The sequence below is a fragment of the Enterobacter cloacae complex sp. IR5403 genome (assembly GCF_049238705.1).
Classification (GTDB): Bacteria; Pseudomonadota; Gammaproteobacteria; order Enterobacterales; family Enterobacteriaceae; genus Enterobacter; species Enterobacter hormaechei_C.
On sequence record NZ_JBMKHP010000005.1, the window covers coordinates 283299 to 324136 of the forward strand.

The following is a 40838-nucleotide window of genomic DNA, read 5'->3' on the forward strand; positions in this document are numbered from 1 at the left end:
AGGTCATCTCTCTGGTGGGCATGGCGGCGCTGCTGTTTGCACCGCTGAACGAAGCGACATTCTTTGCGGCGATAGCCTGCGTAGCCTTTAACTTTGGCGGTACCATTACCGTCTTCCCGTCGCTGGTGAGCGAGTTCTTCGGCCTGAACAATCTGGCGAAAAACTACGGTGTGATTTATCTCGGCTTCGGTATCGGCAGTATTTGCGGGTCGCTGATTGCCTCGCTGTTTGGTGGCTTCTACGTGACATTCTGCGTGATATTTGCCTTGCTGATTATTTCACTGGCACTGTCCACCACGATTCGTCAGCCGCAGCGCGAGGTATATAAAGAAGCGCATGCATGATTCGATAAAAAGGGGCCGCAGGGCCTCTTTTTTTATCGCAATATCACTTCCGGACTTGTTATTTTGTAAAAATTTTCATCGATTCACATTCTCTGCTGCCACTTTTCTTCCTCGCTGTGGTCTACTTATCGCGCTTGTAGACGTTTCTGATAACGGTTTATCTCGCACCTACTTACTCTGTCTGCTTTCTCAATGAGATTCGGCGGGTCTTTATACCCCTTCCCCCAGGGTTGTTTGCATGAAATATATCAGGTCTCTTACCCAGCAAAGATTGTGTCTGATGCTGGCTGTCTATATCGGTTTGTTTCTGAATGGCGCGGTGCTGTTCAGAAGAGTGGAAGGTTATTTTGAACACCTCACCGTAAGAAACGGAATTTTCGCCGCGATTGAAGTGTTTGGCTCAATTCTGGCAACCTTCTTCCTGCTACGTCTGCTCTCGCTTTTTGGCAGACGTACATGGCAGGTTCTGGCCTCGCTGGTGGTGATTATCTCTGCCGCCGCAAGCTATTACATGACATTCATGAACGTAGTCATTGGCTACGGTATTGTGGCCTCGGTGATGACCACGGACATCGACCTCTCGAAAGAGGTGGTGGGACAAGGGTTCATCATGTGGACGATTTTGACCTGCCTGATCCCGCTCTTCTTTATCTGGAGTAATACCTGTCGCTATACCCTGTTACGCCAGCTGCGTACCCGTGGGCAACGCATTCGTAACGTCGCCGTCGTTCTTCTGGCGGGTCTGCTGGTATGGGCGCCTATTCGTCTGATGGAAAAACAGCAAAAACGGATCGAAAAAGCGACAGGCGTAGATATGCCAAGCTATGGCGGCGTGGTGGCTAACTCGTATCTGCCGTCTAACTGGCTGTCGGCGTTAGGTCTTTATGCCTGGGCCCAGGCGGACGAATCCAGCGATGTGAAATCGCTGATTAACCCGACCAAAAAGTTCACCTACCAGGCTCCGGCTGACGGGCTGGATGATACTTACGTGGTCTTCGTTATCGGCGAAACGACGCGCTGGGATCATATGGGTATTCTCGGTTATGACCGCGATACCACCCCGAAACTGGCGCAGGAAAAGAACCTGGTGGCATACCGCGGCTACTCCTGCGATACCGCCACGAAGCTCTCGTTGCGCTGTATGTTTGTTCGTGAGGGCGGTGCGAGTGATAATCCTCAGCGCACTCTCAAAGAGCAAAACGTGTTTGCTGTTCTGAAGCAGCTTGGATTTAGCTCCGATCTGTTCGCCATGCAAAGTGAGATGTGGTTCTACACCAACACCATGGCGGATAACATCGCTTACCGCGAACAGATTGGCGCCGAGCCGCGTAACCGCGGAAAGAACGTTGATGACATGCTGCTGCTCTCTGAGATGGAACAGTCGCTGAAAAACCATCCGCAGGGTAAGCACCTTATTGTTCTGCATACCAAAGGGTCACATTACAGCTACTATCAGCGTTACACGCGCGATTTCGCTAAATGGACGCCTGAGTGCGTCGGCATTAACAAGAACTGTAGCAAGCAGGAGCTGATCAATGCCTATGATAACTCGATTCTGTATGTGGATACCTTCCTCAGCCGGGTGATCGACCAGCTTCGCGATAAGAAAGCGATTGTGATTTACGCGGCCGACCACGGCGAGTCCATCAACGAGAAAGAGCATTTACACGGCACGCCGCGTAAGCTGGCCCCGCCTGAGCAGTTCCGCGTGCCGATGATCATGTGGATGTCGGATAAGTATCTGGAAAACCCGGACAAAGCCAAAATGTTTGCCCATCTGAAACAGCAGGCAGAGATCAAGGTACCGCGCCGTCACGTTGAGCTGTACGACACCATTATGGGTTGTCTCGGCTATACCTCACCGAACGGTGGGATTAACGAAAACAACAACTGGTGTAAACTCCCTGATAACACCACAAAAGCCGCGCAGTAGCTGGTCTGGCGAGAATATCGCCAGTTGAATGGCTTTTTGAAAATAAGGGATTGACGGGGGCGCACCTCAGCAGTAAGATGCGCTCCGCATTCGGCGAGTAGCGCAGCTTGGTAGCGCAACTGGTTTGGGACCAGTGGGTCGGAGGTTCGAATCCTCTCTCGCCGACCACATTCTAAAAAGGGCTAACCGCAAGGTTAGCCCTTTTTGCATTAACGCGTTACCCCGCACGAGTCCTCAAAATACCCCTTAGCCCTGCTTCCCCCTGCCTGCTTGCGGTTTTGTGACATAATCCATTGTATTTTTTTATATATAGTTTGATCTTTTTTCGCGTTGCTTATGGATAACCTCAGCATTTTTCGCTGTGCGTTTTAACGTTCGCGGTATTTAGTGCTCAGATAATCACCATTCTGTAAGAAAATTTACCCATTCTGAATAAAACTTAATCACTGAGTGTTGCGAAATATGAAGATAATTGTGCTGCATCATGGCGAGTAGCATAAATTTCTCTGCTGAAAACTCACGGTCAGGGTTTTTTTAATCTTTGTTTGCGGTTTCTCACACTCCACGTAAATCCCCGCCACCTGTATTGACGTTTTCACATTCTGTTGACAGATTGTAGGGCACGAGGGGCATTTCAGGGAGGATCTGCGCTGCAACTCAAACGCTCTTCTGAAAGGATTCTCTATCCCTTTTAACGCCTTCGGGCATCACCGACCGGACCGGGTAAAAAATAAATAAAGGTCAGGCGGCGTAACACAACAAAGCAAAACATCACATTGGAGCACAATAATGAGTATTTCCTTGAAGAAGTCAGGGATGCTGAAGCTTGGTCTGAGCCTGGTGGCCATGACCGTTGCAGCAAGCGTACAGGCAAAAACCCTGGTTTACTGTTCTGAAGGCTCTCCGGAAGGCTTTAACCCACAGCTCTTTACCTCTGGTACGACTTACGACGCAAGCTCTGTACCGATCTATAACCGTCTGGTTGAATTTAAAACCGGCACCACGGAAGTAATTCCTGGCCTGGCTGAAAAGTGGGATATCAGCGAAGACGGTAAAACCTATACCTTCCACCTGCGCCAGGGCGTGAAGTGGCAGGACAGCAAAGAATTTAAACCTACGCGCGACTTTAACGCCGACGACGTTGTGTTCTCCTTCGACCGTCAGAAAAATGCCCAGAACCCGTACCATAAAGTGTCTGGCGGCAGCTATGAATACTTCGAAGGGATGGGTCTGCCAGACCTGATCGCTGAAGTGAAAAAAGTGGACGATAAAACCGTTCAGTTTGTACTGACGCGTCCGGAAGCGCCATTCCTGGCTGACCTGGCGATGGACTTCGCCTCGATTCTCTCTAAAGAGTACGCGGACAACATGCTGAAAGCCGGCACCCCGGAAAAAGTGGACCTGAACCCAATCGGTACCGGCCCGTTCCAGCTGCTTCAGTACCAGAAAGATTCCCGTATTCTGTATAAAGCCTTCCCGGGCTACTGGGGCACCAAGCCGCAGATCGACCGCCTGGTCTTCTCCATCACGCCTGACGCATCCGTGCGTTACGCAAAATTGCAGAAAAACGAATGTCAGGTGATGCCGTATCCAAACCCGGCTGACATCGCGCGCATGAAGCAGGACAAAAATATCAACCTGCTGGAGCAGGCGGGCCTGAACGTGGGTTATCTCTCCTTCAACACCGAGAAGAAACCGTTCGATGACGTGAAAGTGCGCCAGGCGCTGACTTACGCGGTGAACAAAGAAGCGATCATCAAAGCCGTTTACCAGGGCGCGGGCGTTGCGGCCAAGAACCTGATCCCACCAACCATGTGGGGCTATAACGACGACATTAAGGACTACACCTACGATCCTGAGAAAGCGAAAGCGCTGCTGAAAGAAGCGGGCCAGGACAAAGGCTTCACCGTCGAGCTGTGGGCGATGCCGGTACAGCGTCCTTACAACCCGAACGCACGTCGTATGGCGGAAATGGTTCAGGCTGACTGGGCGAAGATTGGCGTACAGGCCAAGATTGTGACCTACGAGTGGGGCGAGTACCTGAAGCGCGCCAAAGCGGGCGAACACCAGGCGGTCATGATGGGCTGGACCGGCGACAACGGGGATCCGGACAACTTCTTCGCGACCCTGTTCAGCTGTGCGGCAGCGAAAGACGGTTCCAACTACTCTCGCTGGTGCTACAAGCCGTTTGAAGATCTGATCCAGCCGGCGCGTGCGACCGACGATCACAACAAACGTATCGAACTGTACAAGCAAGCTCAGGTTGTCATGCACGATCAGGCTCCGGCGCTGATTGTTGCTCACTCCACCGTGTACGAGCCAGTGCGTAAAGAAGTGAAGGGCTACGTGGTCGATCCACTGGGCAAACACCACTTCGAAAACGTGTCTGTTGAATAATAAGTAGGGTGTTCTCCCTCTCCCTTTGGGAGAGGGCAGGGGTGAGGGTCGTGCATGCCCCCCCTCACCCTAACCCTCTTCCACAGGGAGAGGAAATTTACATTTGTGAGCAATACAGACGTCATGCCACTGGGCGTGCGTCATCAGAGAGAATCCGGGTTATGTTGCAGTTCATCCTCCGACGTCTGGGACTGGTTATCCCGACGTTTATCGGTATCACCCTTCTCACTTTTGCCTTCGTCCATATGATCCCGGGTGACCCGGTAATGATTATGGCAGGCGAGCGTGGTATCTCCCCTGAACGTCATGCGCAACTGCTGGCTGAACTCGGCCTTGATAAGCCGATGTGGCAGCAGTATCTCCACTATATCTGGGGCGTGTTGCACGGCGATTTAGGGATTTCACTGAAAAGCCGTCTTCCGGTGTGGGACGAGTTCGTGCCGCGCTTTAAAGCGACGCTGGAACTCGGTATCTGCGCCATGATCTTCGCGACCGCGGTAGGGATCCCCGTTGGCGTACTGGCTGCCGTTAAGCGTGGCTCTATTTTCGACCACACCGCTGTTGGCCTGGCACTGACCGGCTACTCCATGCCTATCTTCTGGTGGGGCATGATGCTGATCATGCTGGTCTCGGTGCAGTGGAACCTGACGCCGGTCTCCGGACGCGTCAGCGATATGGTTTTCCTTGACGACACCAACCCGTTAACCGGCTTTATGCTGATTGATACGGCGATCTGGGGCGAAGAGGGCAACTTCATTGATGCGGTTGCGCACATGATCCTGCCTGCAATGGTGCTGGGCACCATCCCTCTGGCGGTGATCGTGCGTATGACCCGTTCCTCCATGCTGGAAGTGCTGGGCGAGGATTATATTCGTACTGCCCGCGCTAAAGGCCTGACCCGTATGCGCGTCATCATCATTCATGCCCTGCGTAACGCTATGCTGCCGGTGGTGACCGTTATCGGTTTGCAGGTCGGTACGCTGCTGGCGGGGGCGATCCTGACCGAAACCATCTTCTCCTGGCCGGGTCTTGGACGCTGGCTGATTGATGCGCTGCAACGCCGTGACTATCCGGTTGTGCAGGGCGGTGTACTGCTGGTCGCGACGATGATTATCCTCGTCAACCTGCTGGTCGATTTGCTGTACGGCGTGGTGAACCCGCGTATTCGTCATAAGAAGTAAGGGGCCATCATGTCACAAGTTACTCAAAATAAAGTGGTCACCGCACCGGTGCCAATGACGCCGATGCAGGAGTTCTGGCACTACTTCAAGCGCAACAAAGGCGCGGTCGTCGGGCTGGTGTATGTTTCCATCATGATCCTGATTGCGGTGTTTGCGAACTTCCTTGCGCCGTATAACCCGGCTGATCAGTTCCGCGATGCGCTGCTGGCACCTCCTGCATGGCAGGACGGCGGAAGCCTGACGCACCTGCTGGGCACCGACGACGTGGGCCGCGATGTGCTGTCGCGCCTGATGTACGGCGCACGCCTGTCGCTGCTGGTTGGCTGCCTCGTTGTCGTACTGTCGCTGATCATGGGGATCGTACTCGGCCTGGTGGCAGGCTACTTCGGCGGCATTGTTGATAACATCATCATGCGCGTCGTCGACATTATGCTGGCATTGCCAAGCCTGCTGCTGGCGCTGGTGCTGGTGGCGATCTTTGGTCCGTCGATTGGTAACGCCGCGCTTGCGCTGACGTTTGTTGCGCTACCGCATTACGTGCGTCTGACCCGTGCGGCGGTGCTGGTGGAAGTGAACCGCGACTACGTTACCGCCTCTCGCGTGGCGGGTGCCGGTGCGATGCGTCAGATGTTTATCAATATCTTCCCAAACTGCCTTGCGCCGCTGATCGTTCAGGCGTCGCTCGGTTTCTCTAACGCCATTCTTGATATGGCCGCTCTTGGCTTCCTTGGCATGGGTGCGCAGCCGCCAACACCGGAGTGGGGCACCATGCTCTCCGACGTGTTGCAGTTCGCGCAAAGCGCCTGGTGGGTCGTCACCTTCCCGGGTCTGGCGATTCTGCTGACGGTGCTGGCATTTAACCTGATGGGTGACGGTCTGCGTGATGCACTTGATCCCAAACTGAAGCAGTAAGAGGCACGAGATGGCGTTATTAAATGTAGATAAATTATCCGTGCACTTTGGCGACGAAGGCACACCGTTTCGCGCCGTGGACCGCATCAGCTACAGCGTTAATCAGGGCGAAGTGGTCGGGATTGTAGGAGAGTCGGGCTCCGGTAAGTCAGTGAGTTCGCTGGCGATTATGGGGCTGATTGACTACCCCGGACGCGTGATGGCGGAAAATCTGGAGTTCAACGGTCAGGATCTGAAGCGCATTTCCGAAAAACAGCGCCGCCAGCTGGTGGGCGCGGAAGTGGCGATGATCTTCCAGGATCCCATGACCAGCCTGAACCCGTGCTACACCGTGGGTTTCCAGATTATGGAAGCCATTAAGGTGCATCAGGGTGGTAACAAGAAAACCCGTCGCCAGCGTGCTATCGATCTGCTGAACCAGGTGGGGATACCTGACCCGGCATCGCGTCTGGACGTTTACCCGCATCAGCTTTCCGGCGGCATGAGCCAGCGCGTGATGATCGCCATGGCGATTGCCTGTCGACCAAAACTGCTGATTGCGGATGAACCAACTACCGCGCTGGACGTGACCATCCAGGCGCAAATCATCGAGCTGCTGCTGGAGTTGCAGCAGAAAGAGAATATGGCGCTGGTGCTGATTACGCACGACCTGGCGCTGGTGGCGGAAGCGGCACACAAAATCATCGTGATGTACGCGGGTCAGGTGGTGGAGACCGGAAGTTCGCACGATATCTTCCGCGCGCCGCGTCATCCGTATACGCAGGCATTGCTGCGTGCGCTGCCGGAGTTTGCCCAGGACAAAGCGCGTCTGGCGTCGTTGCCGGGCGTGGTTCCGGGTAAATATGACCGTCCGCAGGGCTGCCTGCTGAATCCGCGCTGCCCGTATGCGACGGATAAATGCCGCGCCGAGGAGCCAGAGCTGAATCTGCTGGCCGATGGTCGGCAGTCAAAATGCCACTACCCACTCGATGATGCCGGGAGGCCAACACTATGAGTACGCACGAGGCCACCACGCAACAGCCGCTGTTGCAGGCTATCGACCTGAAAAAACATTACCCGGTGAAGAAGGGGATTTTTGCCCCCGAGCGCCTGGTAAAAGCGCTGGACGGCGTCTCCTTCAGCCTTGAACGCGGTAAAACGCTGGCGGTCGTCGGGGAGTCGGGCTGTGGGAAATCCACGCTGGGCCGTCTGCTGACGATGATCGAAACGCCAACCGGCGGCGAGCTTTACTATCAGGGACAGGATCTGCTCAAGCACGATCCGCAGGCGCAGAAGCTGCGCCGCCAGAAAATCCAGATCGTATTCCAGAACCCGTACGGCTCTCTGAATCCGCGGAAGAAAGTCGGGCAAATTCTGGAAGAGCCGCTGCTGATTAACAGTAATCTGAGCAAAGAGCAGCGTCGTGAAAAAGCGCTGGCGATGATGGCGAAAGTAGGGCTTAAAACCGAGCATTACGATCGCTACCCGCATATGTTCTCTGGCGGTCAGCGTCAGCGTATTGCCATCGCCCGTGGGTTGATGCTTGACCCGGACGTGGTGATTGCCGATGAGCCGGTCTCAGCGCTTGATGTGTCCGTTCGTGCGCAGGTGCTTAACCTGATGATGGATTTACAGCAGGATCTTGGGCTGTCGTACGTCTTCATCTCCCATGACCTGTCCGTGGTTGAGCACATTGCCGATGAGGTGATGGTGATGTATCTGGGACGCTGCGTGGAGAAGGGGACGAAAGATCAGATCTTTACTAACCCGCGTCATCCGTATACCCAGGCGCTGCTGTCTGCGACGCCGCGGCTGAACCCGGATGACCGCCGTGAGCGCATCAAGCTGACCGGCGAGTTGCCAAGCCCGCTGAACCCACCGCCGGGATGTGCGTTCAACGCCCGCTGCCGTCGCCGCTTCGGTCCGTGCACGCAGTTGCAGCCACAGCTGAAGGATTATGGCGGACAGCTGGTGGCCTGCTTCGCGGTCGATCAGGATGAAAACGGCGAAAAGCCGCAGGCATAAATAAAAAAACCGGCGCTAAGCCGGTTTTTTTACGTCTGAGATCTACTTCCGTAAACGAATCTGGTCGACGGCGTGTTTCTCACTCTTGGTGAGGATCAGGCTTGCACGTTCGCGAGTCGGCAGGATGTTCTCTTTGAGGTTGACATAGTTGATCTCATTCCACAGCCCGGTCGCCACGCTGATAGCCTCTTCTTCAGAGAGCTGGGCGTAGTTGTGGAAGTAGGAATCCGGGTCGGTGAACGCCCCTTCGCGGAACTTCAGGAAGCGGTTGATATACCAGCGTTGCAGCAAATCTTCCGGCGCATCGACATAAATTGAGAAATCGACAAAGTCAGAGACAAACACATGATGCGGATCGTGAGGGTAATCCATCCCGCTTTGCAGGACGTTTAAGCCTTCCAGAATCAGGATGTCGGGCTGCACAACCGTTTTGTCACCGTCCGGGATGCGGTCGTAGATCAGATGCGAGTAAACCGGCGCGGTGACGTGAGGTACGCCTGATTTTAAATCGGAGACAAACTTTACCAGGCGGTGCATATCATAAGAGAGCGGGAAGCCCTTCTTTTTCATCAGACCGCGTTCTTTCAACACCTCGTTGGGATGCAGGAAGCCGTCGGTGGTGATCAGCTCCACGCTGCGGTGTTCCGGCCAGCGGCTCAGCAGCGCCTGTAGCACGCGCGCGGTGGTACTTTTACCCACTGCCACGCTACCCGCAATACTGATGATATAAGGAATACGTTGACCGTTCGTGCCGAGGAATTGTTCCAGTACGGCCTGACGACGCAAATTGGAGCTGATATAGAAGTTAAGCAAGCGAGAGAGGGGGAGATAGATTTCTGCCACCTCTTCCAGTGAGAGATCTTCGTTTATCCCTTTTAGCCGTGCGATTTCACCTTCCGTCAGTGTCATAGGGACGGAGTCACGCAGGGCTGCCCACTGGCTACGGTTAAACTGAAGATAGGGCGTCATTAACGTTTGCTCTTTTTTGCTCATAAGCATGCTTCTGTGAACCATCACGAAACGGCGGGTGCGGGCTCATCACATAGTTAATTTTGGACAATGGGCAGGAGGTTAACACCAGATGAGAGGAATAATAAGAAAAAATATGGGAAAGCGATGCTTAACCGGGCAGGCATCACCTGGGGCTATAGCGTGCCGAAATCAGGCGTTCATGTTGAATTTTTAACCGTGAGCGGATGAATTTACAGCGGTTAGCCCTGGTTTCGAATAAAATGTGAGCGAAAGAACGTTTTATGCAATTTTTTAGTTGCATGACTGCGCAGGTCTCCATAGAATGCGCGCTACTTGATGCCGACTTAGCTCAGTAGGTAGAGCAACTGACTTGTAATCAGTAGGTCACCAGTTCGATTCCGGTAGTCGGCACCATCAAGTCCGGTGGGGTTCCCGAGCGGCCAAAGGGAGCAGACTGTAAATCTGCCGTCACAGACTTCGAAGGTTCGAATCCTTCCCCCACCACCACTTTCTGGCAGCGTCAACGCCGCCGGAGCTGGTTGGAAAAATTGACCAGCTCGAACAGAAAAGAGAGAAATCTCTTTTTTTGTTACAGAAAGAACTGGGTAGCCGAGTTTCAGGATGCGGGCATCGTATAATGGCTATTACCTCAGCCTTCCAAGCTGATGATGCGGGTTCGATTCCCGCTGCCCGCTCCAATACGTGCTGATATGGCTCAGTTGGTAGAGCGCACCCTTGGTAAGGGTGAGGTCCCCAGTTCGACTCTGGGTATCAGCACCACTTCACTTCTCCCTCCCTTTCTCTCTGTTTCAATGTAAATGTATTCAACAGTTCAGGCATTTTCGCCTGGTTGATGTGGTGATATCACCGATTTATCCGTGTCTTAGAGGGACAATCGATGTCTAAAGAAAAGTTTGAACGTACAAAACCGCACGTTAACGTCGGTACTATCGGCCACGTTGACCATGGTAAAACAACGCTGACCGCTGCAATCACTACCGTACTGGCTAAAACCTACGGCGGTGCTGCTCGTGCTTTCGACCAGATCGATAACGCACCAGAAGAAAAAGCTCGTGGTATCACCATCAACACCTCTCACGTTGAGTATGACACCCCGACTCGCCACTACGCACACGTAGACTGCCCAGGCCACGCCGACTATGTTAAAAACATGATCACCGGTGCTGCGCAGATGGACGGCGCGATCCTGGTTGTTGCTGCGACTGACGGCCCTATGCCTCAGACTCGTGAGCACATCCTGCTGGGTCGTCAGGTAGGCGTTCCTTACATCATCGTGTTCCTGAACAAATGCGACATGGTTGATGACGAAGAGCTGCTGGAACTGGTAGAGATGGAAGTTCGTGAACTGCTGTCTCAGTACGATTTCCCAGGCGACGACACCCCAATCGTTCGTGGTTCCGCGCTGAAAGCGCTGGAAGGCGACGCAGAGTGGGAAGCGAAAATCATCGAACTGGCTGGCTTCCTGGATTCTTACATCCCAGAACCAGAGCGTGCGATTGACAAGCCATTCCTGCTGCCAATCGAAGACGTATTCTCCATCTCCGGTCGTGGTACCGTTGTTACCGGTCGTGTAGAGCGCGGTATCATCAAGGTTGGCGAAGAAGTTGAAATCGTTGGTATCAAAGAGACTGCGAAGTCTACCTGTACTGGCGTTGAAATGTTCCGCAAACTGCTGGACGAAGGCCGTGCTGGTGAGAACGTTGGTGTTCTGCTGCGTGGTATCAAACGTGAAGAAATCGAACGTGGTCAGGTTCTGGCGAAGCCAGGCTCAATCAAGCCACACACCAAGTTCGAATCTGAAGTGTATATTCTGTCCAAAGACGAAGGCGGCCGTCATACTCCGTTCTTCAAAGGCTACCGTCCACAGTTCTACTTCCGTACAACTGACGTGACCGGTACCATCGAACTGCCAGAAGGCGTAGAGATGGTAATGCCAGGCGACAACATCAAGATGGTTGTGACTCTGATCCACCCAATCGCGATGGACGACGGTCTGCGTTTCGCAATCCGTGAAGGCGGCCGTACCGTTGGCGCGGGCGTTGTTGCTAAAGTTCTCGGCTAATCGCTGATAACATTTGACGCAATGCGCAATAAAAGGGCATCATTTGATGCCCTTTTTGCACGCTTTCACATCAGAACCTGGCTCATCAGTGATTAATTTTGTCATAATCATTGCTGAGACAGGCTCTGCGGAGAGCGTATAATACGAAAAGCGAATAGCATTTCGATTGGTTTGCCTCGCACTCGCGGGGTGAAAATGTTTGTAGAATACTTCTGACAGGTTGGTTTATGAGTGCGAATACCGAAGCTCAAGGGAGCGGGCGCGGCCTGGAAGCGATGAAATGGGTAGTTGTAGCCGTGCTGCTGATTGTGGCGATTGTCGGCAACTATCTTTATCGTGACATGATGCTGCCGCTACGCGCGCTTGCAGTGGTAATTCTGATTGCTGCGGCGGGTGGTGTCGCGCTGTTGACGACGAAAGGCAAAGCGACCGTTGCGTTTGCCCGCGAAGCGCGTACCGAAGTCCGCAAGGTCATTTGGCCGACTCGCCAGGAAACATTGCACACCACGCTGATTGTAGCGGCGGTAACCGCTGTAATGTCACTGATCCTGTGGGGACTGGATGGTATTCTGGTTCGCCTGGTATCCTTTATCACTGGCCTGAGGTTCTGAGATGTCTGAAGCCCCTAAAAAGCGCTGGTACGTCGTTCAGGCGTTTTCCGGTTTTGAAGGCCGCGTAGCTACGTCGCTGCGTGAGCATATCAAATTACACAATATGGAAGAGTTATTTGGCGAAGTTATGGTTCCGACCGAAGAAGTGGTTGAGATCCGTGGCGGCCAACGTCGCAAAAGCGAGCGTAAATTCTTCCCGGGTTACGTGCTGGTTCAGATGGTGATGAACGACGCGAGCTGGCACCTGGTGCGCAGCGTACCACGCGTGATGGGCTTTATCGGCGGCACATCTGACCGTCCGGCGCCAATCAGCGACAAAGAAGTTGATGCGATTATGAACCGCCTCCAGCAGGTTGGTGATAAACCGCGTCCGAAAACGCTGTTTGAACCGGGTGAGATGGTTCGTGTTAACGACGGTCCGTTTGCTGACTTCAATGGCGTCGTCGAAGAAGTGGACTACGAGAAGTCCCGCCTGAAAGTTTCCGTTTCTATCTTTGGTCGTGCGACCCCGGTAGAGCTGGACTTTGCTCAGGTAGAAAAAGCCTAAGCAGCGATCAAAAAAGCGACGATTTAATCGTTGCACAGGGCGCGAGATTGGAATACAATTTCGCGCCTTTTGTTTTTATGGGTCCCGACCCGTAAAACGAATTTTATTCACGGGGAGCCTCTCCGAGGCGTTATTACCCAATCAGAGGATTTTAGAATGGCTAAGAAAGTACAAGCCTACGTCAAGCTGCAGGTTGCAGCAGGTATGGCGAACCCAAGTCCACCAGTTGGTCCAGCTCTGGGTCAGCAGGGTGTGAACATCATGGAATTCTGTAAAGCGTTCAACGCCAAAACTGAATCCATGGAGAAAGGTCTGCCAATCCCAGTTGTAATCACTGTTTACGCTGACCGTTCTTTCACTTTCGTTACCAAAACCCCTCCAGCAGCAGTTCTGCTGAAGAAAGCAGCGGGCATCAAGTCTGGTTCCGGTAAGCCGAACAAAGACAAAGTGGGTAAAATTTCCCGCGCTCAGTTGCAGGAAATCGCGCAGACCAAAGCTGCCGACATGACTGGTTCCGACATTGAAGCGATGACTCGCTCCATCGAAGGTACTGCACGTTCCATGGGCCTGGTAGTGGAGGACTAAGAAATGGCTAAACTGACCAAGCGCATGTCCGTGATCCGTGACAAAGTTGATGCGACCAAACAGTACGACATCAACGAAGCTATCGCTCTGCTGAAAGAACTGGCAACTGCTAAGTTCGTTGAAAGCGTTGACGTTGCCGTTAACCTGGGCATCGACGCTCGTAAATCCGATCAGAACGTTCGTGGCGCAACTGTACTGCCACACGGTACTGGCCGTTCCGTACGCGTAGCTGTATTTGCTCAGGGTGCAAACGCTGAAGCTGCTAAAGCTGCCGGCGCTGAACTGGTAGGTATGGAAGATCTGGCTGATCAGATCAAGAAAGGCGAAATGAACTTTGACGTTGTTATTGCTTCTCCAGATGCAATGCGCGTTGTTGGCCAGCTGGGCCAGGTTCTGGGTCCACGCGGTCTGATGCCAAACCCGAAAGTGGGTACTGTAACTCCTAACGTTGCTGAAGCGGTTAAGAACGCTAAAGCAGGTCAGGTTCGTTACCGTAACGACAAAAACGGCATCATCCACACCACCATCGGTAAAGTGGACTTTGACGCTGACAAACTGAAAGAAAACCTGGAAGCTCTGCTGGTTGCGCTGAAAAAAGCAAAACCAACTCAGGCGAAAGGCGTGTACATCAAGAAAGTTAGCATCTCCACCACCATGGGTGCAGGTGTTGCAGTTGACCAGGCTGGCCTGAGCGCTGCTGCAAACTAATGCCTTTACGTGGGCGGTGATTTTGTCTACAATCTTACCCCCACGTTTGCTAACAAAAGTTAGCGGCTAAAAGAATTGTTCGTTGGAGCCTGGCCTATCCAGGCCTCCGTCGAAGACCGCAGGTGTTTCGCAAGAAACTTAATCCCCTGCGTAGACGGTGACAGAACGCTAAGATTATTTTAAATACTCTGGCTTGTTTCTGCTCACCGTATTAAGACGCTCTTCCCGTTGGGTCGAGTGAAGTGAGTTCCGGAACATGAGTTCCGGCAAACATCCAGGAGCAAAGCTAATGGCTTTAAATCTTCAAGACAAACAAGCGATTGTTGCTGAAGTCAGCGAAGTAGCCAAAGGCGCGCTGTCTGCAGTAGTTGCGGATTCCCGTGGCGTTACTGTAGACAAAATGACTGAACTGCGTAAAGCAGGTCGTGAAGCTGGCGTATACATGCGTGTTGTTCGTAACACCCTGCTGCGTCGCGTAGTTGAAGGTACTCAGTTCGAGTGCCTGAAAGACACGTTTGTTGGTCCGACCCTGATTGCATACTCTATGGAACACCCGGGCGCTGCTGCTCGTCTGTTCAAAGAGTTCGCGAAAGCGAATGCAAAATTTGAGGTCAAAGCTGCAGCCTTTGAAGGTGAGTTGATCCCGGCATCGCAAATCGATCGCCTGGCAACCCTGCCGACCTACGAAGAAGCAATTGCACGCCTGATGGCAACCATGAAAGAAGCTGCGGCTGGCAAACTGGTTCGCACTCTGGCTGCTGTACGCGATGCGAAAGAAGCTGCTTAATCGCAGTTATCTTTATAAAGCATTTGCTTACGTATAAACTTATTCTGATTTTCAGGAACAATTTAAATGTCTATCACTAAAGATCAAATCATTGAAGCAGTAGCAGCTATGTCCGTAATGGACGTTGTAGAGCTGGTTTCTGCAATGGAAGAAAAATTCGGTGTTTCTGCTGCTGCTGCTGTAGCTGTAGCTGCGGGCCCGGCTGAAGCTGCTGAAGAAAAAACTGAATTCGACGTAATTCTGAAAGCTGCTGGCGCGAACAAAGTTGCTGTAATCAAAGCAGTACGTGGCGCAACTGGCCTGGGTCTGAAAGAAGCTAAAGACCTGGTAGAATCTGCTCCAGCTGCGCTGAAAGAAGGCGTGAGCAAAGACGACGCAGAAGCACTGAAAAAATCTCTGGAAGAAGCTGGCGCTGAAGTTGAAGTTAAATAAGCCAACTTTTCTGGTTGCAGCCTAAGCAATTAGGCTGATGGCTGGTGACTTTTTAGTCACCAGCCTTTTTGCGCTGTAAGGCATCAGCAGCATTTCACACTGTTTGACTGCTGGTTGTCCTGACAATGCTTGTTTCTATCGACGACTTAATATACTGCGACAGGGTGCTCGCTCTGTGTAAATCGCAATGAAATGGTTTAAGCGTGATAGCAACAGGTATTGCGGAAAGTATTCAATTTTCCGGTCCACAAAATGGTGTTGCACAAACTGTCCCTTCGTCGGACAGATGGGTCGACTTGTCAGCGAGCTGAGGAACCCTATGGTTTACTCCTATACCGAGAAAAAACGTATTCGTAAGGATTTTGGTAAACGTCCACAAGTTCTGGACATTCCATATCTCCTTTCTATCCAGCTTGACTCGTTCCAGAAGTTTATCGAGCAAGATCCTGAAGGGCAGTACGGCCTGGAAGCAGCCTTCCGTTCCGTGTTCCCGATTCAGAGCTACAGCGGTAATTCCGAGCTGCAGTACGTCAGCTACCGCCTTGGCGAACCGGTGTTTGACGTTCAGGAATGTCAGATCCGTGGCGTGACCTATTCCGCACCGCTGCGCGTAAAACTGCGTCTGGTGATCTACGAGCGCGAAGCGCCGGAAGGCACCGTAAAAGACATTAAAGAACAAGAAGTCTACATGGGTGAAATTCCACTCATGACGGACAACGGTACTTTCGTTATCAACGGTACTGAGCGTGTTATCGTTTCCCAGCTGCACCGTAGCCCGGGCGTCTTCTTCGACAGCGATAAAGGTAAAACGCACTCTTCCGGTAAAGTACTGTATAACGCACGCATCATTCCTTACCGTGGTTCATGGCTGGACTTCGAATTCGATCCAAAAGACAACCTGTTTGTCCGTATCGACCGTCGTCGTAAGCTGCCTGCAACCATCATTCTGCGTGCACTGAACTATACCACTGAGCAGATCCTGGACCTGTTCTTTGAGAAAGTGATCTTTGAAATCCGCGACAACAAGTTGCAGATGGAGTTGGTGCCGGAACGTCTGCGTGGTGAGACCGCGTCGTTCGACATCGAAGCCGACGGCAAAGTATATGTGGAAAAAGGTCGCCGTATCACCGCGCGCCACATCCGCCAGCTGGAAAAAGATGATATCAAACACATCGAAGTTCCGGTTGAATACATTGCAGGAAAAGTAGCCGCGAAAGATTACGTTGATGAATCAACTGGCGAGCTGATCTGCCCGGCGAACATGGAGCTGAGCCTGGATCTGCTGGCTAAGCTGAGTCAGGCTGGCCACAAACGTATCGAAACGCTGTTCACCAACGATCTCGACCACGGTCCGTACATCTCTGAGACTGTACGCGTCGACCCAACCAACGATCGTCTGAGCGCGCTGGTCGAAATCTACCGCATGATGCGTCCTGGTGAGCCACCAACTCGCGAAGCGGCTGAAAGCCTGTTCGAGAACCTGTTCTTCTCCGAAGACCGCTACGATCTGTCCGCGGTTGGTCGTATGAAGTTCAACCGTTCTCTGCTGCGCGACGAAATCGAAGGTTCCGGTATCCTGAGCAAAGACGACATCATTGAAGTGATGAAGAAGCTCATCGATATCCGTAACGGTAAAGGCGAAGTGGACGATATCGACCACCTCGGCAACCGTCGTATCCGTTCCGTAGGCGAAATGGCGGAAAACCAGTTCCGCGTTGGCCTGGTACGTGTAGAACGTGCGGTGAAAGAGCGTCTGTCTCTGGGCGATCTGGATACCCTGATGCCTCAGGATATGATCAACGCCAAGCCGATTTCTGCGGCAGTGAAAGAGTTCTTCGGTTCCAGCCAGCTGTCTCAGTTCATGGACCAGAACAACCCGCTGTCTGAGATCACGCATAAACGTCGTATCTCCGCACTCGGTCCAGGCGGTCTGACCCGTGAACGCGCAGGCTTTGAAGTTCGAGACGTACACCCGACTCACTACGGTCGCGTATGTCCAATCGAAACGCCTGAAGGTCCAAACATCGGTCTGATCAACTCCCTGTCCGTGTACGCACAGACGAACGAATACGGTTTCCTTGAGACCCCGTATCGTAAAGTGACCGACGGTGTTGTTACTGACGAAATTCACTACCTGTCTGCTATCGAAGAAGGCAACTACGTTATCGCTCAGGCGAACTCCAACCTGGATGACGAAGGCCACTTTGTAGAAGATCTGGTTACCTGCCGTAGCAAAGGCGAATCCAGCTTGTTCAGCCGCGACCAGGTTGACTACATGGACGTATCCACTCAGCAGGTGGTATCCGTCGGTGCGTCCCTGATCCCGTTCCTGGAACACGATGACGCCAACCGTGCATTGATGGGTGCGAACATGCAACGTCAGGCCGTTCCAACTCTGCGTGCTGATAAGCCGCTGGTTGGTACCGGTATGGAACGTGCTGTTGCCGTTGACTCTGGTGTTACAGCAGTTGCTAAGCGTGGCGGTACCGTTCAGTACGTTGACGCATCCCGTATCGTTATCAAAGTTAACGAAGACGAGATGTATCCGGGCGAAGCGGGTATCGACATCTACAACCTGACCAAATACACCCGTTCTAACCAGAACACCTGTATTAACCAGATGCCATGTGTGTCTCTGGGTGAGCCAGTTGAGCGCGGCGACGTGCTGGCAGACGGTCCGTCCACCGACCTCGGTGAACTGGCGCTCGGTCAGAACATGCGCGTAGCGTTCATGCCGTGGAACGGTTACAACTTCGAAGACTCCATCCTCGTCTCCGAGCGTGTGGTTCAGGAAGATCGTTTCACCACCATCCACATTCAGGAGCTGGCCTGTGTGTCCCGTGACACCAAGCTGGGGCCAGAAGAGATCACTGCCGACATCCCTAACGTGGGTGAAGCTGCGCTCTCTAAACTGGATGAATCCGGTATTGTTTACATCGGCGCGGAAGTGACCGGCGGCGACATTCTGGTTGGTAAGGTCACGCCGAAAGGCGAAACCCAGCTGACGCCAGAAGAGAAACTGCTGCGTGCTATCTTCGGTGAGAAAGCGTCTGACGTTAAAGACTCTTCTCTGCGCGTACCAAACGGTGTTTCCGGTACGGTTATCGACGTTCAGGTCTTCACCCGTGACGGCGTTGAGAAAGATAAGCGTGCGCTGGAAATCGAAGAGATGCAGCTCAAACAGGCTAAGAAAGACCTGTCTGAAGAACTGCAAATCCTCGAAGCAGGTCTGTTCAGCCGTATCTATGCGGTGCTGGTTGCCGGTGGCGTTGAAGCTGAGAAGCTCGACAAACTGCCACGCGATCGCTGGCTGGAACTGGGCCTGACCGACGAAGAGAAACAGAATCAGCTGGAACAGCTGGCTGAGCAGTATGACGAACTGAAACACGAGTTCGAGAAAAAACTCGAAGCGAAACGCCGCAAAATCACTCAGGGCGACGATCTGGCACCAGGCGTGCTGAAGATTGTTAAGGTGTATCTGGCTGTTAAACGTCAGATCCAGCCTGGTGATAAGATGGCAGGTCGTCACGGTAACAAGGGTGTTATCTCTAAGATCAACCCGATCGAAGATATGCCGCACGATGCTAACGGTACGCCGGTAGATATCGTACTGAACCCACTGGGCGTACCGTCTCGTATGAACATCGGTCAGATTCTGGAAACCCACCTGGGTATGGCTGCGAAAGGTATCGGCGATAAGATCAACGCCATGCTGAAACAGCAGCAGGAAGTCGCGAAACTGCGCGAGTTCATCCAGCGTGCCTACGATCTGGGTACCGACGTTCGTCAGAAAGTCGACCTGAACACCTTCAGCGATGAAGAAGTGCTGCGTCTGGCAGAGAACCTGCGCAAAGGTATGCCAATTGCAACGCCGGTATTCGACGGTGCAAAAGAAGCTGAAATTAAAGAGCTGCTGCAACTGGGTGGTCTGCCAACGTCTGGTCAGATTACGCTGTTTGACGGCCGTACCGGTGAACAGTTCGAGCGTCCGGTAACCGTAGGTTACATGTACATGCTGAAACTGAACCACCTGGTCGACGACAAGATGCACGCTCGTTCTACCGGTTCTTACAGCCTGGTTACTCAGCAGCCGCTGGGTGGTAAGGCTCAGTTCGGTGGTCAGCGCTTCGGGGAGATGGAAGTGTGGGCGCTGGAAGCATACGGCGCAGCATACACCTTGCAGGAAATGCTCACCGTTAAGTCTGATGACGTGAATGGTCGTACTAAGATGTATAAGAACATCGTAGACGGCAACCATCAGATGGAACCGGGCATGCCAGAATCCTTCAACGTACTGTTGAAAGAGATTCGTTCGCTGGGTATCAACATCGAACTGGAAGACGAGTAATTCTCGCTCAAACAGGTCACTGTTGTCGGGTTAACGCCCGACAGCAGAGTGTGCTAACTCCGACGGGAGCAAATCCGTGAAAGACTTATTAAAGTTTCTGAAAGCGCAAACTAAAACCGAAGAGTTTGATGCGATCAAAATTGCTCTGGCTTCGCCAGACATGATCCGTTCATGGTCTTTCGGTGAAGTTAAAAAGCCGGAAACCATTAACTACCGTACGTTCAAACCTGAGCGTGACGGCCTTTTCTGTGCGCGTATTTTCGGGCCAGTAAAAGATTACGAGTGCCTGTGCGGTAAGTACAAGCGCCTGAAACACCGTGGTGTGATCTGTGAGAAGTGCGGCGTTGAAGTGACCCAGACCAAAGTACGCCGTGAGCGTATGGGCCACATCGAGCTGGCGTCTCCGACCGCTCACATCTGGTTCCTGAAATCTCTGCCGTCCCGTATCGGCCTGCTGCTGGATATGCCGCTGCGCGATATCGAACGTGTTCTGTACTTCGAATCTTATGTGGTTATCGAAGGCGGGATGACCAATCTGGAACGTAACCAGATCCTGACCGAAGAACAGTATCTGGACGCGCTGGAAGAGTTCGGTGACGAATTCGACGCGAAGATGGGTGCGGAAGCTATCCAGGCACTGCTGAAGAGCATGGATCTGGAGCAAGAGTGTGAAACTCTGCGCGAAGAGCTGAACGAAACCAACTCCGAAACCAAGCGTAAAAAGCTGACCAAGCGTATAAAACTGCTGGAAGCGTTCGTTCAGTCTGGTAACAAACCAGAGTGGATGATCCTGACCGTTCTGCCGGTTCTGCCGCCAGATCTGCGTCCGCTGGTTCCGCTGGATGGCGGTCGTTTCGCAACGTCGGATCTGAACGATCTGTACCGTCGCGTGATCAACCGTAACAACCGTCTGAAACGTCTGCTGGATCTGGCTGCGCCGGACATCATCGTACGCAACGAAAAACGTATGCTTCAGGAAGCAGTCGATGCCCTGTTGGATAACGGTCGTCGTGGTCGTGCGATCACCGGTTCTAACAAACGTCCTCTGAAATCTTTGGCCGACATGATCAAAGGTAAGCAGGGTCGTTTCCGTCAGAACCTGCTCGGTAAGCGTGTTGACTACTCCGGTCGTTCTGTAATCACCGTAGGTCCATACCTGCGTCTGCATCAGTGCGGTCTGCCGAAGAAAATGGCACTGGAGCTGTTCAAACCGTTCATCTACGGCAAGCTGGAGCTGCGTGGCCTCGCCACCACCATCAAAGCCGCGAAGAAAATGGTTGAGCGTGAAGAAGCTGTCGTTTGGGATATCCTGGACGAAGTGATCCGCGAACACCCGGTACTGCTGAACCGTGCACCAACCCTGCACCGTCTGGGTATCCAGGCATTTGAGCCGGTACTGATCGAAGGTAAAGCGATCCAGCTGCACCCGCTGGTTTGTGCGGCCTATAACGCCGACTTCGATGGTGACCAGATGGCTGTTCACGTACCGCTGACGCTGGAAGCCCAGCTCGAAGCGCGTGCGCTGATGATGTCTACCAACAACATCCTGTCTCCAGCGAACGGTGAACCTATCATCGTTCCTTCTCAGGACGTTGTATTGGGTCTGTACTACATGACCCGTGACTGTGTTAACGCCAAAGGCGAAGGCATGGTGCTGACTGGCCCGAAAGAAGCTGAGCGTATTTATCGCGCTGGCCTGGCCTCTCTGCATGCGCGCGTTAAAGTGCGTATCACCGAATACGAAAAAGATGAAAACGGCGAATTCGTTGCGCACACCAGCCTGAAAGACACGACCGTTGGCCGTGCCATTCTGTGGATGATCGTACCGAAAGGTCTGCCTTTCTCCATCGTCAACCAGGCGCTGGGCAAGAAAGCGATCTCCAAAATGCTGAACACCTGTTACCGCATTCTGGGTCTGAAGCCGACCGTTATCTTCGCTGACCAGACAATGTACACCGGCTTTGCTTATGCAGCGCGTTCAGGTGCATCTGTTGGTATCGATGACATGGTCATCCCAGAGAAGAAACACGAGATCATCTCTGAAGCGGAAGCTGAAGTTGCTGAGATCCAGGAGCAGTTCCAGTCTGGTCTGGTAACCGCAGGCGAACGTTACAACAAAGTTATCGATATCTGGGCTGCGGCGAACGATCGTGTATCTAAAGCGATGATGGATAACCTGCAAACCGAAACCGTGATTAACCGTGACGGCGTAGAAGAGCAGCAGGTCTCCTTCAACAGCATCTACATGATGGCCGACTCCGGTGCGCGTGGTTCTGCGGCACAGATTCGTCAGCTGGCAGGTATGCGTGGTCTGATGGCGAAGCCAGATGGCTCCATCATCGAAACGCCAATCACCGCGAACTTCCGTGAAGGTCTGAACGTACTCCAGTACTTCATCTCCACGCACGGTGCGCGTAAAGGTCTGGCGGATACCGCACTGAAAACGGCGAACTCCGGTTATCTGACGCGTCGTCTGGTTGACGTTGCGCAGGATCTGGTCGTCACCGAAGACGATTGTGGCACCCTCGAAGGTATCACCATGACCCCGGTTATCGAGGGTGGTGATGTTAAAGAGCCGCTGCGCGATCGCGTACTGGGTCGTGTGACCGCGGAAGACATTCTGAAGCCGGGCACCGCAGACATTCTGGTTCCACGCAACACCCTGCTGCACGAACAGTGGTGTGACCTGCTGGAAGCGAACTCTGTTGACTCCGTGAAAGTGCGTTCCGTTGTATCCTGTGACACCGACTTTGGTGTGTGTGCGCACTGCTACGGTCGTGACCTGGCGCGTGGCCACATCATCAACAAAGGTGAGGCTATCGGCGTTATCGCGGCACAGTCCATCGGTGAGCCGGGTACACAGCTGACGATGCGTACGTTCCACATCGGTGGTGCGGCATCTCGTGCGGCTGCTGAATCCAGCATCCAGGTGAAAAACAAAGGTAGCATCAAGCTCAGCAACGCGAAGTCGGTTGTGAACTCCAGCGGTAAACTGGTTATCACTTCCCGTAACACCGAGCTGAAGCTGATCGACGAATTCGGTCGTACCAAAGAGAGCTATAAAGTGCCTTACGGTGCGGTTATGGCGAAAGGTGATGGCGAGCAGGTTGCCGGCGGTGAAACCGTTGCAAACTGGGATCCACACACCATGCCGGTTATCACCGAAGTAAGTGGTTTCATCCGCTTCACTGACATGATCGACGGCCAGACCATTACTCGTCAGACCGACGAGCTGACCGGTCTGTCTTCTCTGGTGGTTCTGGATTCTGCTGAACGTACTACCGGCGGTAAAGATCTGCGTCCTGCACTGAAAATCGTTGATGCTCAGGGTAACGACGTTCTGATCCCGGGTACCGATATGCCTGCGCAGTACTTCCTGCCGGGTAAAGCGATTGTACAGCTGGAAGATGGCGTACAGATCAGCTCTGGTGACACCCTGGCGCGTATTCCTCAGGAATCCGGCGGTACCAAGGACATCACCGGTGGTCTGCCACGCGTTGCGGACCTGTTCGAAGCACGTCGTCCGAAAGAGCCTGCGATTCTGGCTGAAATCAGCGGTATCATCTCCTTCGGTAAAGAGACCAAAGGTAAGCGCCGTCTGGTTATCACGCCAGTAGATGGCAGCGAGCCGTACGAAGAGATGATTCCTAAGTGGCGTCAGCTCAACGTGTTCGAAGGTGAACGCGTAGAACGTGGTGACGTGGTTTCCGATGGTCCAGAAGCGCCGCACGACATCCTGCGTCTGCGTGGTGTGCATGCTGTTACCCGTTACATTGTTAACGAAGTACAGGACGTATACCGTCTGCAAGGCGTTAAGATTAACGATAAACACATTGAAGTTATCGTTCGTCAGATGCTGCGTAAAGCAACCATCGAAAACGCGGGCAGCTCCGACTTCCTGGAAGGCGAGCAGGTTGAATACTCACGCGTTAAGATCGCTAACCGCGATCTGGAAGCGAACGGCAAAATCGGTGCGACCTTCTCGCGCGATCTGCTGGGTATCACCAAAGCGTCTCTGGCAACCGAGTCCTTCATCTCTGCTGCATCGTTCCAGGAAACCACGCGTGTCCTGACCGAAGCGGCTGTTGCAGGTAAACGTGATGAACTGCGTGGTCTGAAAGAGAACGTTATCGTGGGTCGTCTGATCCCGGCCGGTACCGGTTATGCGTACCACCAGGATCGTATGCGTCGTCGCGCAGCGGGCGAACTGCCAGCTGCACCGCAGGTGACTGCCGAAGATGCATCCGCGAGCCTTGCAGAACTGCTGAACGCAGGTCTGGGCGGTTCCGACAACGAGTAATCGTTGATGCCGTAAATAAAAAACCCGCCTCGGCGGGTTTTTTTACGTCTGCGTGTATTCAATTCACTAACGGGATGCGTCGATAAAGCTCAATCATATCGCCCGCCAGATCCTGAATAACCATCGCGTTCATCAGGTGGTCCTGAGAGTGAACGGTGATCAGGTTAACCGGCAGTTTTCCTGTCCCTTCGTCAAGACCGATAAGCTGCGTCTGGATCGTATGCGCATGTTTCACATATTCACGCGACTCTTCCATCGCTTTCTCGGCTTCGTCAAAGTCGCCTTTTCGCGCCATCTGTAACGCCGTCAGGGCCGCGCTGCGCGCTGCGCCTGCGTTAACCAGCAGTTCCATAATCGTTGTTTCTAAGTCTTCCATTATGACTCCAGAAGTTTGAGCGCTTTTTCCAGTACGGCATCACCTTTCATCATGCCGTAATCCATCATGTCGATGACCGCGACCTTTTTTCCGAGCGGATCGGCCTGCGCCTGGAGTTTTGCCTGTTCGTATTTAACCTGTGGCCCCAGTAATACGATATCAGCCGTCGCGATGTTATCTTTAAACTCCGCGACCGGAACGGCTTTAATGGTTACTTCGACTCCTTTTTTCTGCGCGGCATCTTTCATACGTTGAACCAGCATGCTGGTTGACATTCCCGCTGCACAGCATAAAACGATGTTCTTCATAGTCAGCCTCGATCTACATGTGTTTATTGATAATTATCCCGTGCAGACCGCTTCAACAACCGCTTTACCGCGATTGTGTGTCAGGCATCACAAAGAAATCGGCATTTTTCTGAAACCGGTTACAATTTTACAGCGGAGAGCATTCTGCCCGTCAGATCGGGCAGAATTTGAGGAAGGGTATTATCGGCTGGCCGTGCTTACGATGCGGTTTTTACCCTGTTGTTTAGCGGTATACAACGCTTCATCTACGCTACCGATAAACTGCTCCAGCGGTTCGAAGTGCCACTCCCCCATCCCGGCGCTGAAGGTCACTCGCAGGTTCTCTTCCCGCCAGGTCCTCTTCTCAACGGCGGTGCGCCAGGCTTCCAGTAGCGCGTGCGCGGAGTTCATCAGCTCGGCCGGGAATATCACGCCGAACTCTTCTCCACCGTAGCGGTAAACGGAAACGTGGTGTGGCTGCATGATCTGAATACCTTCGCGTGCCACGTTGCGCAGCACAATATCCCCGCTCAGGTGGCCCCAGGTATCGTTAATGGACTTGAAGTTATCGATGTCGATCAGCGCCAGAACGAAGGGTTGATGGGCAGTCAGCAACTCATCCACATTGTTGTCGAACGCACGGCGGTTTTTGCAGCCTGTCAGCGCATCATGGGTGGCCTGACGGACATAGGCCAGCTCGCGTTCTTTATTGGTTCGAATGGTATGGCTGAGCATCGCTTCAAGGCGTGGCGCCTGGTTGACGTCGCCGGTTTTGATGGCGTTGATAATGTTCATCAGCACAGAACGCGAGGCATGACGAAGGTAAAGCCCGAACAGAATGATGATGATTGCCGCCAGTGCAAATCCCCAGCCGACGACGGTGGTTTCATGCCGGGTGATGACGGTCAGCGTGGCATCGGAGACCCGATAAATCACAAACCAGTCCGGATTGGTGAAAGAGTAGTAGTAATACCAGGTTTTACTTTTGGGGTCGAAAAGATGGCCTTCGCCGCTGGTCATTTTGTCCATCAGCGCTTCGCTTACGTACTGCTTAAAGAGCGCCCCCGTGTCCGGATGCAGCACAACGGCGCCGTCACGCTCCACCACAAAAAACTCACCCTGAACCGGCGCCACCATCTGGCGCAGGGTATATCCCATGGACGTTAAATCAAGATGGAAAGCGAGCGTGCCCTTCAGACGGCCTTCCGGTGAGATGACCGGCTTATAGAGGGTGACCGTAGGATGTTGGGTGAAATAGTCCAGATAGGGGCGGGTGTAGTGAGGAAAGTTGCTGGCTTCCGCTTGCCCGACAAACCATGGGCGGGTTCGGGCGTCGAACGATTTACTCTTCTCCGTTAGCAGCACTTCCGGCGCGCGCAGATGGCGCCCTTCTGTGTCCGCCAGAGAGATAGACGACACCGTCGGCATCAGGTTCTGCAAATGCATCAACATCTGTAAACCGTGTGTCGGGTCGATATTAATTGTCTGATTCACTCTGTCATTACGGGCGAAGTACATCGCGGCGCGACCAAGTATATAGTCATTTTCTCGCAGGATGGATTCGGTATAGTTCACCGCCAGATTATGGGTGAAGTTACCATTAATCTTATGATAATCCTCAAGAAAATCCTTTCTCTGTGAAAGAATGACCAGGATGGCGATCAGCGCGAAACTGAACAGGATCCCCGCGAAGCTGACCATAATTGGCCGGGTAAAAGAGAGCTTTTTACTGTGGAGTGCCATGAGTTGTACATCAATCCAGATGGTAGACGCGTTGCGTCTGTCGATACCCTCAGCATAGTCGCTGTCCGGTTGCTGGTAGTAAATTATACAGAAGGCGATTACCGACGAGATGATTTATCTTAAGCGTAGATAAGAAACGACGTATTTATTGTATCAATTGAAATGTTGTTTAAGAGGCGGAGGGCAGGGCGAAACGAGGAAGAAGCATTTTCACCCTGGTCAGCGTCCGTTGCTGACGTGGTAAAGCATAAAAAAACCGGGCAGATCGCCTCAATCGCCCGGTGTTGATCTTACGAGCCGCCTCGTAACCTTTTCGCATTTTTGCAGACAGTTTCAGCGCTAATGCGAGGCTCTTCCCAGCCAGCTATCCCAGTCTTTCCACACCGGCTGGAGCCCCTGTGCAGTCAGGGCTTCCGCCACCGCTTCGGGTCGTCGTCCGTCGTGCGGTGCAAACTGTTCCAGTTCCGGGTGATCGTCCGCGTAACCGCCCGGCTGCGTTTTGGAAAAGGCGCTGACGTTGTTGATCGCCAGCGGGATTGCGCGGTCGCGAAACGCGGGGGATTCACGGGTGGAGAGCGACAATTCCACTTCCGGCGCGAACAGACGAAAGGCGCACAGGGTTTGCACCAGCTGGCGTTCATCCATTAGCGAGGCGGGTTCAACGCCTCCCGTACAGGGACGCAGCCGCGGGAAAGAGATGGAATAGCGGCTTTGCCAGTAGTGCTGCTGTAGCCACAGCAGATGCTCCGCCACCATATAGCAGTCCACCCGCCAGCTGTCGGACAGACCGATAAGCGCGCCCAGCCCAATTTTATCGATACCGGCACGCCCCAGTCTGTCCGGCGTTTCCAGCCGGAAGATGAAATCCTGCTTCTTCCCTTTCAGGTGATGCCGGGCATAGGTCGCCTCATGGTAGGTTTCCTGATAAACCATTACGCCGTCCAGCCCGAGGGTTTTCAGCTCCGCATATTCCTCCTGCGACAGAGGCTGCACTTCCATCTGCAACGAGGCAAATTCGCGGCGGATGGCCGGAAGATGCTGGCGAAAATAGTCCATCCCCACTTTGCCCTGATGTTCACCCGTCACCAGCAGGAGATGTTCAAAACCCATCTCACGAATAGCCGCACACTCGCGGGCGATCTCATGCTCATCCAGCGTTTTACGCTTAATACGGTTGCTCATGGAGAAGCCACAGTAGGTGCAGTCGTTGGCGCACAGGTTAGAAAGATAGAGCGGCACGTAAAAGCTCACCGTGTTGCCAAAGCGCTGGCGGGTGAGGCGTTGCGCGCGCTGCGCCATCGGTTCAAGGTACGCGCTGGCTGCCGGAGAAAGCAGGGCCATCAAATCCTCGCGCGTCAAATGCCGGGCTGTTAACGCCCGCTCTACGTCCGCAGAGGTTTTACTGTTGATGCGTAAGGCAATATCGTCCCAGTTAAGCTGACGCCAGCGATCGGTAAAGGTAGCCATCAGAGCGCCTCCAGAAAATCGGTCAGCGGGCTGGTGGCCTGCGCCTGAACGCTGCGCGAGCCGGGGCCGGACTGACGAGCCAGCAGACCGGACTCCACGGCAAGGCGGAACGCACGCGCCATCATCACCGGGTCGTCGGCCACCGCAATCGCGGTATTGACCAGCACCGCATCGGCCCCCATCTCCAGCGCCTGCGCGGCGTGACTGGGTACGCCGATGCCCGCATCCACCACCACCGGCACGGTCGCCTGCTCGATGATGATCTCCAGCATCGCACGGGTTTCGAGCCCCTGATTAGAGCCAATGGGCGCCCCCAGCGGCATCACGGCCGCGCAGCCGACCTCTTCCAGACGCTTGCACAGCACAGGATCGGCACCACAGTAGGGCAGAACGGTAAATCCCTGCTGCACCAGCTTCTCTGCCGCTTTCAGGGTTTCGATCGGATCGGGCAACAGCCAGCGGGCGTCCGGATGAATTTCCAGCTTCAGCCAGCGGGTGCCGAGCGCTTCCCGCGCCAGTTGCGCAGCGAAAATTGCTTCCTCGGCCGTTTTCGCACCGGAGGTATTCGGTAAGAGCGTCACGCCTGCCTCCAGTAACGGCGCAAGTATGGCATCGTTGTGCTGACGCAAATCCACGCGCTTCATCGCCAGCGTCACCAGCTGGCTGCCGCTTTCACGAATGGCATCCACCATCAGCTGCGGGGAGGCGAATTTTCCGGTTCCGGTAAACAGATGTGAATCAAAGACTTTGTCGGCAATACGTAACATCTTAGCCCCCTGCGATAACCTGAAACAGCAGGATCTGGTCGCCTTCATTGACCTGCTGATGTTCCCACTGCTCGCGCGGCAGGATCTGTTGATTGAGCGCCAGCGCCGTTCCCGGCTTCAGCTGGCGCAGCGTGTCGAGCAGGGCGGCAACGGTGAGATCGTCGTCGCACGTCATCGGCTCATCGTTAAACAGAATGCGCATCGCGGCCTCCGCATACCGGGCAGTGGCTGGCGCGGTTTAACGCCAGATGACGCCAGCCGCTGGAGCGGGCGTCGAACAGCCGCAGCGTGTTGCGTTCTGTCTCCATGCCGCTGAGCAACTTGATGGCCTCCAGCGCCTGAAGAGTACCCATCACGCCCACCACCGGACCCAGAATGCCTGCCGTGCGGCAGTTACGCTCCGGTTCAGCCTCGTCCGGCCACAGGCAGCGGTAGCAGCCCTGTGCCCACGGCGGCGTAAGCACCATTATTTGCCCGCCGAAACCGACCGCGCTGGCGGTGATCAGCGGCGTGTTCTGCGCAACACAGACCGCGTTGATGGCCTGACGCGTCGCCATATTGTCCGTGCAGTCCAGCACCACGTCGGCAAGGGCCACTTCGCGTTGCAGATCTTCCCCGCTCAGCCGCGTCTGGAGCGCGACCAGTTCGATATCGGGGTTAAGCTGGTTCAGCCGCTGGCGCGTAACGTGCGCTTTAGGCTGGTTGATATCTTCTGTCGTAAAGAGAATTTGCCGTTGCAGATTGCTGAGATGTACCTCGTCGTCATCGGCCAGCACCAGCGTGCCCACGCCCGCGCCGGCCAGATACAGCGCGGCGGGGGTGCCTAATCCGCCCAGACCGACAATCAGTACCCGGCTGGCGAGCAGCTTTTGCTGCCCCTCGATGGCGATATCCTCCAGCAGGATCTGGCGGCTGTAACGCATAAAATCACGATCTTTCATCGCCTGCTCCTGCCAGTTGTAAAAGCTGCGCGGTGGCGGCCTGCCAGTCTGCCGCCTGGGTGATAGCGCTGACGACGGCGATACTGCCGACGCCGGTCTCCAGCACCGCGGGCGCACGTTCAAGGCTGATCCCGCCGATGGCGACGGTGGGGTAATCGGCAAGGCGCTTAACGTGGGCCGCCAGCTGCGTCAAACCCTGTGGCGCGGACGGCATCTGTTTGGTTTGCGTCGGGAAAACGTGCCCGAGCGCGATGTAAGAGGGGCGGGCCGCCAGCGCCACGTCGATCTCCATATCATCGTGGGTGGAGACGCCCAGCCGCAGACCGGCGTCACGGATCGCGTTGAGATCGGTCGTTTCCAGATCTTCCTGTCCCAGATGCACGCCGTACGCCTGGTGTTTAACCGCCAGCCGCCAGTAGTCGTTGATAAACAGGCGGGCGTGGTAGCGACGTCCCAGCGCGATAGCGGCGACCACGTCGGCCTCTACCTCTTCATCGTGTTTATCCTTGATGCGTAGCTGGAGGGTGCGAACGCCAGCTTCCAGCAGGCGGGCGATCCACTCCACGCTGTCCACCACCGGGTAAAGCCCTAAGCGGAAGGGCACGGAGGGGAAATCGGGCTGGTACATTACGCCTCCTCCTTTTTGAGGTAGATTTCGCCGCCTTTCGCGCGGAAGGTTTCCGACATGTCCGCCATGCCGACTTCAATGGTCTGCGCGGCAGCGTAATCACGTACTTCCTGGCTGATTTTCATCGAGCAGAATTTTGGTCCGCACATGGAGCAGAAGTGCGCCACTTTGCCCGATTCCTGCGGCAGGGTTTCGTCGTGATAGGCGCGGGCGGTGAACGGATCGAGGGCCAGGTTAAACTGGTCTTCCCAGCGGAATTCAAAGCGCGCTTTGGACATGGCGTTGTCGCGAATTTGCGCGCCCGGATGGCCTTTCGCCAGATCCGCCGCGTGGGCGGCAATCTTGTAGGTGATCAGCCCCTGCTTCACGTCCTCTTTGTTTGGCAGCCCGAGGTGCTCTTTCGGCGTCACGTAGCAGAGCATGGCGCAGCCGAACCAGCCGATCATCGCCGCGCCAATGCCTGACGTGAAGTGGTCGTAGCCCGGCGCAATATCGGTGGTCAACGGCCCCAGGGTGTAGAACGGTGCTTCGTGGCAGTGCTCCAGCTCTTCGGTCATGTTGCGACGGATCATCTGCATCGGCACATGGCCCGGGCCTTCAATCATCACCTGCACGTCGTACTCCCAGGCGATTTTGGTCAGCTCGCCCAGCGTGTGCAGCTCGGCAAACTGCGCCTCGTCGTTAGCATCGCGGATGGAGCCCGGGCGCAGGCCGTCGCCCAGCGACAGGGAGACGTCGTACGCGGCGCAGATCTCGCAGATTTCGCGGAAGTGCTCGTAGAGGAAGTTTTCCTGATGGTGGGAAAGGCACCATTTCGCCATAATCGAACCGCCGCGTGAGACGATACCGGTCAGACGTTTCGCCGTCATCGGCACGTAGCGCAGCAGCACGCCCGCGTGGATGGTGAAGTAGTCCACACCCTGTTCCGCCTGCTCCAGCAGCGTGTCGCGGAACGCTTCCCAGGTGAGGTTTTCGGCGATGCCGTTGACCTTCTCCAGCGCCTGATAAATCGGGACGGTACCGATCGGCACCGGGCTGTTACGCAGGATCCATTCGCGGGTTTCGTGAATATAACGGCCAGTGGAAAGATCCATCACCGTGTCCGCGCCCCAGCGCGTCGACCAGACCAGCTTTTCCACCTCTTCTTCGATGGATGACGTCACCGCTGAGTTGCCGATATTGGCGTTGACCTTCACCAGGAAGTTGCGGCCGATAATCATCGGCTCGGATTCCGGGTGGTTGATGTTGGCAGGGATAATGGCGCGCCCGGCGGCCACTTCGTCACGCACAAATTCCGGCGTGATGTTTTCCGGCAGGCGAGCGCCAAACCCTTCACCCGGATGCTGGTGGCGCAGCACTTCGCTGCGGATGCGCTCGCGGCCCATGTTTTCGCGGATGGCGATGAACTCCATCTCCGGCGTGACGATACCCTGGCGCGCGTAGTGCAACTGGGTGACGCATTTGCCCGCTTTAGCGCGTTTCGGCGTCAGCAGGCCGGTAAAGCGCAGCTCATCCAGACCGTCGTCGGCCAGGCGCTCGTTGGTATACGCCGAGCTGCGCACGCTCAGTTCTTCGCAATCGTTACGGGCGTCAATCCACGGCTGGCGCAGTTTTGCCAGACCCTGCTGCACGTTGATAGCAACAGAAGGATCGCCGTACGGGCCGGAGGTGTCGTATACCGGCACGGCTTCGTTGTCTTCAAACTGCGGGTTCTCTTTGCTGCCGCCGATAAGCGTCGGGCTGAGCTGGATTTCGCGCATCGGGACGCGGATATCAGCCTGTGAGCCGGAAATGTAGATGCGTTTCGAGTTCGGGAAAGCGGTGCCTTCCAGGGTGTCGATGAAGCGTTGTGCGTGTTCGCGCTGTTCGCGGCGGGTCAGTTTTGCAGTAGACATAGCTCATTCCAAAAGTGAAGGACATGGCTTGTCAGACGACGGATGAAGCAAGAGAAGATCGCCCGGGGGGCGATACAACAGCAGTGTGACTCTTGTTCCCTTCGCAGGTATTAACCTGATCAGGTTCCGCGGATCCCGAATTAACGGTCTCAGCCCGTGCTTTCACACTGGGCACTCCGACAAGAAAAATCCCCCTCGTGAGAGGGGCGAATGGTTGTAAATTACTCGTTAACGATTAAGAACTCAAGCAGGGCGCGCAACGTTATCGCTGGTGCTGATATTCAGGTTGTTGTCCAGCACGAGGGCGATGAGTTTGTCTTCCAGCGTGAATCGCTCTTCCAGCGCTTCGCCAAGGTCGGAAAGCGCCTGCTGAAACTCAAGATAGTTATCGTGATCGATAGCGTTCTCCAGCGTGGAATCGTAGTAGTCCATGATCTGCTGGGTGTTGGCTTCCAGCAGCGGACAGAGTTTACTGGCCGCTAAATACGGCGTTGTCCCTTCCATTTCGCGGATAATGCGTTCATAAAGGTTGAAATGGCCATCGGAGAGGTAGTCGACCAGGCTCTGACAAAAGTCGTCCAGCGCTTTTTCATTCAGCCGCATAAAGGATTCTTTGCCAGGCTTAAGACCAACCAGATTGTAATACGCCACGAGTAGATGCTTGCGCACATGTAGCCAGCGATCCACCAGGGTGTTACTTCCTCCAACGCGCTCAGTCAGGCTTTCCAGCTGGTTTAACATGGTCGACTCCATAAGGTTTAGAATGGGATCTGCTTATCCAAAATGTAACCACAATGCTAACAACATGTCAGTGAAGCGAAGGTAGTGCAATAGATATGGATCGTATTATTGAAAAATCAGATCTGGGTTGGTGGATCGTCAGTCACGAACAAAAATTATGGCTGCCCGGTGGGGAGATACCCTACGGCGCGGCAGACATCTTCGATCTCGTCGGCCAACCTGCGCTGCGGATCGGCGAGTGGCAGGGCGATCCGGTATGGCTGATCCAACAGGCTCGTCGTCAGGATATGGGATCCGTTCGTCAGGTGTTGGATCTGGACGTCGGCCTGTTCCAGCTGGCGGGGCGCGGCGTGCAGCTGGCGGAGTTTTATCGCTCGCACAAATACTGCGGCTACTGCGGCCACACCATGCACCCGAGCAAAACCGAGTGGGCAATGCTCTGCGGCCACTGCCGTGAACGCTACTACCCGCAAATCGCACCGTGCATCATTGTCGCCATCCGCCGTGATGATTCCATCCTGTTGGCGCAACATACCCGTCATCGCAACGGCATTCACACCGTCCTCGCCGGGTTTGTGGAGGTCGGCGAAACGCTGGAACAGGCGGTGGCGCGCGAGGTGATGGAGGAGAGCGGCATTAAGGTGAAAAACCTGCGCTATGTGACGTCGCAACCGTGGCCGTTCCCGATGTCCCTGATGACCGCGTTTATGGCGGAATACGACAGCGGCGAGATTGTTATCGATCAGAAAGAGCTGCTGGAGGCGAACTGGTATCGCTACGACGATTTACCGCTACTGCCCCCGCCGGGAACGGTGGCGCGTCGCCTGATAGAAGATACCGTGGCAATGTGTCGGGCCGAGTATGAGTAGTGTTACACTGACGGACTGACGCAATAAGGAACTGCAAAAATGACCGAACTGAAGAACGATCGTTATCTGCGTGCGCTGCTGCGCCAGCCCGTTGATGTCACCCCGGTGTGGATGATGCGCCAGGCGGGACGCTATCTGCCAGAGTACAAAGCCACGCGCGCGCAGGCAGGCGATTTTATGTCGCTGTGCAAAAACGCCGAGCTGGCCTGTGAAGTGACGCTCCAGCCGTTGCGCCGCTTCCCGCTTGATGCCGCCATTCTTTTTTCGGACATTCTCACCATTCCGGATGCGATGGGCCTTGGGCTCTATTTCGAAACCGGAGAAGGCCCGCGTTTTACCTCTCCGATCAAAAGCAAAGCCGACGTTGATAAGCTGCCGATCCCCGATCCGGAAGGCGAGCTGGGCTATGTGATGAACGCCGTGCGCACCATTCGCCGCGAACTGAAAGGCGACGTGCCGCTGATTGGCTTCTCCGGTAGTCCGTGGACGCTGGCCACCTACATGGTGGAAGGTGGCAGCAGCAAAGCCTTTACCGTCATCAAAAAGATGATGTACGCCGAGCCGCTGGCCCTGCATGCCCTGCTCGACAAGCTGGCGAAGAGCGTCACGCTCTATCTCAACGCGCAGATTAAAGCGGGCGCGCAGTCGGTGATGATTTTCGACACCTGGGGCGGCGTGCTGACCGGACGTGATTATCAGCAGTTCTCCCTGTACTACATGCACAAAATTGTCGATGGTCTGCTGCGTGAAAACGAAGGCCGTCGCGTGCCGGTGACGCTGTTTACCAAAGGCGGCGGTCAGTGGCTGGAAGCGATGGCGGCCACCGGCTGCGACGCGCTGGGCCTCGACTGGACCACCGATATTGCCGATGCGCGCCGTCGCGTGGGGGACAAAGTGGCGCTCCAGGGCAACATGGACCCGTCCATGCTCTATGCGCAGCCTGCCCGTATCGAAGAAGAAGTGTCGACTATACTGTCTGGTTTCGGCCAGGGCGAAGGCCACGTCTTCAACCTCGGTCACGGTATTCATCAGGATGTACCGCCAGAACACGCTGGCGTATTTGTGGAGGCGGTGCATCGGCTTTCTGCCCAGTATCATAAGTAAGGAGTGGTTATGGATCTCGCGTCGCTACGCGCTCAGCAAATCGAACTGGCTTCATCAGTGATCCGCGAGGATCGTCTGGATACGGACCCTCCGCGGTACATTGGCGGGGCGGACGTCGGGTTTGAGCAGGGCGGTGAAGTGACGCGAGCGGCGATGGTGGTGCTTAAATACCCTTCGCTGGAGCTGGTGGAGTACAAGGTGGCGCGTATCGCCACCACCATGCCGTACATCCCCGGCTTTCTCTCCTTCCGCGAATATCCCGCGCTGCTGGCCGCGTGGGAGCAACTCTCGCAAAAACCCGATCTGCTGTTTGTTGATGGGCATGGTATCTCCCATCCGCGTCGCTTAGGCGTTGCCAGCCACTTTGGTCTGCTGGTGGACGTGCCGACCATCGGCGTGGCGAAAAAACGCCTGTGCGGCGCGTTTGAGCCGCTCTCTGCCGAACCGGGCGCACTGGCGCCGCTTATCCATAAAGGCGAGCAGCTGGCGTGGGTCTGGCGCAGCAAAGCGCGCTGCAACCCGCTGTTTATCGCCACCGGGCATCGGGTCAGCATGGACAGCGCCCTGGCGTGGGTGCAACGCTGTATGAAGGGCTACCGTTTACCGGAGCCAACCCGCTGGGCTGACGCCGTGGCCTCTTCACGTCCGGCATTCATTCGTTGGCAGGAAATTCAGCCGTGATTCAGGTAAACTGCGGCTAATTTTCGATTCGAGACATCATCATGTTACAAAACCCGATTCATCTGCGCCTTGAGAAGCTGGAAAGCTGGCAGCACGTGACGTTTATGGCTTGCCTGTGCGAGCGCATGTATCCCAACTATGCCGCGTTCTGCAAGCAGACGGCGTTTGGCGAAGGCCAGATTTATCGTCGTATCCTGGATTTAATCTGGGAGACGCTGACGGTCAAAGATGCGAAGGTAAATTTTGACTCTCAGCTCGAAAAGCTGGAAGAGGCTATTCCGGCTGCGGATGATTTCGATCTGTATGGCGTCTACCCGGCTATTGATGCCTGTGTAGCGTTGAGCGAGCTGATCCACTCCCGTCTGAGCGGTGAAACCCTGGAACACGCCATTGAAGTCAGTAAGGCATCCATTACCACCGTTGCGATGCTGGAAATGACCCAGGAAGGCCGTGAAATGACCGACGAGGAGCTGCGTGCTAACCCGGCGGTTGAACAGGAATGGGATATTCAGTGGGAAATTTTCCGTCTGCTGGCGGAGTGTGAAGAACGTGATATTGAGCTGATCAAAGGGCTTCGCGCGGACCTTCGCGAGGCCGGTGAGAGCAATATTGGTATAATTTTTAACCAATGAGACAACAAAACGTGATTTAACGCCTGTTTTGTCACTCCTCGACTCTTCCCTTTCGCCCCCCGTCTGGTCTACATTTGGGGGGCGAAAAAAAGTGGCTATCGGTGCGTGTATGCAGGAGAGTGCTTTTTTGGCATTTTCGTCGCACTCGATGCTTAGCAAGCGATAAACACATTGAAAGGATAACTTATGAACAAGACTCAACTGATTGATGTAATTGCGGACAAGGCTGATCTGTCTAAAGTGCAGGCTAAAGCTGCTCTGGAATCTACCCTGGCTGCTATTACTGAGTCTCTGAAAGAAGGCGATGCTGTACAACTGGTTGGTTTCGGTACCTTCAAAGTGAACCACCGCGCTGAGCGTACTGGCCGCAACCCGCAGACCGGTAAAGAAATCAAAATCGCCGCAGCTAACGTGCCGGCATTTGTTTCTGGTAAAGCACTGAAAGACGCAGTTAAGTAAGACGCGTGGCAGTGAACAGTTTTAACGAAGGGGCGGCAACGCCCCTTTTGTCATTCTGGCGCGGAACGCTCGCGCTGGCAGGCGTACTGTTGCTCTCTGCCTGTAGCCATGATTCCTCACTCCCCCCGTTTACCGCCAGCGGCTACGCTGACAACCAGGGTGCGGTCAGGATCTGGCGCAAAGATTCCAGCGATGAAGTCCATATGCTCACCGCGTTCAGCCCGTGGCATAACGGCAACACCTCGACCGCAGAATACCGCTGGCAGGGCGATGCGCTGTCGCTCATTGAACTGAATATCTACAGTAAGACTCCCGAACACGTGAAGGTGCGTTTCGACGACCACGGCGAGCTGAGCTTTATGCAGCATGAGGTCAGTGGACTGAAACAGCAGCTTTCCAGCGATCAGGTCGCTCTCTACCGCTACCGTGCTGAACAACTCCGCCAGACCAGCGATGCGCTGCGTCAGGGCCGCGTGGTGCTGCGCCAGGGGCGCTGGCATGCCGACGGCACGGTGACCACCTGCAAAGGGCAGACGGTGAAGCCTGAGCTTGAATCCTGGGCAACCGAACACATTCAGCGTCGTCAGCGGCATTCATCTGTGGAGGTGAGTGTGGCATGGCTGGAAGCGCCGGAAGGCTCTCAGCTGTTGCTGGTGGCGAATGAAGATTTCTGCACCTGGCAGCCGACAGAGAAGAGTTTCTGACGTAAATCCCCTCTCCCTGTGGGAGAGGGTTAGGGTGAGGGTGTGAAATTACTCTCCCTGCTCCCGCGCAATGGCACGATAGCCGATATCCTGGCGGCTGAAGCTGCCATTCCAGTGAATATCCGCCATCAGCGCATAGGCGCGCTTCTGCGCCTCTGCCACGGTCTGGCCCAGCGCGGTCGCACACAGCACGCGACCGCCGTTGGTGAGCACGCGGTCATCGTCAGAGAGCTTCGTACCGGCGTGGAACACCTTCGCACCGTCGATCTCTTCCAGCGGCAGGCCGTGGATCTCATCTCCGGTGTTGTAGTTACCCGGATACCCACCCGCAGCAATCACCACACCTAAAGAGGCTCGCTCGTCCCATTCGGAAGTTTTCTCGTCCAGCTTGCCTTCGCACGCCGCCAGACACAGATCAACCAGATCGGACTTCATGCGCAGCATGATCGGCTGGGTTTCCGGATCGCCGAAGCGGCAGTTGAATTCAATCACCTTCGGGTTACCCTGCTTGTCGATCATCAGGCCTGCGTAAAGGAAACCGGTGTAGGTATTGCCTTCCGCCGCCATCCCCTTCACGGTTGGCCAGATGATGCGGTCCATGGTGCGCTGGTGTACTTCGTCAGTGACCACCGGAGCAGGGGAGTAAGCTCCCATCCCGCCGGTGTTTGGCCCCGTGTCGGCATTGCCTACGCGCTTGTGATCCTGGCTGGTCGCCATCGGCAGAACGTGCTCGCCGTCAACCATCACGATAAAGCTCGCTTCTTCGCCGTCGAGGAACTCTTCAATCACGATGCGGTGGCCCGCGTCGCCAAAGGCGTTACCCGCCAGCATATCCTGCACGGCGGCTTCCGCTTCTTCGAGTGTCATCGCCACGATAACGCCTTTCCCGGCAGCCAGGCCGTCGGCTTTGATCACAATCGGCGCGCCTTTTTCACGCAGGTAAGCCAGAGCAGGCTCTACCTCGGTGAAGTTCTGATATTCCGCCGTCGGGATGTTATGACGCGCGAGAAAATCTTTGGTGAAGGCTTTTGAGCCTTCCAGCTGCGCAGCCCTTTCCGTTGGGCCGAAAATTTTCAGGCCTGCGGCGCGGAAGGCATCTACAACGCCGATCACCAGCGGCGCTTCCGGGCCAACAATCGTCAGATCGATATTCTCGTTTTGGGCAAAGCTCAGCAGCGCCGGGATATCGGTTACGCCGATGGCGACGTTCTGTAGCGCGGGCTCCAGCGCGGTACCGGCGTTACCCGGTGCCACAAAGACGGTTTCAACCTGCGGAGACTGCGCTGCTTTCCACGCCAGGGCGTGCTCGCGCCCGCCGTTACCAATCACTAATACTTTCATTTTCTGCTCCGGGAATTAATGGCGGAAGTGGCGCATGTCGGTGAAGATCATTGCGATGCCATGTTCGTCGGCAGCGGCAATCACTTCGTCATCACGGATTGAACCGCCAGGCTGGATCACACAGGTGATGCCCACAGCAGCGGCCGCATCGATACCGTCGCGGAACGGGAAGAAGGCGTCAGAGGCCATGGCGGAGCCTTTGACTTCCAGACCTTCGTCACCTGCTTTGATACCCGCGATTTTTGCAGAGTAAACGCGGCTCATCTGGCCTGCGCCGATTCCGATGGTCATGTTCTCTTTGGCGTAGACGATGGCGTTGGATTTCACGAACTTCGCCACTTTCCAGCAGAACAGCGCGTCACGCAGTTCCTGCTCGGTTGGCTGACGTTTGGTGACGACACGCAGATCGGCTTCGCTCACCATACCCAGATCGCGGTCCTGAACCAGCAGCCCGCCGTTCACGCGCTTGAAGTCCAGACCCGGGACGCGTTCTGCCCACTGGCCGCAAACCAGCACGCGCACGTTCTGTTTCGCCGCGGTGATTTTCAGTGCCTCTTCGGATGCGGATGGCGCGATGATCACTTCGACAAACTGACGGGAGATGATGGCCTGCGCGGTTTCCGCATCCAGCTCGCGGTTGAAGGCGATAATGCCGCCGAACGCGGAGGTAGGGTCGGTTTTGTAGGCGCGATCGTAGGCATCCAGAATAGAGGTGCTCACGGCAACGCCGCATGGGTTGGCGTGCTTGACGATAACGCAGGCTGGCTCGCTGAACTCTTTCACGCATTCCAGCGCGGCGTCGGTATCGGCAATGTTGTTATAGGAGAGGGCTTTGCCCTGCACCTGCTGTGCGGTCGCAACAGAGGCTTCTTTTACCTCTTCTTCTATATAGAAGGCAGCCTGCTGGTGGCTGTTCTCACCGTAACGCATATCCTGCTTCTTAATGAAGTTCAGGTTCAGCGTGCGCGGGAAGCGGCCGGAGGGATCTTTGCTTTCACCGTGGTAGGCAGGTACCAGGCTACCGAAGTAGTTGGCGATCATGCTGTCGTAGGCGGCGGTATGCTCGAAGGCTTTGATGGCGAGATCGAAACGCGTTTCAAGCGTCAGGGACCCTTCGTTGGCATCCATCTCATTAATAATGGCGTTGTAGTCTCTGCTCTTTACGACGATGGCCACATCTTTATGGTTCTTGGCCGCGGAGCGCACCATGGTTGGGCCGCCGATATCGATATTCTCAACCGCGTCTTCCAGAGAACAGCCTTCGCGGGCAACGGTCTGGGCGAACGGGTAGAGGTTAACGACCACCATGTCGATGGGGGCAATATTATGCTGCTCCATAATGCCGTCGTCCTGACCGCGACGGCCCAGAATACCGCCGTGCACTTTCGGGTGCAGGGTTTTGACGCGTCCATCCATCATTTCCGGGAAACCGGTGTAGTCGGACACTTCGGTTACCGGCAGACCTTTCTCTGCTAACAGGCGCGCGGTGCCACCTGTAGAAAGCAGCTCCACACCGCGTGCGGAAAGTGCCTGAGCGAATTCGACGATACCGGCTTTATCAGAAACACTGAGCAGAGCGCGGCGGACTGGACGACGTTGTTGCATGGTAAATCCCCTGGATTTCACGATTACAGAGAGCGTTAGATGAATTTTCCAGCGAAAAACTCATCTAACACACCTGACGAGGCCTCCTTGTTAAGCGCGAGCATTTTAACGAAAACGTTTGCGCAACGCTCGCATATTTTCACTTTTTCGCAGTGCTGTGGATAACTCTGTGTGTAAAAGGGTATAAGGCGGGGTTTTGCTGGGGAATGCAGCAGTCAGTCATTTTTCTGTCATTTAGCGGTTGCGGCCTGCGGAGAACTCCCTATAATGCGCCTCCATCGACACGGCGGATGTGAATCACTTCACAGATAACCCGGTCGGTTGAAGAGAAAAAATCCTGAAATAACGGGTTGACTCTGAAAGAGGAAAGCGTAATATACGCCACCTCGCAACGGTGAGCGAAAGCCGCGTTGCACTGCTCTTTAACAATTTATCAGACAATCTGTGTGGGCAC

General features: G+C 54.8%; 35 protein-coding genes, 5 tRNA genes and 1 riboswitch (1 of these 41 only partly in view). Of the genes, 27 read left to right on the forward strand and 13 right to left on the reverse strand.

Annotation, left to right across the window (positions count from 1 at the left end; translation table 11 throughout):
• From ACOTW6_RS10150 to dppF, 8 genes are all read left to right on the forward strand, one after another.
• Window positions 1–344, forward strand: the end of a protein-coding gene (locus ACOTW6_RS10150; RefSeq protein ID WP_023295746.1) for an L-lactate MFS transporter. The gene continues 859 nt to the left of window position 1, outside the view; the window shows 344 of its 1203 coding nt (coding positions 860–1203); its start codon lies beyond the left edge, outside the window; its stop codon occupies window positions 342–344.
• Between the two features lie 238 nt (window positions 345–582).
• Window positions 583–2277: a kdo(2)-lipid A phosphoethanolamine 7''-transferase gene (gene eptB, locus ACOTW6_RS10155; protein ID WP_017383570.1), complete on the forward strand. Its 1695-nt coding sequence runs from the start codon at window positions 583–585 to the stop codon at window positions 2275–2277.
• Window positions 2278–2368: 91 nt separating this feature from the next.
• Window positions 2369–2445 (forward strand) — tRNA-Pro (locus ACOTW6_RS10160).
• 621 nt (window positions 2446–3066) lie between these two features.
• Window positions 3067–4674 (forward strand): dipeptide ABC transporter periplasmic-binding protein DppA, encoded by a 1608-nt coding sequence (gene dppA, locus ACOTW6_RS10165; RefSeq protein WP_003860756.1) that lies wholly within the window; start codon window positions 3067–3069, stop codon window positions 4672–4674.
• A gap of 161 nt (window positions 4675–4835) precedes the next feature.
• On the forward strand, window positions 4836–5855 hold the full coding sequence (gene dppB / locus ACOTW6_RS10170; protein ID WP_006810536.1) for a dipeptide ABC transporter permease DppB: 1020 nt from the start codon (window positions 4836–4838) through the stop codon (window positions 5853–5855).
• Window positions 5856–5864: 9 nt separating this feature from the next.
• Window positions 5865–6767 (forward strand): dipeptide ABC transporter permease DppC, encoded by a 903-nt coding sequence (dppC, locus tag ACOTW6_RS10175; protein WP_017383569.1) that lies wholly within the window; start codon window positions 5865–5867, stop codon window positions 6765–6767.
• A 10-nt stretch (window positions 6768–6777) separates the two neighbouring features.
• Complete coding sequence (gene dppD / locus ACOTW6_RS10180; RefSeq protein ID WP_045333501.1) at window positions 6778–7761, forward strand: dipeptide ABC transporter ATP-binding protein; 984 nt, start codon at window positions 6778–6780, stop codon at window positions 7759–7761.
• Complete coding sequence (dppF, locus tag ACOTW6_RS10185) at window positions 7758–8771, forward strand: dipeptide ABC transporter ATP-binding subunit DppF (protein WP_017383568.1); 1014 nt, start codon at window positions 7758–7760, stop codon at window positions 8769–8771. The genes dppD and dppF overlap by 4 nt, the downstream gene beginning before the upstream one ends.
• A 42-nt stretch (window positions 8772–8813) precedes the next feature.
• Here dppF and coaA read toward each other — a convergent pair whose 3' ends face one another.
• Window positions 8814–9764, reverse strand: coding sequence for a type I pantothenate kinase (gene coaA, locus ACOTW6_RS10190; RefSeq protein WP_015569977.1), 951 nt, complete (start codon window positions 9762–9764; stop codon window positions 8814–8816).
• A 317-nt stretch (window positions 9765–10081) separates the two neighbouring features.
• Here coaA and ACOTW6_RS10195 point away from each other — a divergent pair.
• The 13 genes from ACOTW6_RS10195 to rpoC all read left to right on the forward strand — a co-directional run bounded on the left by ACOTW6_RS10195 (window position 10082) and on the right by rpoC (window position 24144).
• Window positions 10082–10157: transfer RNA gene (locus ACOTW6_RS10195), tRNA-Thr, on the forward strand.
• 8 nt (window positions 10158–10165) lie between these two features.
• A tRNA-Tyr gene (locus tag ACOTW6_RS10200) sits at window positions 10166–10250 on the forward strand.
• A 116-nt stretch (window positions 10251–10366) separates the two neighbouring features.
• Window positions 10367–10441, forward strand: a tRNA-Gly gene (locus ACOTW6_RS10205).
• A 6-nt stretch (window positions 10442–10447) separates the two neighbouring features.
• Window positions 10448–10523 (forward strand) — tRNA-Thr (locus ACOTW6_RS10210).
• Between the two features lie 118 nt (window positions 10524–10641).
• The gene (tuf, locus tag ACOTW6_RS10215) at window positions 10642–11826 is read left to right on the forward strand and encodes an elongation factor Tu (protein WP_023323999.1); all 1185 of its coding nucleotides are present in this window, start codon (window positions 10642–10644) and stop codon (window positions 11824–11826) included.
• A gap of 227 nt (window positions 11827–12053) precedes the next feature.
• Entirely contained in the window at window positions 12054–12437 is a 384-nt protein-coding gene (gene secE / locus ACOTW6_RS10220; RefSeq protein WP_003862342.1) for a preprotein translocase subunit SecE, read from the forward strand.
• Between the two features lies 1 nt (window position 12438).
• Window positions 12439–12984: a transcription termination/antitermination protein NusG gene (gene nusG / locus ACOTW6_RS10225; RefSeq protein WP_003862341.1), complete on the forward strand. Its 546-nt coding sequence runs from the start codon at window positions 12439–12441 to the stop codon at window positions 12982–12984.
• A gap of 156 nt (window positions 12985–13140) precedes the next feature.
• Complete coding sequence (gene rplK, locus ACOTW6_RS10230) at window positions 13141–13569, forward strand: 50S ribosomal protein L11 (RefSeq protein ID WP_003862340.1); 429 nt, start codon at window positions 13141–13143, stop codon at window positions 13567–13569.
• A gap of 3 nt (window positions 13570–13572) precedes the next feature.
• Window positions 13573–14277, forward strand: a complete 705-nt coding sequence (gene rplA / locus ACOTW6_RS10235) for a 50S ribosomal protein L1 (RefSeq protein ID WP_006810530.1) — start codon at window positions 13573–13575, stop codon at window positions 14275–14277.
• A gap of 289 nt (window positions 14278–14566) precedes the next feature.
• Window positions 14567–15064: a 50S ribosomal protein L10 gene (gene rplJ / locus ACOTW6_RS10240; protein WP_003862338.1), complete on the forward strand. Its 498-nt coding sequence runs from the start codon at window positions 14567–14569 to the stop codon at window positions 15062–15064.
• A 66-nt stretch (window positions 15065–15130) separates the two neighbouring features.
• Window positions 15131–15496, forward strand: a complete 366-nt coding sequence (gene rplL / locus ACOTW6_RS10245) for a 50S ribosomal protein L7/L12 (protein WP_002445276.1) — start codon at window positions 15131–15133, stop codon at window positions 15494–15496.
• Between the two features lie 319 nt (window positions 15497–15815).
• Window positions 15816–19844, forward strand: a complete 4029-nt coding sequence (rpoB, locus tag ACOTW6_RS10250; RefSeq protein ID WP_008503453.1) for a DNA-directed RNA polymerase subunit beta — start codon at window positions 15816–15818, stop codon at window positions 19842–19844.
• Between the two features lie 76 nt (window positions 19845–19920).
• Window positions 19921–24144 carry a DNA-directed RNA polymerase subunit beta' gene (rpoC, locus tag ACOTW6_RS10255; RefSeq protein WP_022650200.1) on the forward strand — a complete coding sequence of 1408 codons (4224 nt, stop codon included), beginning with the start codon at window positions 19921–19923 and terminating at the stop codon, window positions 24142–24144.
• Window positions 24145–24202: 58 nt separating this feature from the next.
• Here rpoC and ACOTW6_RS10260 read toward each other — a convergent pair whose 3' ends face one another.
• The 10 genes from ACOTW6_RS10260 to ACOTW6_RS10305 all read right to left on the reverse strand — a co-directional run bounded on the left by ACOTW6_RS10260 (window position 24203) and on the right by ACOTW6_RS10305 (window position 32989).
• Window positions 24203–24520, reverse strand: coding sequence for a PTS lactose/cellobiose transporter subunit IIA (locus ACOTW6_RS10260; RefSeq protein WP_003862327.1), 318 nt, complete (start codon window positions 24518–24520; stop codon window positions 24203–24205).
• Entirely contained in the window at window positions 24520–24828 is a 309-nt protein-coding gene (locus tag ACOTW6_RS10265; RefSeq protein ID WP_010425948.1) for a PTS sugar transporter subunit IIB, read from the reverse strand. Before ACOTW6_RS10265 ends, ACOTW6_RS10260 begins: the two co-directional genes overlap by 1 nt.
• Before the next feature lie 180 nt (window positions 24829–25008).
• Entirely contained in the window at window positions 25009–26550 is a 1542-nt protein-coding gene (locus ACOTW6_RS10270) for a sensor domain-containing diguanylate cyclase (protein ID WP_062933851.1), read from the reverse strand.
• A 339-nt stretch (window positions 26551–26889) separates the two neighbouring features.
• The gene (gene thiH / locus ACOTW6_RS10275; RefSeq protein WP_062933850.1) at window positions 26890–28017 is read right to left on the reverse strand and encodes a 2-iminoacetate synthase ThiH; all 1128 of its coding nucleotides are present in this window, start codon (window positions 28015–28017) and stop codon (window positions 26890–26892) included.
• Entirely contained in the window at window positions 28017–28784 is a 768-nt protein-coding gene (gene thiG / locus ACOTW6_RS10280) for a thiazole synthase (RefSeq protein ID WP_023302917.1), read from the reverse strand. Before thiG ends, thiH begins: the two co-directional genes overlap by 1 nt.
• 1 nt (window position 28785) lies before the next feature.
• On the reverse strand, window positions 28786–28986 hold the full coding sequence (gene thiS, locus ACOTW6_RS10285; RefSeq protein WP_047052408.1) for a sulfur carrier protein ThiS: 201 nt from the start codon (window positions 28984–28986) through the stop codon (window positions 28786–28788).
• The gene (gene thiF / locus ACOTW6_RS10290) at window positions 28970–29725 is read right to left on the reverse strand and encodes a thiazole biosynthesis adenylyltransferase ThiF (protein ID WP_062933849.1); all 756 of its coding nucleotides are present in this window, start codon (window positions 29723–29725) and stop codon (window positions 28970–28972) included. The genes thiS and thiF overlap by 17 nt, the downstream gene beginning before the upstream one ends.
• A complete protein-coding gene (gene thiE, locus ACOTW6_RS10295) occupies window positions 29712–30353 on the reverse strand; it encodes a thiamine phosphate synthase (RefSeq protein WP_062933848.1) in 642 nt (213 codons plus the stop codon). Before thiE ends, thiF begins: the two co-directional genes overlap by 14 nt.
• Window positions 30353–32248: a phosphomethylpyrimidine synthase ThiC gene (gene thiC, locus ACOTW6_RS10300; RefSeq protein WP_047637925.1), complete on the reverse strand. Its 1896-nt coding sequence runs from the start codon at window positions 32246–32248 to the stop codon at window positions 30353–30355. The genes thiE and thiC overlap by 1 nt, the downstream gene beginning before the upstream one ends.
• 79 nt (window positions 32249–32327) lie before the next feature.
• Window positions 32328–32437, reverse strand: a riboswitch (TPP riboswitch).
• 54 nt (window positions 32438–32491) lie between these two features.
• On the reverse strand, window positions 32492–32989 hold the full coding sequence (locus tag ACOTW6_RS10305; protein ID WP_017384077.1) for an Rsd/AlgQ family anti-sigma factor: 498 nt from the start codon (window positions 32987–32989) through the stop codon (window positions 32492–32494).
• Window positions 32990–33084: 95 nt separating this feature from the next.
• Here ACOTW6_RS10305 and nudC point away from each other — a divergent pair, with 95 nt between their 5' ends.
• The 6 genes from nudC (at window position 33085) to ACOTW6_RS10335 (ending at window position 37438) form a co-directional block, all read left to right on the forward strand.
• The gene (gene nudC / locus ACOTW6_RS10310) at window positions 33085–33858 is read left to right on the forward strand and encodes an NAD(+) diphosphatase (RefSeq protein ID WP_047052401.1); all 774 of its coding nucleotides are present in this window, start codon (window positions 33085–33087) and stop codon (window positions 33856–33858) included.
• A gap of 39 nt (window positions 33859–33897) precedes the next feature.
• Window positions 33898–34962, forward strand: coding sequence for a uroporphyrinogen decarboxylase (hemE, locus tag ACOTW6_RS10315; protein WP_022650209.1), 1065 nt, complete (start codon window positions 33898–33900; stop codon window positions 34960–34962).
• A 9-nt stretch (window positions 34963–34971) separates the two neighbouring features.
• Window positions 34972–35643, forward strand: a complete 672-nt coding sequence (nfi, locus tag ACOTW6_RS10320) for a deoxyribonuclease V (protein ID WP_003862312.1) — start codon at window positions 34972–34974, stop codon at window positions 35641–35643.
• 41 nt (window positions 35644–35684) lie between these two features.
• The gene (locus tag ACOTW6_RS10325) at window positions 35685–36275 is read left to right on the forward strand and encodes a YjaG family protein (protein WP_003862310.1); all 591 of its coding nucleotides are present in this window, start codon (window positions 35685–35687) and stop codon (window positions 36273–36275) included.
• Window positions 36276–36461: 186 nt separating this feature from the next.
• The gene (gene hupA / locus ACOTW6_RS10330) at window positions 36462–36734 is read left to right on the forward strand and encodes a nucleoid-associated protein HU-alpha (RefSeq protein ID WP_002445246.1); all 273 of its coding nucleotides are present in this window, start codon (window positions 36462–36464) and stop codon (window positions 36732–36734) included.
• Between the two features lie 11 nt (window positions 36735–36745).
• Window positions 36746–37438, forward strand: coding sequence for a DUF1481 domain-containing protein (locus tag ACOTW6_RS10335; RefSeq protein ID WP_062933847.1), 693 nt, complete (start codon window positions 36746–36748; stop codon window positions 37436–37438).
• A 48-nt stretch (window positions 37439–37486) separates the two neighbouring features.
• On the opposite strand, the gene purD is transcribed toward ACOTW6_RS10335, so the two are convergent.
• Window positions 37487–38779 carry a phosphoribosylamine--glycine ligase gene (gene purD / locus ACOTW6_RS10340; protein ID WP_062933846.1) on the reverse strand — a complete coding sequence of 431 codons (1293 nt, stop codon included), beginning with the start codon at window positions 38777–38779 and terminating at the stop codon, window positions 37487–37489.
• Window positions 38780–38794: 15 nt separating this feature from the next.
• Entirely contained in the window at window positions 38795–40384 is a 1590-nt protein-coding gene (purH, locus tag ACOTW6_RS10345) for a bifunctional phosphoribosylaminoimidazolecarboxamide formyltransferase/IMP cyclohydrolase (RefSeq protein ID WP_062933845.1), read from the reverse strand.
• Window positions 40385–40838: the final 454 nt, after the last annotated feature.

Bases quoted from the DNA above. Each gene is read 5' to 3' on its own strand.
- purH (WP_062933845.1), bottom strand. From the start codon at position 40,384: ATGCAACAACGTCGTCCAGTCCGCCGCGCTCTGCTCAGTGTTTCTGAT.
- rpoB (WP_008503453.1), top strand. From the start codon at position 15,816: ATGGTTTACTCCTATACCGAGAAAAAACGTATTCGTAAGGATTTTGGT.
- hupA (WP_002445246.1), top strand. From the start codon at position 36,462: ATGAACAAGACTCAACTGATTGATGTAATTGCGGACAAGGCTGATCTG.
- purD (WP_062933846.1), bottom strand. From the start codon at position 38,779: ATGAAAGTATTAGTGATTGGTAACGGCGGGCGCGAGCACGCCCTGGCG.
- thiC (WP_047637925.1), bottom strand. From the start codon at position 32,248: ATGTCTACTGCAAAACTGACCCGCCGCGAACAGCGCGAACACGCACAA.
- rplJ (WP_003862338.1), top strand. From the start codon at position 14,567: ATGGCTTTAAATCTTCAAGACAAACAAGCGATTGTTGCTGAAGTCAGC.
- nfi (WP_003862312.1), top strand. From the start codon at position 34,972: ATGGATCTCGCGTCGCTACGCGCTCAGCAAATCGAACTGGCTTCATCA.
- dppF (WP_017383568.1), top strand. From the start codon at position 7,758: ATGAGTACGCACGAGGCCACCACGCAACAGCCGCTGTTGCAGGCTATC.
- ACOTW6_RS10325 (WP_003862310.1), top strand. From the start codon at position 35,685: ATGTTACAAAACCCGATTCATCTGCGCCTTGAGAAGCTGGAAAGCTGG.
- rplK (WP_003862340.1), top strand. From the start codon at position 13,141: ATGGCTAAGAAAGTACAAGCCTACGTCAAGCTGCAGGTTGCAGCAGGT.
- dppD (WP_045333501.1), top strand. From the start codon at position 6,778: ATGGCGTTATTAAATGTAGATAAATTATCCGTGCACTTTGGCGACGAA.
- hemE (WP_022650209.1), top strand. From the start codon at position 33,898: ATGACCGAACTGAAGAACGATCGTTATCTGCGTGCGCTGCTGCGCCAG.
- ACOTW6_RS10270 (WP_062933851.1), bottom strand. From the start codon at position 26,550: ATGGCACTCCACAGTAAAAAGCTCTCTTTTACCCGGCCAATTATGGTC.
- thiF (WP_062933849.1), bottom strand. From the start codon at position 29,725: ATGAAAGATCGTGATTTTATGCGTTACAGCCGCCAGATCCTGCTGGAG.
- thiE (WP_062933848.1), bottom strand. From the start codon at position 30,353: ATGTACCAGCCCGATTTCCCCTCCGTGCCCTTCCGCTTAGGGCTTTAC.
- thiS (WP_047052408.1), bottom strand. From the start codon at position 28,986: ATGCGCATTCTGTTTAACGATGAGCCGATGACGTGCGACGACGATCTC.
- thiH (WP_062933850.1), bottom strand. From the start codon at position 28,017: ATGGCTACCTTTACCGATCGCTGGCGTCAGCTTAACTGGGACGATATT.
- secE (WP_003862342.1), top strand. From the start codon at position 12,054: ATGAGTGCGAATACCGAAGCTCAAGGGAGCGGGCGCGGCCTGGAAGCG.
- dppA (WP_003860756.1), top strand. From the start codon at position 3,067: ATGAGTATTTCCTTGAAGAAGTCAGGGATGCTGAAGCTTGGTCTGAGC.
- coaA (WP_015569977.1), bottom strand. From the start codon at position 9,764: ATGAGCAAAAAAGAGCAAACGTTAATGACGCCCTATCTTCAGTTTAAC.
- ACOTW6_RS10260 (WP_003862327.1), bottom strand. From the start codon at position 24,520: ATGGAAGACTTAGAAACAACGATTATGGAACTGCTGGTTAACGCAGGC.
- dppC (WP_017383569.1), top strand. From the start codon at position 5,865: ATGTCACAAGTTACTCAAAATAAAGTGGTCACCGCACCGGTGCCAATG.
- ACOTW6_RS10305 (WP_017384077.1), bottom strand. From the start codon at position 32,989: ATGTTAAACCAGCTGGAAAGCCTGACTGAGCGCGTTGGAGGAAGTAAC.
- nusG (WP_003862341.1), top strand. From the start codon at position 12,439: ATGTCTGAAGCCCCTAAAAAGCGCTGGTACGTCGTTCAGGCGTTTTCC.
- rplL (WP_002445276.1), top strand. From the start codon at position 15,131: ATGTCTATCACTAAAGATCAAATCATTGAAGCAGTAGCAGCTATGTCC.
- eptB (WP_017383570.1), top strand. From the start codon at position 583: ATGAAATATATCAGGTCTCTTACCCAGCAAAGATTGTGTCTGATGCTG.
- ACOTW6_RS10265 (WP_010425948.1), bottom strand. From the start codon at position 24,828: ATGAAGAACATCGTTTTATGCTGTGCAGCGGGAATGTCAACCAGCATG.
- thiG (WP_023302917.1), bottom strand. From the start codon at position 28,784: ATGTTACGTATTGCCGACAAAGTCTTTGATTCACATCTGTTTACCGGA.
- nudC (WP_047052401.1), top strand. From the start codon at position 33,085: ATGGATCGTATTATTGAAAAATCAGATCTGGGTTGGTGGATCGTCAGT.
- tuf (WP_023323999.1), top strand. From the start codon at position 10,642: ATGTCTAAAGAAAAGTTTGAACGTACAAAACCGCACGTTAACGTCGGT.
- rplA (WP_006810530.1), top strand. From the start codon at position 13,573: ATGGCTAAACTGACCAAGCGCATGTCCGTGATCCGTGACAAAGTTGAT.
- dppB (WP_006810536.1), top strand. From the start codon at position 4,836: ATGTTGCAGTTCATCCTCCGACGTCTGGGACTGGTTATCCCGACGTTT.